Origin of the sequence: Faecalicatena faecalis, assembly GCF_012524165.2 — a bacterium.
Taxonomy (GTDB): Bacteria; Bacillota; Clostridia; order Lachnospirales; family Lachnospiraceae; genus Faecalicatena_A; species Faecalicatena_A faecalis.
This window is the reverse complement of the sequence record NZ_JABACJ020000007.1, coordinates 1-57,671: the sequence shown is the minus strand read 5'-3', so window position 1 is coordinate 57,671 and position 57,671 is coordinate 1. Positions and strand designations below refer to the sequence as shown.

Below are 57,671 nucleotides of genomic sequence, written 5' to 3'. Positions count from 1 at the left end.
TGATTCAGGATGCAAGGAGTCAGATGCAGGTATATCCATTCCAAATGCTGTACCCGATCCTGGTGCTGTGTATTTTGATTTTTTCAATGAACTTGATCGGGGCAGGGCTGGAGCATTATATGAGACAGATGGAGGAAGGATAACGAAGGATGAGCTTGTTAAGAGTAGAGGATTTAAGCGTACAATTCCATGACAAGGACAGAAGACAGGAGGCGGTCAGTCATCTGTCTTTCGAAGTATGCCCCGGCGAGATCGTGGGAATTGTCGGAGAATCCGGCTCTGGGAAAAGCACTGGTATGCACGCAGTTCTGGGGCTCTTGCCGGAAAAGGCAGAAGTGGCCTGTGAGAGAATTCTGCTGGACCAAAGGGAAATTACCCCTCCAGACCTGAAACTGGCGGACCGAAAAGCGGTCAAGGCATATGAACGTACGATGGAAGCTGTCCGTGGAAATGAGATTGCAATGGTCTTCCAGGACCCTCTTACTTATTTGAATCCAACAGTAAAGATTGGACGCCAGATTACAGAAACAATCCGTGCCCATAAAAAATGCAGTCAGAAGGAGGCTTTGGAACACGCGGAAGAGCTTCTGGATCTGGTGGGAATTAGAAAGGCTTCCCAGAGGATGAGGCAATATCCATTTGAACTCTCCGGGGGGATGCGTCAGAGAGTGGTCATTGCGATCGCACTTGCATGTGAACCGAAGCTGCTGATCGCGGATGAACCTACGACTGCCCTGGATGTGACGGTACAGGGACAGATTCTGGAACTTTTCAAGAAAATATCCCAGGAGATGGGGACGGCGATTCTGTTCGTCAGCCATGATCTGGGGGTGATAGCCTCTCTCTGCAGACGCGTTCTTGTGATGCAGGCGGGAAAGCTTGTGGAGGAAGGGACCGTGGAGGATATTTTCTATGAGCCCAGGCATCCATATACAAGGAAGCTGCTCGCCCAGGCATCGAAACTGCAAAAGCTGCCTGAGAATGTGAAAGCAGGAGAGCCTCTTCTGCGGATCGAGCATGTCAGCAAATTTTATACAGATATTGGTTATTGGAAGAAGCAGGAGAAGACAGAAGCCGTTCTGGATGTCTCTCTTCAAATTGGGAGAGGAGAGACCTATGGTTTAGTGGGGGAGAGTGGATGCGGCAAATCTACGCTCGCAAAGATGGTCACTGGACTTTTAAAGCCAACAGCGGGAAGAATTGTGTATGAGGGGGAAAAAAAGAGGCTGAAATATCCAATCCAGATGGTATTTCAAGACCCTTATGCCTCCTTGAATCCACGGATGACAATAGGGGACATCTTGGAAGAACCTCTTCTTTTGAATACGGAGGATTCCAAAGAGGAACGCCTCAGAAAAATAGAAGAGCTGTTAAAACTGGTAGGACTGACTTTGGAGGATGCACAGAAATATCCAAGGGCATTTTCCGGCGGCCAGCGTCAGCGGATCGGCATAGCCAGGGCACTGATTCTGGAGCCGGAACTTTTGATCTGTGATGAGCCGGTATCGGCACTTGATGTGTCAATTCAGGAACAGATTTTAAGTCTTTTGGAGAACATTCAGAAAGAGAGGGGGATTTCATATCTATTTATCTCCCATGACCTGAATGTGGTCAAACGGATCAGTCGAAAAATGGGCGTGATGTATGCCGGAAGCCTTGTGGAGACAGGAAGTACAAAAGAAATTTATTCGGACCCATGGCATCCTTATACAAAGGCGCTGCTCTCGGCGGTATTGGTGCCGGACCCGTGGAAGGCAAGAAGGAAAAAGGGAGTTCTCCATACGGAGGAGAAAAAGGTGGAGGTCCCATTGGGCAGAGGATGTCCTTTTGCCCCGAGATGCGGATATGCAATGGCCTGTTGCTTTACAGGCAGACCTGATTGGTATCAGTTCGAGGGGCGTAAGATTGCCTGTTTCCTTTATTCAGAGGAACATGCAGGCAGACGGAGCGGCAGCATGAAGATGACTTCACAGATATAAGGAGAGAACGCGAATGAAAAATCGACTAAAAAAAGTACTCTGTTCCCTGATAACGGTTTCCCTATGCAGTACATTATTTTTAGGAGGCTGTGGAAAGCAGGGAAAGGATTCAGCAGCCGGGAAAACAGCAGATGGGGAGAACGGGAAAAAGGAGATTGTAGTTGCAACAAACAGCGAGACGGGTGGACTGGACCCAGCAGGAATGATTGCATTGACCTACCTTTCCTATTCCGTTTCCGCATTGGATGAGCTTTTGACCTATAATGAAAAAGGGGAGATTGATTACCGCGCAGCAGAATCTTATGAGGTAAATGACGATTCCACTGTATGGACCTTCCATCTTCGGAAGGAGGCCGTATGGTCCGACGGAACTCCAGTCACTGCAGCAGATTTTATCAATACCATGGTCCGTTCCCTGGATCCCAAAAGCGGCAATGGGTATGCCAATTATCTGTTCCCTGTCAAAAATGCAGAGGCTATTTACAATGGAGAGGCAGATGCAGGGACCCTGGGTGCAAAAGCGTTGGATGATTACACATTGGAAATAGCATTGGATAAGCCCTGTGTTTATTTCCTGGATCTGTTAAGACTTCCGGTGTATACGCCATCCTGTGTGAAATATGCCGATGCCGTAGACAGCGGCTGGGATAAAGACCCAAAGACCAGTGTGGCGAACGGTCCGTTTTATTTGGCGGAGTATGTCCCAGAACAGTATTTTGTTCTCAAGAAGAATGAGAAATACTGGAATGCGGATAAGGTAAAGCTCGACCAGATCACCTATCGTTTCTTTGATGACCAGCAGTCCATGGCAAGCGCCTATGAGACCGGCGAGGTCGATGTGGCCCCGGCCCTGCAGTCTTCAGTGATGGATCTATATCAGGGAAAGGATGACCTTGTGATTACGGATACTATAGCGACCAGATACATTTATCCGAACCTGAATGTAAAGCCTCTGGATGACGTGAGAGTCAGAAAGGCCATTAACCTTGCCATTGATCGTGAGGAATTGTGCAAGATGGTCGGTGATGACACGGAGCCCACGGTGAATTTTATCGCAAAATATATGAAGGATAAGCAGACAGGAGGATATTTTGTAGATGAGGCAGAACCGCCTTTCAAAGAAAACTTAAAGGAGGCAAAGAAACTTCTTGCCGATGCAGGCTATCCAGACGGAAAGGGATTCCCGAAGCTTACGTACAATTATCCGTCTCTGGAAATGGATTCGGATACTGCACAGGTAGTTCAGGAACAACTGAAACAGAACTTAAATATCGATATCGAACTCAATGCCCAGGAGCTCCAGGTCAATTATACGGAGCGGCGGGCTGGTAATTTCGACCTCTGCCGCATGAACTGGACGGCGGATTTTGCAGACCCGTATACGTATCTGTCTATGCTTTTAAGTAACAGCACCTACAATTGCAGCGGCATTCACGATGAGAAATATGATGCACTGGTGGAGCAGTCCGATACGGAAAAAGATCCTGCAAAGAGGGCAGAGCTGATGCATGAGGCGGAAAAACTTGCAGTGGGCGAAGAGTTCTATATCATCCCGCTGTATTCCATGAAAAGCTGTAATCTGATCCGCCCGACGATCAAGGGAATCACCCAGATTCCGGCTACCGGGGCGTTGGAGTACCGGTATGCAGAGATTACGGAGTAAAAAATGTACAGGTTTTAGGAGGTATCTGAGATGTTTCATCTAGTGACCGGAGGCAGTGGGAGCGGGAAGTCTGCTTTTGCGGAAGGGGTAGTCTGCCAGTTTGCCAGAGAGTGTGCAGGAGACTTGTTCTATATCGCTACCATGATGCCCTTCGGGGAGGAAACAGAGCGGAAGATTAAACGTCACCGCAGGATGCGTGCGGATAAAGGATTTCAGACGATTGAGTGTTATACCGAATTGGAGCAGATGGCAGAACAGGGGAGCGGGGATTGTCCCAGTTGGGGGAATGCCTTCCATCCCTGTGTCCTGCTGGAGTGCATGTCCAATCTGACGGCAAATGAAATCTATCAGTCAGAGAGCAGCAGGAAGGACGCAGCCGAAAGGATCATCCGCGGTGTTGCGGCATTGAGAAGAAAGTGCAGTCATCTTGTGATTGTGACCAATGAAGTCTGTTCGGAGTGTACACAAGATTCGGAAGAAATGCAGCTATATAAGCGGGTATTGGCAGAAATCAATGTAAGGCTGGCGCAGATGGCTGATGCAGTCACAGAAGTCGTGTATGGAATTCCGGTTGTGTGGAAGGCGCCTTCGTCAGATGATCAAGGCTGTGCAGTAAGCAGCGAGAAGACAGGGAACAGCATCCAGATAGAAGCCGCGTTTCAGTCAGCCGCGAATCAGACAGCCGTGAATCAGACAGCCACGAATCAGGCAGCCGCGAATCAGTCAGCCATTACAGGAAACAGAAAAGGAGTGCCAGGGATGAAGTTAGTGATCGGTGGTGCACATCAGGGAAAATGGGAATATGCGAAGAGAAAATATGGTGGTATAGAGCCGGCAGAATTCCACTGGGTTGATGGGAAAAGCTGTTCTTTCGAGGAAGTCTATTCCTGCGGAGGGATTTATCACTTTGAGCTTCTTATGAAGCGTATGATGAAAGCGGGAGAAGATACTTCCCATCTGGCTTCCAGGATCGCAGAAAAGAATCCGGATATCGTAATCGTCAGCACGGAGATCGGATATGGACTGGTGCCGATCGATGCATTTGACAGAGAGTACAGGGAACAGACAGGCCGCGTCTGCACACAGCTTGCAGAACTTTCTTCCCGGGTAGACCGGGTAGTCTGTGGAATCGGTGTTACATTGAAAGGGGAATGAGAAGAATGGATCATATAGAATTAGAAAAAGTACTTCCAGCGGAGATCGAAGCGAGAAGTTTTGAAATCATCACAGAGGAATTGGGAGATATCCCTCTCATCCCCGGAACAGAACCAATCGTAAAGCGATGCATACATACAAGCGCTGATTTTGATTATGCAAAAAATCTGGTCTTCTCAGAAGGGGTAGTAAAACATGCTCTGAATGCACTGAGAAACGGCGCCTCCATTGTCACAGATACGCAGATGGGAAAGGCTGGTATTAATAAGAAGAAGCTTGCAAAATATGGGGGAGAGGTCTTCTGTTTTATGTCAGATGAGGATGTAGCCAGGGCTGCCAAGGAACAGGGGACTACCCGGGCAACGGCCAGTATGGACAAGGCGGCGGCTCTGGATCAGAAACTGATCTTTGCAATCGGCAACGCGCCGACTGCACTTGTGAGGCTTTACGAGCTGATCAGGGAAGGACGCCTGAACCCAGAATTAATTATTGCGGTTCCAGTAGGATTTGTTAACGTGGTGCAGTCAAAAGAACTGATTCTAAAGTTAGAACATGTCCCGTCTATCGTTGCACGAGGCCGCAAGGGCGGCAGCAATATAGCTGCCTGTATTTGCAATGCCCTGCTGTATATGCTGGAATAGAGAATCACGGATGCCCCTTCGATTCAGATGGGGATGCTTTGTAAGAATCTGATCTTGGGAGGAAAGAAAATGGAAAAGGCATATTTCCCAATGTTTGTAGATATATCAGAGATGAAAATTATAGTCGCTGGCGGTGGTCATATTGCCGAACGCAGGATCATGACATTGCTTAAGTTTGCATCGGACGTGACTGTAATAGCCCCAGAAGTGACAGAGTCATTGAAGAAGCTGGAAATGGAAGGCAGGATAATCTGCCTCCATCGGGAATATCAAACTGGGGATATAAAAGATGCGGATATGGTTCTGGCGGCAACGAATGACAGGTCATTGAACCAGAAAATTGCCCAGGAGTGCCGGGAAACCGAGCAGAAAAACGGAAGAAGGATTCTGCTTAGTACAGCAAGTGACAGATCACTGTGTGATTTTTATTTCCCATCAGTGATCATGCAGGATGAGATTGTCATTGGAATAAACTCCGGTGGAAAAGATCCAGGGAAAGTGAAATCAGTCAGGGAAAGACTGGAAAGAAGTTGAATTACTGCTTAAAGAAGACCAAAAGGTAAAAATATGGAGCTCTCATAGATTCTGCTATCGATGATAGTACAGAATCTATGAGAGCTTTCAGTTAACAAGACTAAATTTCCATCACTATAGTGGGCTTAATGGAGCAGTTCTAAGAGTAATTCGAGGTAGCATATGTGTTGGAATCTAATGACTATAGTAATATCGACATTGGAAGAATCCCGAGACTAGGCGCATTGACAGGTATGAATAAAAAAATTAATCAAGGAAGCAGTTGATAGAAACACAGCCTGGTCTTGGAGTTAAGATATGCTAGGAAAGCAAGGAGAAGTATAGTATAATAAAGAAAATAAATTAAAAAAATAGATGAGAAGAGACTTCAAAGAATACTTCTACAATGTTTTGGAACAGTAAAAGCTTTTGAAAAAGAAAGAGGTACAAATGTAGAGTGATTCAATATAAAAAAGAGAAAATAATCAACACTAGTAATTTTATGGAATCTAAGTTTATTTGATTAGTAATTTGGAGGATAATAATGTGGGTAATTGTCGTATGTGCATTTGTAGTAGGAATTGTAATTGGTATCTTAGTTTTTTTTACACATTTTTATAATAACAAGGATTTGGGGAAAAAATTTTTTGAAGAAAGTGAGAAACCGTTTGGAAAAGCAGCCCCTTCTATGTATTATCACAAGCAAAGAATGTTTAGGCTGTGCTATGGCTTTTTTATAGGAATACATTATTTGTTAGTTGTTATGTCCATAAGTTTCACAAGTCTAACTATCTACATGGTTATGGACGATGGTCTGGATTTATATATAAGAATAATTATATCAGTTATGGCTGCCATTACCACAACACTTCAGACTATTTTACGTTTCGATAAGGTTGGTGAAGGGTATATATGTGCAATGAGGATAATAGAGCAAGCTATTTTAGAATATGAAAATAGAAAAGAAAGTGAATTGGATGTTCTATTGGACGCAAACTTAAGGGCTGAGGAAGTAATACATAATATGTATCATTAATAGAATGAATTATGGTTTGTGTCAAGTTGGATATAGTTGTTTAAGTAAAGTAATATTGAGCTTAGATTGGAGGATTTATTATGGAAAGGAATAAAGAAGTGATTTTACAAGAGAGATAGGAAAGTAAAAAGTAGAATTACAACAAAGGTAGGAATATATTGAAATTTTGTTTTATAATGAGATTGATTTCAAAGGATTAGATGAATTTCATTATGAATATTGCGATATTGAAATTTAGTGTTTTAGAGAGTATAAAAGATGAAAAAGAGTAAGGAAAAATGTATATAAAGAAAAAGAGTTAGAATACATTAAAAAAATAGTCCCCTTACTCAATTTGATACAAGCGATAGGCAAAGAAAAAATAAAGTAACTATAGTGCAGTCTGCAATGAAGAGAACTGGTTTGTCATAAAATCAGAGCTTTAGCTCCGAGGTAGTTCACTAGAAAGATATTGGGCTTCATAAAATTAGATATAAGAAAGGGGGATTTTGTATTAATACAAAACAAGGAGAAAATGTGTTGATCACTGATGTAATCAATGCTTTGAATAAATTTTATTTCAATTTATCTAAAGACCCAAATAGTAGAGATCATTCCTGGGAACATTGTTATTTAGAATTTTATAAAGCAAAAACTCAAGATATTGATGATATTTTAGTAGACTACTTATGTCTTCACTTAGCATTTTATTTAGCCAGTTGGGGGATGTACCGCGGTTCATCTTTTTTGTTACTAAAGGATTATAAAGTACATAAAGAAGCAGTATATAAACTTTTGGATAAGAGATATAGTCCGCTTTGGGCTATTTCCTGTATAGATTTAAAGTCTAAATACAAAAATTTGCTCGAAGATTTAGTAAAAGAATTAAGGAGTATTTATAGGGATATACGAAGTAGTATTAAAAGCAACGTGTCAAGTTGTGTTTCGGATATACTTATAACAAAAATTTTAATTGGTACTCTTGGATGTGTACCAGCATATGATAGTTATTTTAGTAAAGGCGTTAAGTATACAGAGGTGACAACTGGGACATTTAGTATAAAGTCTTTAGAACAACTAATTGAGTTTTATCTGAAGTATGAACAAGAATTTGAGAAAGAAAAACATAAGATGGAGATTGGAAAAATTGAGTATCCTGAAATGAAGTTATTAGATATGGCGTTCTGGCAAATGGGGTATACTTTAACAGAAGATATAAGAGCATGAAATTCCATAAATAGTAACATATATCTGTCAGAGAACGAAAAAAGAGGACTTGAAAATCAAGTCCTCTACAAATATATAAAGCAGATAACGGGAATCGAACCCGCCTCTCCAGCTTGGGAAGCTAGCATTCTACCGATGAACTATATCTGCATGTGATTTATTATAAGACTTTTTTAGAATGAAATCAAGTACTTTTTTCTTATCCTTTTTCATTATCCCTTTTCTTATCCATTTCCCATCTAAACAAAATCTTAATACCTCCCCCCATAATTTTATCACCGCCTTAATAAAAAAGGTACTATGATAAAGGTAAGAAAAGAAGGTGATGATGATGTTAACAAATTTAATTTTAGGAATTATCGTAACAGCAGGTGCACTATATGGGGTATATTTGATGAAGGGCCTGGACCGCTTTATGGATGAGGAGCATAATCTTCATAAAGCATGCAGAAAGAAAGAATATGCCGTAGTTTTTGGAAGAGGTAAGGAGGTCGAGGAGATTTCAGGTTGGTTTAAGCAGGCGGGAATCCAGCCGATCTTTATGGAGACGATTTATATTGACCGGGATTGGAAGCACGTAGAATACTTGGCTGCAGTTTCCAACTCAGATATTGACAATCTGTCCGTATGTACCCTATTCCGAAAAATGTATCCGAAGGCGCAGATTTTCAGTCTCTGTAATGAGAAAGCAAATATGAGATTATATCGGCATGCACATATTACTGTATTTACAGAAAAGGAAGAGCTCATGCAGCGTCTGGAACTGCTGATTATGGAAAACGAGGTCGGTGCAGCATGAAATTCTTTACAAAGCGCTTGACGCAGACACAGATGATCGTAATCGGCTATTGTCTGATTATATTTATAGGAGCAGGGCTTCTAATGCTGCCGGTCTCCACCAGGACAGGTGTGAGTACTCCGGCGGTGGATGCCCTGTTCACTTCGACTTCCGCTGCATGTGTGACGGGACTGGTAATTGCGGATACGTTCCAGTACTGGTCTACTTTTGGACAGTGTGTCATTCTGGCGATTATCCAGATCGGTGGGCTGGGATTTATGACGATTGGGGTATTCTTTGCAATCATCCTGAGAAGAAAAATTGGACTATGGACCCGTGGAACACTTCAGGAGAGTGTAAATATCATGCAGGTCGGAGGAATCGTAAGGCTGGCAAAAAAAATCATGGTGGGAACGCTCTTTTTTGAGGGGCTAGGTGCTTTGATTCTTGCGTTTCGGTTCAGTGAGACAATGAGTCTTGGAAAGGCGGTCTATTTCGGCGTTTTTCACGCTGTATCGGCTTTTTGTAACGCTGGATTTGATTTGATGGGGGAGCATGGGGCATATTCCTCCTTCACACCATATTATAATGACTGGGTAGTCAACCTGGTAATCATGAGCCTGATTATCATAGGTGGTATTGGATTTTTTGTGTGGAATGATATTTCAGCGAATAAGCTGTCCTTTAAAAAGTACCGTCTTCACACAAAAATTGTATTGATTTCAACATTTATACTTGTTTTTGGAGGAGCGGCGCTGCTCTTTTTCTTTGAGCAAAATCATACAATTGAAGGGATGCCGTTCGGTGATAAAGTACTGTGCTCCTTATTTGGTTCTGTGACCGCAAGGACGGCAGGCTTTAACACGGTAGATACTGCAGCACTGACGGATAGCAGTAAGCTTTTGACTTCCATACTTATGTTCATCGGAGGCAGCCCCGGATCTACAGCGGGTGGAATTAAGACGACTACATTTGTGGTGCTGTTGATCTATGTGAATGCGAATCTGCGAAAAGAGGCACATTGCAATATTATGGGACGAAGACTGGATGATGGTTCCATCAGAAAGGCGAGTGCTGTGTTATGCATCAATTTGTTTTCCGTAATTCTGGCCGTGCTGATCATAATTACTGTACAGCCTGTACCAGTTATGGATGCGGCGTTTGAAGTGATTTCTGCAATCGGTACTGTGGGTATGTCAACAGGGATTACGAGAGACCTGGTGACTGTTTCCAAAATTGTATTGATTTTTCTGATGTACTGCGGCAGAATCGGAAGCATGACATTTGCATTGTCACTGCGCGGACATAAGACGGAACCACCGATAAAGGTTCCCACGGAACAGATTATGATTGGTTAGATGCATAAAGGCATAACAGATTAGAATGGAGGGTTTGATTATGAAGACCGTATTGATTATAGGGCTCGGAAGACTCGGGCACCACTTGTGTGTGAATATGTCACAGTTAGGGAATGAGGTCATGATTGTAGACCGCGACGAAGAGTGTATGCAAGACCTGCTTCCTTATGCCACGATGGCTAAGGTAGGGGACTGCACCAACGAAGATGTGTTAAGAAGCCTGGGAGTCGGGAATTTTGATATCTGCTTTGTTTGCATAGGTTCCAATTTCCAAAGCAGTCTGGAGATTACCAGCTTGATCAAGGAGATGGGGGCAAAGTATGTAGTAAGCAAAGCGAACCGGGATATCCATGCGAAGTTCCTTTTAAGAAATGGGGCGGATGAGGTCATATACCCTGACCGGGATATTGCAGAGCGGTTGGCAGTCAAGCATAGTGCCAACCATGTGTTTGATTATATTGAACTGACAGAAGGGTACTCTATTTTTGAGATTCCGCCTATGAAGGAGTGGATAGGGAAAAGTATCCGTCAGCTTGCAATTCGTTCAAAATACCATGTCAGTATTCTTGGAATCAAAAAGAATGGACACTTGCAGCTATTGCCCCAGGCAGACAGGCTTTTGGACGAGACGGATCATTTGATGGTAGTCGGACTGAAAAAGGATATTGATCGAATATTGGCAAATATTGATTAAGGTGCTATGATAAAACCATATTTATATCATTCTTGATGTTTGTGGGAAGGTCGGAATGGTAGAAAAGGGTGGAACACTGAAAATCAATCCAAAAAGAAAGGAATGTGGGTATATGAAGGGCGCAGTGATGACGATCAGGAAGCTTGCAAAAAATAAGAAATTAAACTATGCACTGCGGACGATTCTCATTGTTCTCTCGGCCAGTCTTTTTTGCCTCATTTTAAACCAGGCGGGGGTGGCAAAGGAAAACTGTCTGATGGTGTTCATGGTCGGCGTTCTTTTGATCAGTGTATTTACCAGAGGATATGAGTATGGCATCATCGGCGCCATTGTCAGTGTTATGATGTTCAACTATTTTTTTACGGTCCCTGTCCATACATTTGCGATTATGAATCCCAATGACGTTGCTCTGATGGGATTCTTTTTGCTGGCTGCCTGTATTTCTTCCAGTCTGACTGCGCGGTTCCAGAAGCAGCTTCTGATCGCACAGCACAGTGAGGAGACGGCACTTCGTCTGTATGAGATGTCTGAGAAGTTCATCAATGTGACCGGAAAGGAGAACATCATACAGCTTGGTATCCGGTATATTTATGAACATACGGGGTATGACTGTATCGTGGAACTGGAAGGGGAGACCATCGGCGGGGGAGCAGTGAAGGAATATACGTCTAAGGATTATCTGATGTTCCCGATCATCGGAATGGTCAGGCAGCTTGGAACTTTAAAGGTCTTTAACCACAACCAGGGGCTTGGTGCAGAGGCGGAGATGCTTGTGAAGACGGCGGCGAACCAGATCGGGATTGCACTGGACCGTGAGCTGATCTATGCGGAGCAGGAGCAGATCAAGCTGGAAGTAGAGCGGGAACATATGAAGAGCAGCATGTTAAGAAGCATTTCCCATGATTTCAGGACACCGCTTACTGGGATCATGGGCGACTGCAGCCTGATCCTCAACAATCATTCCATGGACATTGATGCGAAAAACGGTCTTGTCCGGGATGTGATGGAGCAGGCGATGTGGCTGATGAAGATGATGGAAAATATCCTGAGCATGACCAAGATCGAGAGCGGACAGCAGTTCATCGAGAAGCATCAGGAAGTGGTGGACGACATCATTTATGAAGCGGAGAAGCATGTGATCGGCTTAAAGAACAGAAGGAATTTCCGGATTTCCCTGCCGGACAGGGTCGTTGTAGCCCAGATGGACGGCAAGATGATTATGCAGGTCCTCGTGAATCTGCTGGATAATGCGATGAAGCATACAGAAGATAACGGGTACATCAGTCTGAATGTTTCTTACAGGCACAGCCGTGTCTATTTTGTGGTGGAAGATGATGGAGATGGAATTGAAGAAGGGATGGAAGAGAAGATCTTTGATGAGTTCGTATCCCTTTCCGATAAAAGCACGGACCAGAAGCGGGGAATCGGCCTGGGGCTTGCAATCTGCCGGGAAGTAGTGAAGGCCCACGGCGGGAAGATCTGGGCGGAGAACCGTGCGGAGGGCGGCGCGAGATTTACATTCTGGCTGGAGGCAGCGCAGGTAGATTAGGTGGCAGATGGAGTGGAAAATCAGATAAGAACAGCAGGTGGTAAGGATGAAGGAAAAGAAGACAATTCTGATTGTAGAAGATGATAAATATATTGTGAATTTTATGAGTATGACTTTAAAGGATGAGGGCTACGGTTATTATGTAGCAAAATCTGTGAAGGAGGCAATCAGTCTTTTCTATGCGAATCAGCCGGATATGATTCTGTTAGACTTAGGGCTGCCGGACGGGGAAGGAATCGATGTGGTCAAAAATGTCAGGGAACTTTCCAATACCCCGATCATTGTGGTCTCGGCCAGACAGGAGGAGCAGGAGAAGATCGAGGCGCTGGATGCGGGCGCGGATGATTATGTGACCAAACCGTTCTACATGGGAGAGCTGATGGCAAGAATCCGGGTCGCCATGCGCAAGATGGACAATATGGCATCCGATAATACACAAGAGATGTTTCAGCAGGATTATCTGACCGTAGATTACGCAAAGCGCAGCGTTCTGATCGACGGGGAGGAGATCCACCTGACACCGATTGAATATAAGATTCTGGTACTGTTGATCGCCAACCGGGGAAAGGTGCTTACGCATAATTATATCCTCAAAGAGATCTGGGGGTATGGAGAAGGCGTGGAGGCAGGGACCTTAAGAGTTTTTATGGCGACATTGAGGCGGAAGATCGAGAAGAATCCGGCGGAGCCCCGGTTTATTGTGACGGAGGTCGGGGTCGGATATCGGTTTAAAGAATAAAATTTTTAGAGGCTTTTTCAGGACGAGACAGAGGTAAAGGTTCTGGGGATGTTCTATCCGGGGATGCAGGCGGTGTATGATGAGTTTATGGAATCACCCACCTGGGGAGGCATGTTCCATGCATGTGAGTTCGAGACTTCGCTCATGCTGGCGGTGAGAGAGGATCTGGTACATATGGAACGGGCGGTAGAAGAATATCCCAAAAGACCGCTGCTCTATGGAATGGATAATACTTCTATAGGAGACTTGAGCCAATCAGGTACTTATGGAAATCCAACTGTGGCGGACCAGAGAAAAGGAACAGAAATGCTGAATCGATTTGTGGAGAATATCAGTTCCATTATCCGGGCATGTCTGGGGGAACTGGAAGGATAGAGAAGCGGAAAGAATAGAAGAAAATAGAATACCAGGGAATAAATAAAGAGCACTGTCCTTGTGGGACAGTGCTTCTTTGCAGTCAGAGAGCCTTCCGAAGAAGGACGGCACTTTGAAAAGGTCTATAGCTTCGTCTGCACCGCCTTTAGTATATCCGCGATCTCACGCGATTTTGCAAATAGCTGATACTCCGGCTCCCGGATATCTTCCAGATAATGTGCATCGGAACTGCTGACGATATTACAGTTCAAAAAGTAAGGATGTTCCCGCTGGATTCTGTGCAGGTTCTTAAGGTCATGCACCTCCGCGCAGGTAAAGGTACTGTCCGGGGGGACGAATCCTAAGTTGCTCAGCAGGCTGGTGGAGGATTTATCGATGTGTGCAGGATAAGCGATTCCTCCGTAGGAGGCCACAAGAGGAACTACAGAATCAAAGGGGATATCTGTTGCATTGATCAGCAGATTTTCCACCGTACCGATCACCTCATCCTTCTCATTCATGATCTGCTGTTTTCCAAAAATCTCTTCTCTATTTTGAATCGGCAGTAAGTGCTCATATACATATTCGTCGAACGTAAGGGCACTGCTCAAGGTTTCGAACAGGCAGATGACATGTACCTCCTCTGCAGTACACAGTTCCATTCCCGGGATTACAATGACACCGTAATTCTGCCCATGGAATATCGCTGCAGGGCAGTTCTTACAGCTATTGTGATCCGTGAGAGCGATGACATCCAGTCCCTTGATGGCAGCCATCCCTACAATATTAGCAGGAGTCATGTCATCATCTCCGCATGGGGACAGGCAGGAGTGAAGATGGAGGTCATAATAAAGCGGAGTCATGCAAGTCCCGCCTTGTAGACCTGGAGCGCCATATCAAATACAGGGAGGCCGCTGGCAAGAACAGCGATTCCTTCCGTCTCTGCCTGTTTAAGTGTACCCTCATCCAATGTGACTCCTTCTGCCAGGATAATGCAGGCAGTATCTGTTAAGGATGCGACTGCGAGTGTATTTTTGTTCCCCATTACTGTGACCCACACGCCGTTGGCGGGAGCCTTTCCCATGGCGATACTAAGTAAGTCGCAGCAAAATACTTTCGAAATCTCACGTTCGGGATCGCCCTGTACCAGGACCTGGCAGTCCGGCAGTTCTAAAACGGTCCTAAGCTTCATAAAAATATCCCTCCTTTTAAGAAAAAATCATAATCCAATCGGGTTTTTATGTCTGATCTTCCGGTTTTTTACGTTCCGGGACTCCAAAAGAATCCAGCTCGGTTGTAAGCTTATGTATATATTCATGCAAAAGCTTTGTGCTTTCATCTTCAAATCCGCAGGTCTGCCCCGATGCTTTAGAGAGAAAGTCAATCTCCTTCGACAGACTGGCAATATGTTCACGCAGCACATAGATGCAGTCATTGCTGGTCGCAACACCCCTGACAATATCTTCAGCCAGTGTCTGGCAGGTAGGGGCTCCGCAGGAACCACAGTCGAGCCCGGGGAATTTCTTCGTCAACTCCTCCACGGTACTCATCATCTCCAGGCTTTCTTTAAAGGTATTCCCGAGGCGGAATACAGGTTCATATTCCACGTCATCATCCCAGTAGAGACTCTCAATCTCCGGGTGGGTGGATAGATGACTTTTGGAAACTGGCTGATAACGCAGCAGGCGCTTGGTCTTGGTCGTTGCCACATAAGCATTCTCCACGGTCAGTGTACCGCCCACACATCCGCCGTTGCAGGCGTTGAGTTCAATAAATTTCAGACCATGTATCTTCTCATCCTCAATCGCCTCCAATACACGCAGGATATTGACGATGCCGTCTGCCGCAAGATAGCTGTCGATCAGAAGTCCTCCTACCTCACCGCCTGCATTGCCCCAGCCGAGTCCGATGCGGCCGGAGTTGGAAAGCGGCTTTAGCTGGCTTTCATCCTTACTCATATGCGGTAGAAGAAGAGGGTAGACATCCTTGATCGCCACCACATTGTCGATGTTGCTTTTTTCGATTCCAAGAGGTGCCTTTGCGTAGGAAACCTTTGAGGGACACGGGGAAATGAAGATGATTCCGATATCCTCAGAAGGCAGCCCTGTCTTTTCTATGGCGCGTGCCCGGGCAATCTCTGCAGCAATCTCAACAGGCGGTTTGATTGGCAGGAGCTTGGAAAGCAGGGCCGGGAATTTTACACGGATCAGCCGGACCACAGAAGGACAGGCTGAGCTGATGAAGGGTCCTTCGTCTGCATGAGCTTTGATATACTCCCGGGATGCTTCCGAGACAAGCTCTGCAGCGGCACTGACCTCAAATACATCGTCGAATCCCAGCTTTAGTAAAGCGTTCAGCACAATATCCACATTGGTCAGGTTATTGTACTGGGCGTATAGCGAAGGTGCAGGCAGTGCGACCGTATACTTATAATTGTTCAGTACATTCAGAGAATCGTATTCCGGTACTTTAGCATGATGCGGGCAGTAGCGGATGCATCGGCCGCAGTCGATGCAGAACTTGTCGATGATATGTGCCTTCCCGTTATGTACGCGAATCGCCTGGGTAGGGCAGTACTTGATGCAGTTGATACAGCCCTGACAGGCTGCTTCGTTCAGTCGGACAGAACGTATGAATTTATCCATGTTGTCTCCTTTCTATCCGGTTAAAAGCGATATAAATGCTGTTACGGTACATATGTAAAGTCATATATGTTGACCATCAGATAAATACTTTCATTGTAACGGTAGTTCCGACGCCTACTTCGGATTCGATGTGGAATTCATCGGAATATTTCTTCATGTTCGGCAGTCCCATGCCGGCTCCAAAGCCAAGGGAACGCACCTCCTCCGGCGCAGTGGAATAACCCTCCTGCATAGCCTTCTCGATGTTCGGGATTCCGGGGCCTTTATCAGCCAGGACCATTACGATCTCCTCGTCAGATATGGTCACCGTAAGGACTCCGCCCTTGGCGTGGATGACCATGTTGATCTCACCCTCGTACATAGCAATAGCGACCTTACGAATCGCTGAATTCTCAACACCGAGCATCTTTAACTTATTTTTGATCGCGCTGCTTGCTTCCCCGGCGCGCGTAAAATCATCTCCGGGAATTTCATATGTAAATACTAATTGTTCACTCATCTAAGCACCTCCCCGCAGTCCATGTTCATATAATATCCCGCATGTGGTGAACATATAATGTTTGGTGGCAAGAATCGCCATTCCTTTTCCCCGTGCAAGTGCGATGATATTTTCATCCGGCATCTTGCCCCGTACAAAGATGATGCAGGCAATATCAAGCATCTCGGCAGTCCGTACGACCTGTGGATTACACAATCCTGTAATCAGGACAGAACACTCCTCGGCGTAAGCAAGGACATCGCTCATCATATCAGCCGAGAATACGAATTTGGCATCCAGATCCAGCAATTCGTCACCGAATAGGATCTCGGCATTGAGCAGTTTCTGCATTTCTCCTATTGTCATAAGCCCTCCTATCTACCTGAATGGAAATCTGAAATCCTATAGTATTCAGGTAAAATCTTGAATTCAGTATAACATCAGTATGTTTAAAAAGCAATCGTGCCGATTGTGCTAATTGTATAAAAATAAATATATAATAGAAGAAGAAAATGTGTAATGCTTGAAAAAATACACGTAAATGAGAATGAATATCAGGTAAAATACACAAAAATATGAACAAATAGTGCTGGAATATTGTGCTACATTATGGTATGATGAAACAAAATGTAGTCCAAAAAAGAAATGGAGGTTAAGCGATGCTCGCAAAGAAACAGACAGTTCCATTCTCAGGAACAAAGGAACAGGAAGAATCATTATTAAAAGTAATAGCTGAGCTGAAAGATGAGAAAGGTGCCTTGATGCCGATTCTTCAGAAAGCTCAGGATATTTACGGATATCTTCCAATAGAAGTACAGACGATTATTTCTAATGAAACAGGGATTCCTCTGGAAAAGATTTATGGTGTAGCAACATTCTATTCACAGTTCACATTAAGCCCCAAGGGAAAATATCAGATTTCCGTCTGTCTTGGAACCGCATGTTATGTAAAAGGCTCCGGGGACATTTATAATGCGTTAATGGAAAAACTTGGGATCGTGGGCGGAGAGTGTACGCCGGATGGAAAGTTTTCATTGGATGCATGCCGCTGTGTAGGGGCATGTGGTCTAGCACCGGTCATGATGGTCAACGGCGAAGTATACGGCCGTCTGACGGTGGATGATCTTGATGATATTTTAGCAAAATACGAATAAGCCTATGATGCCGGAGATATCACTGAACATATTGGATGTGGCGGAGAATTCTGTGCGTGCAGGAGCATCACTTATTGAAATAGGGGTTTTTGTACAGACAGAAGAAGACACGCTGACGGTCGTCATCAAGGATGACGGCTGTGGGATGTCAGAGGAACAGATTGAGAAAGTGCAGGATCCATTTTACACGACCAGAACGACCCGGAAGGTGGGATTGGGAGTGCCTTTTTTCAAACAGGCTGCAGAGAGTGCAGGAGGAAGCTTCTCCATTATGTCAGAAGAAGGGAAAGGAACGGTCGTAACAGCCGTATTCCAGTTATCGAATATTGACAGGATGCCGCTCGGGGACATGAGCTCGACGATACATACACTGGTTGTTTTTAATGAAGAAATTCGCTTCATCTATACCTATCGATATGATGACAGAGAGTTTGTATTGGACACCCAGGAGATCAGAGAGATACTTGGGGAAGGAATTTCCTTAAAGGACCCGGAAGTCTCAGGCTTTATCAAGGAATTTTTGGAATCCAACAAAGAAGAGACGGACCAGAAAGCGGATGTATAAAAAGGAAAACGATGTCACTTAGGCCTTACAATGACTGGGCCGAAGAGGTAGAAGCAGGATTGGAGGAAAGATATGAAATCTCTTGAAGAATTACGTGCGATCAGAGAAAAGATGCAGGGGAAAGTCGGAATCCGCGGGGAAAGTGAAGACCAGATCCGTGTGGTTGTCGGAATGGCGACCTGTGGAATCGCAAGCGGAGCAAGACCGGTGCTGACAGCTCTCTCAGATGCTGTACAGGAACAGGGGCTTATGAATATTAATGTTACACAGACAGGATGTATCGGACTGTGCCAGTATGAGCCGATCGTTGAAGTCATGGAACCAGGTAAGGAGAAAGTTACATATGTAAGGATGACTCCTGAAAAAGCAATGGAAGTTCTGAGAATGCATCTCATAGACGGGCAGGTAGTGACCAAGTATACCTTAGGTGCAGCTCAGAAAAGCGAAAAGAAAGAATAAAGGAGGCAGAAGATTATGTATCGTTCACATGTTTTGGTTTGCGGTGGAACTGGCTGTACCTCTTCCGGAAGCCAGAGAATTATAGAAAGACTTGAAAAAGAAATCAAGGCCCAGGGACTTGAGGAAGAAGTCGGCGTGGTGAAGACCGGATGCTTCGGACTGTGTGCTTTGGGGCCGATTATGATTGTTTATCCAGAGGGCTCCTTCTATTCTATGGTACAGGAGGATGATATTCCAGAGATCGTATCTGAGCACTTATTAAAGGGAAGAGTGGTCACACGTCTTCTGTATGATGAGACAACAAAGTCAGATAAGATTCTTCCGCTGAATGAGACGAATTTTTATAAGAAGCAGAAGAGAGTCGCTCTCCGCAACTGTGGTGTCATCAATCCGGAGAATATCGATGAATACATAGGAACAGGCGGCTATGAGGCATTGGGAATCGTCCTGACGCAGAAGAAGCCTGAGGATGTCATCCAGATTCTTCTTGACAGCGGCCTGAGAGGACGCGGCGGTGCCGGATTCCCGACCGGACTGAAGTGGAAATTTGCGGCAGCTAACGATGCCGATCAGAAGTATGTATGCTGTAATGCAGATGAAGGTGACCCAGGTGCATTCATGGACCGTTCCGTGCTGGAAGGTGATCCGCACGTTGTATTAGAAGCAATGACGATTGCAGGTTATGCGATCGGTGCTTCCCAGGGATATATTTATGTGCGTGCAGAGTATCCGATTGCTGTTAAGCGTCTGGAAATCGCAATCGGACAGGCAAGAGAATATGGACTGCTCGGTAAAGATATTTTTGGCAGCGGCTTTGATTTTGATATTGAACTGAGACTTGGTGCAGGTGCCTTTGTCTGCGGAGAGGAAACGGCTCTCATGACTTCAATTGAAGGGAACAGAGGAGAGCCAAGACCTCGTCCGCCATTCCCGGCATTGAAAGGTCTGTTCCAGAAGCCGACCATTTTGAACAATGTAGAGACTTATGCGAACATCCCTCAGATCATTGTGAACGGACCGGAATGGTTCGCATCCATGGGTACGGAGAAGTCAAAGGGAACAAAGGTATTTGCCCTTGGAGGTAAAATCAACAATACAGGTCTTGTTGAGATTCCGATGGGAACCACACTGCGTGAGATCGTAGAAGAAATCGGTGGCGGCGTGCCGAACGGCAAGAAGTTCAAGGCTGCTCAGACAGGCGGTCCATCCGGTGGATGTATCCCGGCAGAGCATTTTGATGTGCCGATCGACTATGATAACCTGATTGCGATTGGTTCTATGATGGGGTCCGGCGGTCTGATCGTTATGGATGAAGACAACTGTATGGTAGATATTGCCAAGTTCTTCCTGGAGTTCACTGTAGATGAGTCCTGTGGCAAGTGTACGCCGTGCCGTATCGGTACCAGACGTATGCTGGAGATTCTGGATAAGATCACAAAGGGCCAGGGAACCATGGAAGATCTGGACAAATTAGAAGAATTGTGTAATCATTTGAAAACAAATTCACTCTGTGCTCTGGGTCAGACAGCACCTAACCCGGTTATTTCTACTCTCAAGTACTTTAGAGACGAGTATATTGCACATATTGTTGATAAGAGATGTCCTGCAGGCGTATGTAAGGCACTGCTTCAGTACAAGATCGATGCTGATAAGTGTAAAGGATGTACGTTATGTGCAAGGACCTGTCCGGCAGATGCAATCATCGGCAGCGTAAAAGAGCCGCATATGATCAATCCCGAGAAGTGCGTGAAGTGTGGCGCTTGTATGGAAAAATGCCGTTTCGGTGCAATTTACAAAGAGTAATGGAGGATAGAAGAATATGGAGAATGTGAATATTAAAATCAATGGCTTAGATGTCTTGGCGCCGGCAGGTTCTACTATCCTTGAGGCAGCACGTGGAGCAGGAATCAAGATTCCTACACTGTGCTTCTTGAAGGACATCAATGAGATCGGTGCCTGCCGTATGTGTATTGTAGAAGTAAAAGGAGCAAGGAACCTGGTAGCTGCATGTGTCCATCCGATCAATGAAGGGATGGAGGTTCTGACGAACACACCGCAGTTGATTGAATCCAGAAAGCGCACACTGCAGCTCATCCTTTCCAATCATGACAAGAAATGCCTTTCCTGTGTAAGGAGCGGTAAGTGTGAATTGCAGGAGCTCTGTCAGGAACTGGGTGTGGATGATGAGGAACATTTTGCTGGGGAAAGCCCGCATTTTGAATTGGATGACAGTGCACCGCATATGATTCGCGATAATAATAAGTGTATTCTGTGCCGCCGCTGCTCTGCAGTCTGCGAGAAAGTACAGTCCGTAGGTGTCATCGGACCGAACAATCGTGGCTTTGCATCCTTTATCGGTTCCGCATTTGATATGGGACTGGGAGATACAAGCTGTGTATCCTGTGGACAATGTATTGCTGCATGTCCGACAGGTGCCTTATACGAGAAGGATTTTGTAGATGATGTGCTGGCTGCAATTGCAGACCCGACAAAGCATGTCGTAGTACAGCCGGCTCCGTCAGTAAGAGCCGCTTTAGGTGAAGAATTCGGTTATCCGATGGGAACTGATGTGGAAGGAAAGATGGCAGCCGCACTGCGCAGGATTGGATTCGACAAGGTATTTGATACTGATTTCAGTGCCGATCTGACTATCATGGAAGAGGCCAACGAGTTCCTTGGACGTGTGGTGAATGGAGGCGTACTGCCGATGATGACTTCCTGTTCACCAGGATGGATCAAGTACTGTGAACATTACTATCCAGATTTGATCGACCATCTGTCCAGTTGTAAGTCACCGCAGCAGATGTTCGGTGCAATCACCAAGACTTACTATGCAGAGAAGATGGGTATTGATCCGAAGGACATCGTCTGCGTCAGTGTCATGCCTTGTACGGCGAAGAAGTTCGAGATCGGACGTGATGATCAGAACGCAGCAGGCGTGCCGGATGTGGATATTTCCATTACTACAAGAGAGCTTGCGCGTCTCATTAAGAAGGTAGGAATCGACTTTAGAAGTCTTCCAGAGGAAGGATTTGATGATCCGCTGGGAGAATCTACAGGAGCAGCCGTGATCTTCGGAGCGACAGGCGGTGTTATGGAGGCAGCACTTCGTACTGCAGTGGAGACGCTGACGAAAGAAGAGCTGGCAAGCGTAGAGTTTACAGAGGTACGTGGTACAGAAGGAATCAAAGAGGCAACCTACCATGTGGCTGACATGGATGTAAAGGTGGCAGTCGCTTCTGGATTATCCAATGCGAAGGTTCTGATGGATAAGATTCGCGCAGGAGAGGCTGATTATCACTTTATCGAGATCATGTGCTGTCCGGGCGGATGTGTCAATGGAGGCGGACAGCCTCAGGTACATGCGGACGTGCGCAATTTCCAGGATGTACGTGCGATTCGTGCAAAGGTACTGTATGACAATGACGCTGCCAAGACACTGCGCAAGTCACATGACAACCCGTCGATCAAGAAATTATATGACGAGTATTTAGGAGAGCCGGGCAGTGAGAAGGCTCACCACATTTTACATACAAGTTATGTGAAACGCAGTATCAATTAAGGGTTAGAATCATCATTTTAGCAGGCCGCCTGTTCATACAACCGAACAGGCGGTCTTTTGCAGGGAGAGAATCATAAGAAGTTGTACAGGGAAATCGGATGCAGGAAGAGGGAGGCTGTTGATATGAGAAAAAGATTGTTAGGTCTGCTGCTTTGTGGGACAATCATACTGGGAATGTGCCTGAATGGCTGCAGCGCAGGAGAAAAGAAAGACCCGAAAGAAGCAGTGAAGAAGATAGTGCTGTCATCCCTAAAGCTAAAGGCGGAAGATTTTACAAATCTTCTGGAGGCGGGAATCCGTGAGACAGATGAGACAAATGATTTTGCTCTGTCCTTTCCAGAAGAGGCAAAGGAGGACTATCTGTATTTCCTGGGTACGGCTTATTCGAAAGTGAATATGAAGGTGTCCTCGATTGACGAAAAGGACGACAGTTATGTTGTCAGAGTTGGATTTGCCCCGTTGAATATTGAACTTTCTATGCAGGGGACGGAAGATACTTATATGGAAGCATTGGAAAACACGGACCAGGCTCAGGCAATCACAGAACTGATCACCCAGGGAAAGAAAGCGTTGAAGGAGGAGGCTGTGTACGATGATAAGACAGTCGTCGATTTCACGGTGAAAAAGAAGGACAGCTCTTTTGTGGTCTCTATGGAAGACGTGCAGAAGGTGAAAGAAACAGCCTTGACGGAGTATATGCAGCCCTACGAGCTGGTCAATGGAGTGCTGGATATACAGGACTATTTCACGGCCTATCTGGATGCGTCCTTCAAAGCGGAATTTGAGGAATTTATGATTCATACAGGCATGACGCAGGAGGAGATGCAGGAATGGTATGAGGCAGACGGCGCTTTTGAGGCTCCAGAGGAAATGACAGAAGCATACAAGGAACGATTTACGGCGGCATGTGAAGGTATTCTCAAACAGTGCGTATATTCGGTCGGCATTCCTAAGAAGCTGTCAGGCCGACTGGAATATGCTGTGGATGTGGAAGTTACGCCGAATTTAGGCTTTCGAAATTCATGGGAGGAGTTCCAAAGCCGCGTCTATCCAGATATTGATTCAGCAAGTGCCGCTTACGTGGAATGTCTGGAAAAATACGCTGCAGCACCAGTTTACGGAGAGAAGAAAGTGGTGGGAGTAGAACTGAATATGACATCGTTTATCAATCAGGAAACATCGGATGTCGATATGCTGATCGAAGAGATCTGCCCGCTGCCACAGTAAAAAAATAACAGGAGGAAGACAATCGCATGAGAGTAATTGATTTTAAGGATGCCAAGTGCCGGCACTGTTATAAATGTGTGCGTTACTGTATGGTAAAGGCAATATCGGTACAGAATGAACAGGCGCATATTTTAAAGGACCACTGTATTAACTGTGGCCGTTGTATGGAGATCTGTCCGCAGAATGCCAAGACATTTGCCAGCGATATGGAACGAGTAAAAGGCTACCTGCGACAGGGGTTTCGAACTATTATTTCCATTGCACCGTCCTATCTTGGGGTGTTGGAATTCGACCGCCCGGGACAAGTGGTGGATGCTCTGTTAAAGCTTGGCTTTTCAGAAGTCAGAGAGACCGCGGAAGGTGCGGCCATGGTGACGAATGAATATAAGAGGATCATCCGTGAGAATCAGATGCCGAACATTATAACCACCTGTTGTCCGAGTGTGAACGACCTGGTGGAAAAGTATTATCCAGAGTGTGTGGATCTGATGGCCCCGGTCGTCTCTCCTATGGTAGCCCACGGAAGGTATATCAAAAAGCTGTACGGGGATGATGTCAAGGTGGTATTCTTAGGCCCCTGCATTGCCAAGAAGCAGGAGGCAATTGGTGATGAGAGAGTCTTTGGAGCAATTGATGCAATCCTGACATTCGAGGAGCTGGCAATTTGGCTGGAGGAGGCAGGAATCAATATTCACGACTGTGAAGAACAACCCATGGGCAATCCGGATCCACAGGTCAACCGCTTGTATCCAATCAGCGGTGGTGTCGTTCAGTCTGTAATCGCAGAAGAAGAGGCGGATACCTACCATAAGGTCTATGTGGACGGTCTTGCCAATTGTATGGAGATGCTGGAGTGCCTAAAGCGTGGAGAGCTGGACCACTGCTTTATTGAGGCCAATGTCTGCGAGGGCGGCTGTACGAAGGGCCCGGCATCGGCCAGGTGGAATACTTCATATGTGAAAGCCAAGGTAAAGATCGAGAACGAGGTATCCCATAAAGCCGCCAGAAATCTACCAGATATGAGCATAGAGGAGCTGTATAAAAAGTTCCGGGATAACCGTCTGTCCGATGCAGTCCCCACAGAGGAGGAAATCCGGGAAATCTTAAAATCCACGGGGAAATATTCCGTGGAGGATGAGCTGAATTGTGGAGCCTGCGGCTATGCGACCTGCCGTGATAAGGCAATCGCAGTCTACCAGAATAAGGCAGAGCTGTCCATGTGTATGCCATATGCACTGACACAGGCAGAGTCGATGTCAAATGTGGTCATGGATGTGACACCGAACATGATTTTTATCATCGACGGAAGCCTGCGGATCAGAGAATGCAATAAAAAAGCGCAGGATCTGCTGGGCGTGGGACGAGAAGAGGCGGTACAGCGTTATATATTTGAATTCATAGAAGCGGGGGATATTGAGGAGACATTGCGGACCAAGGAACCAGTCATCCATAAGAAGATTCAATTGGAGCATGGCAGAATCACCGCAGAGGAGACAATCGTATATATTGAGAACTTGGATTCTGTACTCGTCACATTCCAAGACATCACTAGGGAAGAAAAACTGAAAGAACAGCGTTACAACTTAAAGGTAGAGACCGTGGAGATGGCCCAGAAGGTCATAGAAAAACAAATGATGGTCGCACAGGAGATTGCAGGTCTTTTAGGGGAAACGACCGCAGAGACGAAGGTGACGCTGACGAAGCTGCGTGATTCCATCCTCAACGAAGGGGAGGAATAAAAGATGAGTGTAAGTATCGATGTGGCATGGAAAAGCCTGAACAAGCATCATGAAGAATTGTGTGGAGACAAGGTGGAGATTTTAAAGACAGAGGATTCCGACATTGTTATCCTTGCGGATGGGATGGGGAGCGGTGTGAAGGCCAATATCCTGGCGACACTGACCTCTAAGATCCTGGGGACGATGCTCTATGAAGGAGCTGACATCGAGTCCTGTGTGGAGACAATCGCAAAAACGCTTCCAATCTGTCAGGTGCGGAAAGTGGCCTATGCGACCTTCAGCATACTGCAGATTTTTCATAACGGGGAGGCCTATCTGGTTGAATTCGACAACCCGGACTGTGTCTTCATCAGGGATAAAAAGATTATAAGATATCCTTATGAGGAGCGGATGATAGAAGGAAAGAAGATTCATGAATACCGCTTTTTGGTCAAACAGAATGACTGTTTCGTCCTGATGAGCGACGGTGTGATCTATGCCGGGGCAGGAGAAATTTTAAACCTTCAGGGCTGGACATGGGAGAGCATGGCGGAGTATACTCTTCAATGTACAAAAAAAACACTGTCGGCATCCCGTCTTGCAGCTCTTCTAAGCCAGGCATGTGATGACCTTTATATACAGAAGCCGGGAGATGATACGACCGTGGCAGTAGCAAGAGTCATTGAGCGAAGAGTCGTAAATCTTTTTACCGGGCCTCCGAAGGACAAAGAAGATGATGAAAAGCTGATGCATGCATTTATGCATATGGAAGGAAAGAAGATCGTCTCCGGCGGAACCAGCGCGAACATTGCGGCACGTGTTCTCCACAAGGATATTGTGACGAAGATTGATAGAACGAACCCGGATGTTCCCCCGATGGCAGAGATTGAAGGACTGGACCTGGTAACAGAAGGTGTGCTGACGCTGGGAAAATCCTTAAAGCTGTTGAAACGATATATCAACGATGAGTTCGATGTGGAATTTTTCGATGAATTAGATGCCAATAACGGAGCTTCAAAGCTTGCGAAGCTGTTGATTGAGGAATGTACCGAATTAAATCTCTTCATAGGGACTGCGGTGAATGAGGTACATCAGAGCTCGGAATTGGGATTTGACCTAAGCGTGCGGATGAATCTTGTAGACCAGCTCATTCATACGGTGGAAAAAATGGGGAAAAAGGTGACAGTGAAGTATTATTAAAAAATACAACTGGGAGGTTTTCATGGGACACAAAAGAAGATGGAAATGGCTGAAAATACGGTATCTTCTGTTGGCAGTTTTATTTTTTGTCTTATATGTTGTAGCTGGAATCATCATATCCTATATCAGACAGCCTAAGGTCAGCAGAGAATATCAGGAGTCCTTCCACCCGGAATCGTGCTATTCTGATACTGTTTCCGCAGACCGGGCCTGTGTGATAGAAGATAATACGGCAGCTCTTGAGGAACGGCTTCGGATGATCGGGCAGGCCAGGGAGCGAATCATATTATCGACCTTTGACTTCCATGCGGATAAGAGCGGGAAGGATGTGATCGCCGCACTGATTGAGGCGGCCAAAAGAAATGTGAAGATACAAATTCTGGTAGATGGCTTTTCGGCCCTGCAGCAGATGGATGGGAATGTGTATTTTTATGCATTGTCATCTATGGACAATGTAGAAATCAAGATCTATAACCGCCTGAATCTTCTGATGCCCTGGAAAAGCATGGGACGTCTCCATGATAAGTATTTAATCGTGGATGATGGTCTATATTTGCTCGGCGGGCGGAATACCTATGATTACTTTCTGGGAGATAACGGATATAAAAATTATGACCGTGACGTGCTTGTGTACTGCGGCGAGCCGGACAGTAAGGAAAGTTCTATCCATCAACTGGAAGACTATTTTCAGTCGGTCTGGAATCTGGATGTCTGCAAAACGTTTGGAAAAAAGGCAGGCATGGCAGAAAAAGCAAAGGTGAAAATGGCAAGGGAAGAACTGGAGAAACGTTGGAAGAAGCTTTTAAAAGAGTATCCGGTCATTCTGGAAAAGGCAGACTATATTGAGATGACTTATGAGGTCAATAGGATTACCTTGTTGAGCAATCCGACCCATGTATATGCAAAGGAACCGACCCTGTTCTATTCTCTGACGCAGCTTATGAAACAGGCACAGGAGGAAGTGGCGATTCACACTCCTTATATCATCTGCAATGACTGGATGTATGACTCCTTAAAAGAGGTCTGCAGTGAGAATAAAAAGGTCCTTTTGATGACCAATTCTGTGGCAAATAACGGAAATCCGTTCGGGGCATCTGATTATCAGAAAAACAAGGGGAAACTTTTAAAGACCGGTCTTGAGATTCACGAATATGAGGGCGGAGTATCCTACCATGGAAAAAGTATCACAATTGATGATGAGCTGGCGATCGTGGGCTCTTTTAACATGGATATGAGGAGTGCATATCTGGATACAGAACTGATGCTTGTCATCGACAGCCGGGATGTCGCCCGACAGCTGCGGGGATATATGCAGAGCTATGAAGAGGATTCTGTGGAGGCCCTGCCAGATGGAAGCTACCATGTGCCCGATGGGGTCGCCAGACAGAAGATCAGTAAGAAAAGGGAACAGAGGGTGAAGCTTCTGACTTTGTTCAATTGGTTCCGATTCTTAATGTAGAACAAGGGATGGATGGCCCTATAGACCTTTGCTTTACTACTTCGAGGTAGTGCGGTGAGGCGTACAACACAGTTTGAATCATAACGAAATACCCTTATATAGGACTTTTTATATGACAGAGTCCTATATAGGGGTATTTTATTTCCGGTTATACCGTTTTTAAGAAGTATTTTTGGCTGTTCTGCTTTCGCAGCTATTTAGTAACAACGTAGGTATTAGGATAAGATTTTCCGGTCAGGGTAATCTCTACAGAACCAACGGCTGTGATTCTGCCGTCAAAAATTCCATTGCATTGATCGTAACCGATTCTACCCAGCATTTCCTTTATTTCCTCTGGCTCTGTAATGGAAATTCCTTCGCCAAAATTATAGTCAGTGATTTCCGCTCTGGCATAGTTGTCAGCTTCGGAGTGTTCATTCGGATAGTAAGTCATGAACATGACATCCTTAGGATCGATTTCTGTCCGAAGCGGGTAACCATATTCCTCTAATTTGTCTAACGTATTCTGATAGGAACGGTAGATATAGAACCGATCTATCTGGGTCAAATCAGCTTCCACTGTGTTGACGGACTCGGCAAGATGGGTACCAGGAAATCCCAGGCTCAGCTCTCCTAATGGGGATTCATACTGCATATCTGGAATGTCCGCGGCGAGGACATCTTTCTTATAAGCCTCCAGAAGCTGGTCCTGCTGCTTGCGATCCAGTAAGAGTGTTATGGGCTGGTAGTAAATATCCTCCAAGGAGACATTTACGATTTTATCTGTTTGCAAATGGAAAATGGGAAATAGGAGTTTTCGGTAATCTTCGTCCTTGCAAAGCTGTGTAAGTGCCTGTAGTGCGGCTTCCCGGCTGACTGCGTATTGGCGGTAGGTATTTTTTCCGCCGCGGAGCTTATAGTGCAGTGTTACATTGATATAACCATAGCTGGAATCATTTTCTGTTACATTCTTCGGGGTGATGCCTTGTTTTAGATTCTGGATTCCTTCACCGGCCAGTTCATACAGCGGTGCATAATCGGTCACGCTAAACACATCCTTATCAGACTGTTGATGCACATAAGGCTGAAAATTTTCCGGGTAACTGAAATAGCTGGTCAGTTGGTCGCAGGAAAAGGAGATACTCTCCAGCTTGGTTTCTTTGGGCAGATAAGTATCGTAACCAAAGAGGTCAAATTTCAGGACACAGACGATGATGAGTATGGTTCCCAGGGAAAGTGCGGTCGAGAGTTTCCCGGACAACAGTTTTGTCAGATCCTGGTGATAAATGAATTCAATGATCATACAGAGCAGAATGACAGACAAAATGCTAAAAATAATGATCCAGTTCGTGCTCACCGAGTGATTAAAAAATTGAATCATTAATCCAATGAAAAGTGACGTGGGGACTGCAATCAAATACTTTATGATCGGCGCAGACTTGGGAAATGCAAGTGCATTTTCGGAAGCCTCTGCCGGATAACGCTTGCACAATAACAGAGCTGCAACTAGCAGGACCCCTCCCGCAATCAGCCCCAGTGCGATCCCAGACAACAAATTTTGGTTTGCGGTGTTCATAAGGGTCTGAGTAAATAGGGCTGCAGGGGAACAAAACTTTTCTGCCTTTAAAAGGAAAGAAGGTGTATTTTCTGACCAGGAATCGAAAAAGTTCTGTGCCAGTCCTATGGATAAGGTGGGAATGATACTTCCATAAATCATCAGAACCAGAGCTGCCAAGACGCCTGTTATGGTCTTTCCTGTCAGGAACATGGCGAGAATAGCAGTGTGATAACAAATCAAAAATCCGAGGATTCCCCCTGTAAGTGAGCTGATACACTGTCCAATAAAACCAGCAGTAATCGAAACACGGCTTCCTGCGATTACAATTGTGCCAAACCCGAACAGCAGGTAAGGAATGAGGAAAATCAAAAGCCCGCTGGTATAGGAGATCGCAAACCACTGTAATCGTTTTATGGGCATGCCATGATAGAAATCCTGCTTCTCTCTGGAGTGCAGATAGGTAAATCCTGTAACTGCACAGAGGAGAGCTAGAATAACGATCATAAGACTAAGTATAGGAAAGCGGATACCATTCAAAGCTCCAGGAGTGTAATGTATGATCTGTTCCTCTAAAAACTGTGTTCCAGAAGCAGAAGCCAAAACCGCCTGCTGCCGAAAACCGTCAATTTTGAGCAGCAAAGAAATAGGCATCAGGAAAAATAAAGCAGCAGCAGTCAGGGCTGCAAGCCATCCCCGGTGTTTGATATCAGATTCTATAAATTTAAAGTAAGAGATTTTTGATGTCATATCCGGCTACCTCCGTTTCGCTGATAAAGATTTCTTCTAAAGTAAGAGGGAGAACCTCCGCAAATACAGGATGTTTCTGATTTACACATTGAAGAAGTACTTCCTTTGTTCCTCTCGCAGTGAGCAGGAGCAGTGATCCTGTCTTTTCATAATGCAATATTTCAAGCTCCTGTAAAAGCTGTTGTTCCAGGGCTTCATCCGGGAGGACACATTGGATCTTATGCACCTGGTATTTGAGCTGGTCGAGATCCTGGGTCAGCAATAGCTTTCCCTTATGAAGCAGTCCGATACTGTCGCAGATGTCTTCCAGTTCCCGCAGGTTATGTGAAGCAATGATAGGGGTGAAATCCCGCTGTGTCAGTTCTGCTGCGAACAGTCCTTTTACCGCCTGCCTGACTACCGGGTCCAGCCCGTCGAAGGTCTCATCGCAGAGCAGATATCTGGCACCGGAGCACAGACCCAGCAGGATGGACACTTGCTTTTTCATTCCCTTAGAAAAAGAATTCAGCTTTCTGGAAAAGGAAAGCCCCAGTTTTTCTGCCAGGGAATCAAACTGTTTCTGGTCAAAATTTGGATAGACCATGGCATAATAATCCCTCATGGAAGCTGCGGTGGAATTTGGGAAAAAATAGGGACTGTCAGATAAAAAGCAAAGGTCCCCCTTTATCGCAGGATTTTCAAATACTGGCTGACCGTCAATGAGGAGACTTCCTCCATCCGGCTTTAATATGCCTGCGATCAGCCGCATCAGCGTACTCTTACCGGCCCCATTACTGCCGACCAGTCCAAAAATCAGATTGTCCTGGATGACTGCGGAAATATGGTCGATCGCATGAACATCCTGGAAAGTCTTATCAATATTCGTTAATTCAATCATGTTCAACCTCCTTACGATAAGATTGTTCAATGAAGCTTCTGCATTCCTCCATGGTAATTCCAAGCTCCTTCCCATAATGGAGCAGCTCATCTAAATCCTGAAAAAAAGCCTCTTTTTTCTCCTCTGCCAGCTTGCCGGTGCCGGAGACAAAATTTCCGCGTCCCTTCACAGGGTAGATATATCCCTGCTGCTCCAACTGCGTATAAGCCTTCTGAATCGTATTCGGATTAATCGAAAGCTGCACTGCAAGGGAGCGGACGGAGGGCATCTGGTCATCCGGTCTGAGCACGCCCTTTAAAATGAGCATCTGGAAACGCTCCACGATCTGCTCATAGATGGGCGCCCTGCTTTGATAATCAATTGTAATCATGCGGACCTCCTGTCTAAAAGGTGTATCAAGTGTACTATCTCAACTAATACACTAACCATATCACGAACACCTAAAGAAGTCAAGCCAGGAATTACTTTAAAATGCAGTCCCCCGCCCTTGCTGCCCGGTTTCTCCCCCTTTCCTCTGGCGTCCCTTCTACTTTACGAGAGAATCCATCTCCCAAATTTTCTCTTGTGGGATTTGGAATTTAGTGCTATGATTGACAACAGTGATATTTCACATTAAATTTTACAAGGAAAGGAAACGAGAAACGTGACCTATAAAGAAGCAAGGGTATATTTGGACGAGGTGTCGAAATACGGAAGTGTACTTGGCTTGGATACGATTCGAGGTCTGTTGCGTGAGCTTTCAAATCCGCAGGATGAGTTAAAGTTCATACATATCGCAGGAACGAATGGCAAGGGATCTGTGCTTGCATACACTTCAACAATTTTAAGTGAGGCAGGGTACAAAACTGGCAGATATGTATCACCAACAGTGGTTTCCTATTTGGAGCGGATTCAGGTAGATGGACAATGGATACCGAAAGAGGAGTTCGCAGAATTAGTGGAAGAGGTTCAGAAAGCTATTGCACGTATGGAAACTTTAGGTGAGGCAAGCCCCACAGTTTTTGAAGTTGAGACGGCGATAGCTTTTTTGTATTTCAAAAAGATGAAGTGTGATGTGGTGGTCCTTGAGACTGGGCTGGGCGGCACACTGGATGCGACTAATATTGTAGAGAATACGATCGCGGCGGTATTTGCATCGATCAGTCGGGATCATATGGGATTTCTGGGAGATACGCTGGAGGAAATCTCAAAAAATAAGGCAGGAATCATCAAGCCAGGCTGTTTTGCCGTGACGGCGGTTCAGAAGCCGGAGGTGATGAAGGTCCTTAAGAATAAGGCGGATGAATGCTCTGTCAGGATGTATACGGCAGATTTGGCAAACGTAGATATCATAAAAGAAGGCTGGGACGGACAGCGGTTCTCATATGGGGACTGGAAGAATATTGAGATTGGATTAGCCGGAAGCTATCAGATCGTGAATGCGATTACGGTGCTGAGATTGATAGAAGGGCTGAACGAGAATGGATTTTTGGTTCCAGAGAAGGCAGTCAGGGATGGCTTTCAAAAAGCAGTCTGGCCGGGAAGGTTTACATGTATTGGAAAGAAGCCGCTATTTATCATAGACGGGGCACATAATGAGGATGCGGCCAAGCAGCTTAAGGCAACAGTAGAACGCTATTTTCCAGAGAAGGATCTGATCCTAATCATGGGGGTCTTCAAGGACAAAGAATATGATAAGATTGCGCAGATCATGGCACCTTTGGCAAAGCAAATTTATACAGTGGACCTGCCGGATGAAGGGCGGACTTTGAAGGCGGAAGAATTGAAAGAAGCTGTGAAGCCTTATTGTAAGGATGTGGAGGCTGTCTCAGATATTCCGTGCGCAGTGGACCGGGCTTACGGGTCCGCGAAAGAAGAGGATGTGATTCTGGCGTTTGGCTCCCTGTCTTATTTGGGACAGGTGATGCAGTTGGTGGAGCTAAGGAAGGAGAAATCATGATAGATCAGGAGAAAATAAAACAGGCAGTGCGGCTTCTATTAGAAGGAATCGGAGAAGATGTGAACCGCGAAGGTCTCGCAGAGACACCGGATCGGATCGCACGGATGTATGAGGAGCTGTATGGAGGGATGTATGAGGATGCACAGGAGCATCTAAAGAAGACATTTCATGTAGATGACAATGAGATGGTGATTGAAAAGGACATCACTTTTTACTCCACATGTGAACATCATCTGCTTCCATTTTATGGAAAAGCACACATTGCCTATATCCCGGACGGAAAAGTAGTGGGCTTAAGCAAGCTTGCAAGAACGGTGGAAGTGTTTGCCAGAAGACTGCAGCTCCAGGAACAGTTGACAGGACAAATAGCAGATGCGCTCATGGAGAGCTTAAGACCAAAAGGGGTTCTTGTCATGATTGAGGCGGAGCATATGTGCATGACGATGCGGGGAATCAAAAAGCCGGGAAGCCAGACGGTCACGGTCGTAAAGCGAGGGGCATTTTTGGAAAATAAAGAGCTTACAGATCAATTTTTCCAGATGATGCGTTAACTAAGAGTCGAGATGGGAAAATCCAGGAAAGGAGTGTCTATGGAGGCAGTTGAGAAAATCAGGAAGCATCCGCTCTATATAGCATGCTATCAAAGAGTGGAGGAAGCGGAAAGCGAAAGAATTTTCTGCAGGCACCAGATCACACATCTTTTGGACACGGCGAGGATTGCCTATATCCGTAATCTGGAAGATCATTTGAATATAGACAAGGCAATCATCTATGCAGCAGCGTTTTTGCATGATCTTGGAAAGTACCGTCAATATGCGGATGGAACGCCTCATGAAGAGGCCGGGGCAGAAATTGCGGCTGAGATATTAAATGATATTGATGACTTTACGGAGAAAGAAAAGCAGGAGATCATTCAGGCCGTGCAGGAACATCGCCGCATAAAAGAGGGGATGTCTGTCCTGGGAAGACTTCTGTGTGAAAGCGATAAATTATCCAGAGCATGCTATGCTTGTCCGGCAGAGGCGCAGTGTAATTGGAGCGAGGATAAGAAAAATATGCATGTGAAACTGTAAAGGCCTGACAGTAGAGATGCAGGGAGAAATCCTTACAAAAGGCAGAAGAAAGCATTTTGAGGAAAGACAAGAAAGGATTTGGCAGACAGATGAGAATTGGCAAAAGAGAATTTGATACAGAACAGCATACATATATTATGGGGATTTTAAATGTGACACCGGATTCATTTTCAGACGGTGGAAAATACAACCAGATGGATGCGGCACTGAAACATGCAGAAGAGATGGTGAAAGAGGGAGCGGATATCCTGGATGTCGGCGGAGAGTCTACCCGTCCGGGGCACGAGCAGATTTCGGACCAGGAGGAGATCGAGCGGGTGGCACCCGTGATTGAAAAGCTGTCTGCACAGTTTGATATCCCGGTTTCCATAGATACTTATAAAAGCCGGGTAGCCAGTGCGGCATTGGAGGCCGGAGCGGTCCTGGTCAATGATATCTGGGGCTTAAAATATGATGCGAAGATGGCAGATGTGATTGCTAAGAGCGATGCAGCGTGCTGTTTGATGCATAACCGTGAGAAGGCAGAATACGTGAATTTTCTGCCAGATGTACTGATGGATCTGCAAAAGAGCGTGGAAATCGCCAAAAAGGCAGGCATCGCTAAAGATAAGATTATCCTGGATCCAGGAGTGGGATTTGGGAAGACGTATGAGATGAATCTGGAGATCATAAAGCAGCTCAATCGCCTGAAATGCCTGGAATATCCGATTCTTCTTGGAACATCCAGAAAGTCAGTGATTGGACGGACACTGGACCTGCCGGAGAATGAACGGGAAGAGGGGACTCTGGTGACGACAGTCATGGGAAGCCTGAACGGATGTGCTTTTGTGCGGGTACATGATGTCAAGGCAAATAAGCGGGCCATTCAGATGACAGAGGCAATCATGGGAGAACATGCAGTATAACCCAATGAAGAGAGCAACAAAGCAGATTTCAAAGATCTGTGTTGATAACGGGAGAGAAAGATGGATCAGATTAAAATAGAGAATTTAGAAGTATTTGCGAAGCATGGTGTTTTCCCGGAAGAGAATGTGCTGGGACAAAAATTCCTGATTTCGGCAACTCTGTATACGGATACCAGACATGCGGGAAAGACGGATGACCTTACGGCTTCCATTCATTATGGGGAGGTCAGTCAGTTTATCGATGCATATATGAAGGCGCATACATATCAGTTGATCGAGCGGGTGGCAGAGAGCCTGGCAGAAGAGCTTCTCCTGCATACAAAGCATCTGCAAAAGATCGAGCTGGAAGTGAAGAAGCCATGGGCACCGGTGGGGCTTCCATTGGAATCGGTGTCTGTAAAGATTCTTCGAAAATGGCATACAGCCTATATTGCCCTTGGTTCGAATATGGGAGAAAAGCAGAAGTATCTGGATGGGGCTGTAAAAGCTCTGGACAGCCGGAAAGATTGCCAGGTGGAAAAGAAATCTTCCTGGCTTATCACTCCACCTTATGGTGTGACAGAACAGGATGACTTTTTGAATGGATGTTTGAAGCTAAGGACGTTGTTGAGCCCAGAAGAATTGCTGGAAGTCCTGAATCAAACTGAAAAGGAAGCCGGACGGGAACGAATCATTCATTGGGGACCTAGGACCTTGGATCTGGATATTATTTTTTATGATGATCTGATCTTGGAGACAGATACACTGTGTATTCCGCATGTGGAGATGCATAAGAGAGATTTTGTGTTAAAGCCGCTGCATGAAATCGCGCCTTATAAACACCATCCGGGGAATGGAAAGACAGTACGTGAGATGTTGGAAGAAATACAGAAATGAGAAAATACGCCCCGATGCAAATGCACCGGGGCGTATTTTAATCTCATTGGGGAAGCAGCAAAGCGTATTTTGAGTATCCGCTTTGACAGAACCATTTCGTTTCTATTTGAAAGCTGATTGATCGTTTACAGTAATTGCTCAAAGGTGTCATAAAAAGCAGGATAAGAGACATTTACACAGTGACTGTCCAGGATGTTCGTATTTCCTTCGGCTATAAGAGCCGCAATGCTGAAAGCCATGGCAATCCGGTGATCTAAAAGCGTGTGGATCGTGGCGCCATTAAGAGGCCTGCCCCCGTCAATGATCATACCGTCAAAGGTCGGGGTGACGCGGCATCCCATGGCTGCGAGGTTGTCAGTAACAGTTTCGATCCTGTCAGTTTCTTTCACCTTCAGCTCGGACGCATCCCGGATGACGGTCGTGCCTTCTGCCGCAGCAGCCATGACAGCAATGATCGGAATTTCATCGATCAGAGTCGGGATGATATCTCCTTCTATCGTAGTACCGTGAAGCTTACTCGTGCGGACCAGGATATCAGCGATGCGTTCTCCGCCTTCGATCCGTTCGTTCAGGAGCGTGATATCACCGCCCATATCCTCACATACCTTTAAGATTCCAGCACGCGTCGGGTTGATTCCAGTATTTTTGATCAGGATTTCTGAATCGGGTACGATCAGCCCAGCGGCGATGAAATAGGCAGCCGATGAAATGTCTCCCGGTACAGTTATTTTCTGCCCATATAATTCTTCGCAGGGGCGGATATAGGCGGTCGCCCTTGTGGAATCTAACTCGTGTGCTGTCCTTAGATCAGCACCGAATTCCTTTAGCATCAATTCCGTGTGGTTCCGAGAAAGGCTTGGCTCGGTGACAGAGGTCTCTCCGTCGGCATAGAGTCCGGCGAGCAGGATACAAGATTTGACCTGTGCGGATGCGACCGGTGATTCATAATGAATGCCGTGGAGCTTCCCCTTGGCGATGTAAAGCGGCGCACAGCCATTGCGCAGGATGCTGGAAATATTTGCTCCCATTTCAGTCAGCGGATCGATGATCCGTTTCATTGGCCGGGAATTGAGAGAATGGTCACCGGAGAGCTTACAGTCAAAAGGCTGTCCTGCCAGGATGCCTGAAATCAGGCGGGTGGTCGTGCCGCTGTTCCCTACATCCAGAATATCATTCGGAGCTCTAAGGCCATGCAGTCCATTTCCATGTACTGTGATGACATCTCCATTCTGCTGGATATCGATCCCGAGTCTGCGAAAACAGTTGATCGTTGCCAGACAGTCAGCGCCCTCCAGAAAATTATGTATTTCTGTTATTCCCTTGGCGATTGACCCAAACATGATGCAGCGGTGGGAAATCGATTTATCACCGGGAATCGTTACTTCTCCTCTTAATCCTGTAATATTTGTTAATTCCATAAAATTGTATATCCTTTCTGTATCTTTGAAGCCTCGTATGTGTTGGTATGAATCATGCTGCAGATACCAAAAAAACAGTGGTGCGGCAGCGCATTTTCCTTAGACTTCATAAACGATGTATCGGTATTTCTTTAATAATTCTGCTGCTTTACTAGAAGAGGTCTCATCATAGAACTCAATCCGCAGGACCCCTTCCTCGAATTCTCTGTTATGTACGATTCCGATATTCTTAATACTGATGTTATTGCTCGCCAGAATGGTCGCGATCGTAGCAATACCTCCGGCCTCATCAATAATGTCACAGTAGAGTGCAAACCGCTTTTTGATCGGTCCGGCGGAGCTGTTCGGCATGGAATCCCGGTAGTCTTTAGAATCCTCGAACATGGAATAAAGCTGCTGCTCAGATTCCTCATCAACGGCATCCTTTGCTCTCTTTAGGACTTCAATATAATCCCCGAGAATGCGGGAAATATTTTTCTTGTTTTTTAGGCAGATCTGCTGCCACATGATCGGAGAGGAGGAGGCGATTCGGGTGATGTCTTTAAAACCTCCGGCCGCCAGGCTCTTCATCAGTTCGTCTTTTGTATCTGTATCATGCACAAAATTCACCAGACTGGAGGCGATGATATGGGGAAGATGGCTGATGGTCCCTGTGACATAATCATGCTCCTCATAATCCAATATAATCGGAAGGGCCTTGAGCGCTTCCACAAAATTCCGGTAAGCTTCCACTTTTTCTTTCAGTACTTTTGCAGAGGGCGTCAGAATATAGTAAGCATTTTCAATCAGAACGGGCTTTGAATTCACAAATCCACTTTTTTCAGATCCCGCCATTGGATGTCCGCCGATAAAATTCTCTTCCATCCCCAGCCGGATCACTTCCTCATGGATAGAAGTCTTCACGCTCCCTACATCCGTTAGAATACATTCCGGTGAGAGAAAATCCTTCAACTGTGTCAGGTAAGCCGTATTATAAGCAATCGGTGCACAGAGAAAAATATAACTGCACCCTCTGAAATTTTCATCAATAGAGGAACAGGAGGTGTGGATCGTCCCTTCCTGGACCGCCAGTGCCAATGTCTCCTTGCTCTTATCAAAAGCCAGCAGCTCATAATCTGGAAAATACTGCCGGATCGCCTTAGCAATGGAACCTCCGATTAACCCCAGACCAATAAATCCAATTTTTTCAGCCATATACATCTAGTCCTTTCTGGTAGTATTCAAAGTAAAATCACATAAAACAGTTTAACATCTTAATGCGAAAAAGTAAACGAAGAGTTCATCCCTATTATCCAAATTTATTTGTTAAAAATTCATAAATGAGTTGTAATGATGAGAGTTTTTTAGTACAATATACACATAACACGTGTGCGCCGGAAGTACAATATAAAGCATGCGCATAATAACGACACACAAGGAGGCAGCAGCATGAAGGTTTACAGAACAGACGAGATTAGAAACGTAGTATTATTAGGCCACGGCGGAAGTGGCAAGACGAGCCTGGCAGAGGCTATGTTGTATGTATCAGGGGCAACCAACCGTATGGGTAAGATCTCTGATTCCAATACGGTTAGTGATTTCGATAAAGAAGAGCAGAAGCGCGGATTCTCTATCAGCACGACTCTGATCCCGATCGAATGGGAGAAGGCTAAGATCAATATTCTGGATACTCCGGGGTATTTTGATTTTGTCGGCGAGGTAGAAGAAGCAGTGAGCGCAGCGGATGCAGCAGTTATCGTCGTATCCGGTAAGGCTGGAGTGCAGGTCGGTACGGAGAAGGCCTGGGAACTATGTGACAAGTACAATCTCCCTCGTATGGTATATGTAACAGAGATGGATGTGGATGATGCAAGTTTCCGTCAGGTCGTGGCAGATCTGACAGAAAGATATGGCAAGAAGATCGCCCCACATTTCCAGCCGATTCGTGAGAATGAGAAGCTGGTCGGATATATCAATGTAATCAAGAATGCAGCCAGAAGATATACAGGTATCGGACAGAGAGAAGAGTGTGAAATTCCAGATTACTGTCTGCCGAACCTTGAGATTTTGAGAGATTCCCTGATGGAAGCTGTTGCTGAGACAAGTGACGAATTCATGGAAAGATATTTTGCAGGGGAAGAGTTCTCCGTGGAAGAGATTCGTGCAGCCATGCGTACAGAGGTTATGGATGGAGATATCGTTCCGGTAGCTATGGGATCTAATATCCAGGCACAGGGAGTTGCCAACCTGCTTTCTGATATCGTAAGATTCTTCCCGAGTCCAGACAGAAGAAGCTGTGCAGGATTGAACCGCAGGACGAATGAGATATTTGAGGCAAATTACGAATTCTCCAAAGCAAAGAGTGCATATGTATTTAAGACAATGGTTGACCCATTCATCGGTAAGTATTCCTTCGTAAAGGTATGCTCCGGTGTTATCAAGGGCGACGACATTCTTTATAATGCAGATACAGATTCAGAAGAGAAGCCGGGCAAGATCTATACCATGTGTGGCAACAAGCCATCCGAGGTGTCAGAGCTGTTTGCCGGTGATATCGGTGCGATCGCGAAGCTGTCCAATACACGGACCGGAGATACACTTTCTACGAAGGCGACACCGGTATCCTTTGCGAAGACCGATTATTCCGTTCCTTATACATATATGAAGTATTCGGTCAAGACAAAAGGGGACGATGACAAGGTTTCACAGGCACTTGCTAAGATGATGGCAGAGGATATGACATTAAAGGCTGTGAATGACAGCGAGAACCGTCAGTCTTTACTTTATGGTATGGGGGACCAGCATCTGGAGATCACAGTCAGCAAGCTTGCATCCAGATATAAAGTAGATGTCATACTGGAGATGCCGAAGGTGGCATTCCGTGAGACAATCCGCAAGAAATCAGATGTAGATACGAAGTATAAGAAGCAGTCCGGAGGACATGGACAGTATGGTCATGTTAAGATGAAATTCGAGCCGTCCGGTGACTTAGAGACACCTTATGTATTCGAGGAGATGGTAGTCGGCGGAGCTGTTCCGAAGAATTATTTCCCGGCTGTTGAAAAGGGATTACAGGATTCCGTCTTAAAGGGACCTCTTGCTGGATATCCGGTCGTAGGTGTGAAGGCGATCCTTTATGATGGATCTTATCATCCGGTTGATTCTTCAGAGATGGCATTCAAGACTGCAACGATCCAGGCATTTAAGAAAGGATTTATGGAGGCAGGCCCGGTACTTCTCGAACCGATCGCTTCCTTAAAAGTCACGGTACCGGATGAGTATACCGGTGATGTCATGGGAGACCTGAATAAGAGACGTGGACGCGTTCTTGGAATGAATCCTACCGCAGGCGGCAAGCAGGTGATCGAGGCTGATATCCCGATGACAGGATTGTTCGGATACTGCACAGTTTTACGTTCCATGACAGGAGGACGTGGTACATATGCTTATGAATTTGCAAGATATGAGCAGGCTCCATCCGATGTACAGGAGAAAGAGATTGCTGCAAGAGCAGCGGAAGATTAGAGAAAGTAAAGAGGGTATTTCATGATATGTAGAGATATCCTGTAAAGAAGCTTCGCACTGGCTGTGAAAAGCGGCGGTGCGAGGCTTTTTATTATAGAAGAGGAAGTATAGAAAATAAGAGACTATAAAGAAATCTCCAAAATGATTGTACTTTCTATTTAAAAGTGCTATAATTGCTCTGCCATTATGGAAAAATAGCGATTACATACCTTATAGAGGTTCTCAATAAGGTGTAAGAATGAAGTTGAGGGTAGACAAATGAAGATAGTCATCATTGGAGACGGTAAGGTCGGATATAAACTGGCCAAACAGCTCTCCGCGGAAAATTACGATATCGTAATGATTGACAGCAATGAGAAGAAATTGCGTGCTGCTATTGACCGGCTTGATATTTTTTGCGTGACCGGTGATGGAGGAAGTGTGGCAGTACAAAAGGAAGCGGATGTTCCGCATGCGGATCTGGTGATTGCATGTACATCAACAGATGAATGCAATATGTTAAGCTGTCTGATTGCCAGAAGGCTTGGAGCAAGACATACGATTGCGAGGGTGCGCAACCCGATTTATTACCAACAGATCGACATTTTGAAAGAGGACCTGCATTTAAGTATGGCAGTGAATCCGGAATTGGCTGTGGCGGGAGAGATTGCCCGTCTTTTACTGTTTCCGGATGCAAGTAAGATCGAGACATTTGTAAAGGGCAGGGTGGAGCTGATTGAGTTCCCATTGTCAGAGAACAGCAAGCTGGCAGGAATGTCACTTGCCGATATGTACAACAAGTTCCAGATTAAGGTGCTTGTATGTGCGGTTGAGCGAGGGGAACATGTTGTGATCCCGGATGGTGAATATGTACTGCAGTCAGGAGACCGCCTTCATATTGCAGCATCCCATGTGGATATCGAATTGTTTTTCAAGATGCTTGGACGCAAGAGAGAGAAGATCAAGAAAGTACTGATCTGCGGCGGAGGCCGTGTCAGCTATTATCTGGCTACCCAGCTTTGTAAGATGGGAATGCAGATCAAGATCATTGAGAAGTCAGAAGAGAAGTGTGAGAATCTCTGTGAGCTTCTTCCGAAGGCTACGATTATTAATGGAGATGCATCAGACCATGACCTTCTGATTGAAGAGGGAATCCAGGATGCAGATGCTATGATCGCCCTGACGGGAATGGATGAGGAGAACATCATCATGTCCATGTTTGCGAAGAGCCAGGGTGTTTCCAAGATTATCGTCAAGGTCAATGAGGATCGAAGAGCACGGATGATTGAAGAGTTTGGCATTGACAGTATTGTATCAGCTAAGACCGCGACAGCGGATGCTATTTTAAGCTATGTGCGTGCCCGCAGGAATTCTCAGGGCAGCGCGAATGTGGAGACGATGTACCAGTTGATCGACGGAAAGGTCGAGGCCCTGGAATTCATCGTGAGATCAGAGACCACATATACGAACAGACCTCTGAAAGACCTATCACTCAAACCGAACAATCTGATCGCCTGCATTGCAAGGAAGCGCAGAATTATCATACCGAATGGCGATGATTGTATTCAGGTAGGAGATAATGTCATAATCATAACTATGGAGAAGCAGATTAGAGATATCCAAGATATCTTATTGTAGGTGTATAGAGATGAATTATAAGATGACAGTTTTTATCATTGGTAAAATGCTGGGAGTGGAAGGTGCGCTTCTTCTAATTCCTGCTATGGTTGCATTTCTATATGGTGAAAAAAGTGGATTGACATTTTTAATGGTGAGTGTAGTCTTGTTCCTGATTTTCTTTGTTTTTGGAAGAAAAGTACCGGAGAATAAGACGATATATGGAAAAGAGGGGCTTGTGATCGTCGGTTCCGCATGGATTTTGTGGTCCTTGTTCGGAGCCATGCCATTTACTCTTTCCGGGACAATTCCGAATTATCTGGATGCGTTTTTTGAAACTGTTTCAGGATTTACGACGACAGGGTCTACGATTCTGACCGAAATTGAAAGCCTTCCAAAGGGAATGCTGTTCTGGCGAAGCCTGACACATTGGATCGGTGGAATGGGAGTGCTGGTATTTGTTATGATGCTGACTTCTCTGGATGATGAGAATTCCATGCATCTGATGCGTGCCGAAGTACCGGGGCCAGAGGCCGATAAGCTGGTGCCCAAGGCAAGAAGCACGGCCAAGATTCTGTATATGATGTATTTTGTGCTGACAGCGGCAGAGGTCGTATTTTTGCTGTTTGGCGGAATGAACTTTTATGATGCTCTGATCCATGCATTCAGTACTGCAGGAACAGGTGGATTCTCCAATAAGAACAGCAGTATCGCCTTTTATGACAGCGCCTATATTGACGGTGTGATCACGGTGTTCATGATTTTATTCGGTGTCAACTTTAACCTATATTTCCTGATTCGTATGAAGGATTGGAAGACTGCGCTTAAGAATGAGGAGCTGCGGGCCTATCTGGGGATCATTGCAGGCTCTATTGCATTGATTACAGTCAATATCCTGAGTATGTATGGAAATATCATGCACGCATTCAGGTATGCGTCCTTCCAGGTCGCAGCGGTGATCACAACGACCGGATTCTGTACTGCGAACTTTGATTTGTGGCCCGAACTGTCGAAGGTCATATTGCTGGGCTTGATGGTCATTGGTGCCTGTGCAGGTTCCACAGGCGGTGGTATCAAGGTATCACGTCTGCTGATCTTGATCAAGAGTGTGAGGCAGGAAATTAAAAGGATGCTTCATCCGAAATCCGTGACACTTGTGCAGATCAATGGAAAAAAAGTAGGCAGAGATACGATGCACAGTGTATATATTTATTTTATTTGTTATATCCTGATTTTGATGGGATCTGTTTTTCTCGTCGCTTTTAATAATTATGATTTTACGACTACGTTCAGTGCCGTTATGACAACACTGAATAATGTCGGACCGGGACTGGCTCAGGTCGGACCGATTGAGAACTTTTATGACTTCTCGCCATTATCCAAGATTGTATTCTGTCTTGATATGCTGGTGGGAAGGTTGGAGATATTCCCATATCTTCTTTTATTATCACCTGACCTGTGGAGAAGAAAATTCTAACAGGATGTAACAACGACGTAATGAGACAGGCAGAAAGGGAAAAGTATGAAAAAAGGAAAAATGAAACTGTTGGCGGTCATCGGAGTTATTTTGCTTGCGGCGATTTACTATTATGTGGCGCTGCCTGCAATCAATATCCATTCCACGGATTTTTGGATGTTTTTGATTGTGTTGATCATTGTGATCGCACTGATCTATGTCAGACGCAAGAAGCTGAACCGGTATGAACTGAAAGAGTCAAAGGGACTTAAGGTCATCGGAGGACTCTTGATTATTGTAATTGCCGCTTATCTGATTGGTTCACTGTTGTCTTCTCCAATTGTAAATGCGAAGAAGTATCAGAAGCTTCTGACTGTAAAGGACGGCGAGTTCACAAAGGATATTGAGGAATTGTCATTTGACCAGATTCCACTTCTGGATAGAGACTCTGCTGCAATTCTCGGAAACCGTAAGATGGGAAGCATGGTCGACATGGTTTCACAGTTCGAGGTTGATGAGCTGTACAGCCAGATCAATTTCCAGAATCAGCCGGTGAGAGTCTCCCCTCTGAAATATGCCAACCTGATTAAATGGCTGACGAATATGAAGGATGGAATTCCGGCCTATATCAAGATCGATATGGCAACACAGAATACGGAGCTCGTTAAGCTAAAGGAAGGTATGAAATATACCACAAGTGACCATTTGAACAGGAATATTTATCGTCACTTAAGATTTAAATATCCGACCTATATTTTCAATGATCTGAGCTTTGAAATCGATGATGAGGGTGTACCGTACTGGATTTGTCCAGTGAAGAAGTTCAACATTGGCTTGTTCGGGGGAACGACGATCGGTCGTGTTGTATTGTGCAACGCCGTGACAGGAGAAACCACAGATTATAAAGTCGAGGATGCTCCAGAGTGGATTGACAGGGCATATTCCGCGGATCTGTTGGTAGAGCTGTATGATTATTATGGAAGCTTAAAGCATGGTTATTTCAATAGTATTTTGGGACAGAAAGACTGCTTAAAGACAACGACCGGCTATAATTACCTTGCCATCGACGATGATGTATGGGTATACACAGGTGTGACATCTGTCAGCGGCGACCAGTCTAACGTTGGGTTCGTGCTTATGAATCAGCGTACGATGGAGACCAAGTTTTATGAGGTAGAAGGGGCGACCGAAGATTCTGCGATGTCCTCTGCAGAGGGGCAGGTGCAGAACCTGAAATATGTGGCGACATTCCCACTGCTTTTAAATATTTCCGGGGAACCGACTTATTTCATTGCATTGAAGGATGATGCAGGACTTGTGAAGAAATACGCGATGGTAAATGTTCAGAAGTATCAGATCGTAGCCATCGGAGATACGGTCAGTGCCTGTGAAGAGGCATATACCAAGCTGATGTATGACAACGGAATCAAAGAGGTAGAAAAAGATACCCGTGAGATCGAGACCATGAAGGCGAAGATTACGAAGATCGCTCAGGGCGTCATCGAGGGCAATTCTCATTACTATATCATGATGGAAGGTTCTGATGATATTTTCGATGTATCTGTAGTGGACTTCATCGACATTATCAAATATGATGTCGGAGACGAAGTGACGATCGAGTACAAAAAGGGTGAAGAGAGCAATACCGTCCTTTCTCTGAATGGAAAAGAGAAGAGTGGGACAGTTTCCTCGGAAGAGAACAACGAAGAGGAAGCTGTTCAATAGAACAAAATAGTACGGCAAAGAAAAAGAAGGCCATGACATGGCTGAGAGTAATAGTGTGTCTGTAAGAGAAGCGGGCAGAACGTAAAAGGGTGAGAACGGCATATGCCGGACTCACCTTTTTACGTTCATTTCTGCGGTTTTATAAGGAGATATTCAGTTCAAGTAAGGTAAAGGGAGAAAAGGATAGGCGGTTGAAGCGGAAAGGTAATTGACAATACGAAAGATTAGTTATATAATACATATGACTAAATAATAGTAAATAGTCATATAGTTTGGAGGGATGGATATGCCAAGGTTCAGTGACACGGAAAAAGAGAGAATAAGACAAAAGATGATGCAGGAGGGGGAACGGCTTTTCACCACATTTGGAATTAAAAAGGTATCGATTGATGAAATCGTACAGGCGACCGGGATTGCGAAGGGGTCTTTTTATTCCTTTTATACCAGTAAAGAGCATCTGTATATGGACATTGCAGGAAGCCTGCAGATGAAGATGTGGCGTGAGATGGATGAATTTTTGGAAGAAAACAAATTACTTCCGCCCAGGGAACTCTGCAAGCAATGCTTCTTATGGATGTTTCGGAAGCTGGAGTCTTACCCGATGTTAAAGCAGGCGGATAGTGAGACTGCCGAATACCTGTACCGCAAACTGCCGCCGGAGGTCATCGCGGCCCATACAAAGGACGACAGCCATGAACTGGATCAATTGCAGAAATATGGAGTTCATTTCAAATGTGGGATTGATATTGCAACGAAGACATTGCAGACACTTGCCATTAGTTTCCTGAATCTACAGCAGGATACTGCTGCTGACCAACAGACAATCATGGGAATCATTTTGGACGGTGTATTAAAGGAGCTGATAAGTGATGAAAGTGATTGATGTTCAGAATGTATTTTTAAAGTATCCGTCGTCCAAAAGAGATACGATCAAAGGAATCACCTTTGACGTAGAGGAAGGCGAGATATTTGGGTTTCTTGGTCCCTCCGGTGCAGGCAAAAGTACCATGCAGAAAATACTGACGGGGACCCTTCGGGATTACCGCGGCAGTGTCCGTATTTTCGATATGGAGATGCGGCAGAGAACAAACGATTATTATGAAAAGATAGGTGTGGACTTTGAGTTCCCTAATTTCTATGGGAAATTTACTGCCATAGATAACCTGAACTATTTCGCATCCCTTTATTCCACCAGAGCAACGGATCCATTGGAACTTTTAGAGAGAGTAGGGCTTTTAGGTGATGCAGATAAAAAAGTATCCAGCTTTTCAAAAGGGATGAAGATGAGGCTGGGGTTCATAAGAGCACTGCTGCATGATCCCAAACTGCTCTTTTTAGATGAGCCGACCAGCGGACTTGATCCCTCAAATGCGAGAATATTAAAGGACATGATACTGGAGCAGAAAAGAAAGGGGAAGACCATTATACTAACGACCCACAACATGCATGATGCGGAGGAACTCTGTGACCGTGTCGCATTTATCGTGGATGGAACGATTCAAACAATGGATGCACCCCATGCTCTGCGTAAGGGCGGGACCAATACAAGAGTAATATACAGTTACATGGACCATGGAAAAGAAGTTGAGAATATCTGCACTTTGTCAGGTCTGGCCGACTCGCAGGAATTTCAGAGAGCTCTTAAAGCTGGTGCTCTGACACGAATCCATTCAAAGGAGCAGACGTTGGAAGAGGTATTTATTGAGCTGACAGGAAGGAGACTGCAATGAGATTCCTGAATACATTGAAGAACGATATCCACTTTCAGATGAAATATGGTTTCTATTATCTATATTTCTTTTTCAGCATTCTTTACATTGCTGTCTTATTTTTCATGCCTGCAGAATATCAAAAAATAACGGCTTCCCTTATTATTTTGACAGATCCTGCGATGCTCGGGATTTTCTTTATCGGAGGAATCTGGCTGTTGGAAAAAGGAGAAGGGCTTCATCGGTTTTGGTGCATCTCACCTCTTACCCCTATGGAATATATTCTTTCAAAATCAATTTCACTGGCAGCGCTGTCTACCATATCAGCAGATCTGATTGTACTGACAGCGATGAGAGTCAGAGTGCACTTCGCATTTTTGTCCCTCGGGATCTTGGTGGGAGCAGTCGTTTTTAACCTGATCGGGCTGATGGTCGCATCTTATGCCCGCTCTGTAAATCATTATATGATAATTGTGGTATTACCTTCTGTCCTTTTGACCATACCGCCTGTTTTAACGGCATTTGGCATGACACATCCGCTGCTGGAGCTGTTTCCAGGCACAGCATTGTGGCATTTGATTGCCTTTTCCATCGGGATAGAACACAAAGCGAACTGGTGGATGTGGCTGAATTTGTTCTTTTGGTCTGGAATTCTGTTATATATAGTTGAGAAACGTATTAAAACAGCGTTGCAATCGGAAAGGGGCGAAGGTGCATGAGGCATACAAGGAAGCTTTTTAAAATAGGTTTAAGACAAATCCAGAAAGATGGCATGTTGCTCATTATGATACCAGCACCATTTCTGGCAGGAATTTTCTTTCGATTTGCAATTCCCGTTCTGAATCAGATTCTAGTATCGAAATTTTCCTTTTCTATCACGCCCTGGTATGGTCTGATAGACGGTATGCTGATTTGTCTGGCCCCTATGTTCGTGGCCATGATATCTGCATTCACGCTTTTAGAAGAACGAGACGAAGGAGTGAGTGCATTTTATCAGATTACTCCGGCAGCCGGATACTCCTATCTAACCGCGCGTATCGCTCTGCCGATGGTCTGGGCCTTTTTGGTCACAATCATCGTTACTGTGATTTTTCATCTCTCAGATCTATCCTTTGCTGTCATTTTCTTAAGTGCTGTTATCAGCAGCTTTACAGGAATATTTTTAGCGATGATGGTTGTTTCAATTGCGGGAAACCGGGTGGAGGGCCTGGCAGTGTCAAAAATGATGGGAATCAGTTTTATCGGACTTATTTTAATCTGGTTTATGCCTGCTCCATCTTATTATATAATCGCATTTCTGCCCTCCTTCTGGATCGGAAAAGTTTTGATGGACGGAGCAGACAGTGTTTCCTTTCTGTTTGGATTGATTACTTGTTTTCTATGGATTGCTATTTTTACAAGAAGATTTTTAAAAAGATTGTAGAAAAATATTTGCAAGAGATGAGTATCAGGACCGGAATGTAGTACATTGAAAATGCTCTTTCAGTGAGAATGTATGGCCGTTAAGCGAAGAGCTGTGGAAGGGATAGAATAGAAAAAAATGGATAAAATAAAAGGTACACCAGACAGCAGAAGCTGCCGATGTACCTTTTTAATATTTAGTTCAGGAAAGAATAGTCCGGTGATTCAGGATCTATATTGGTTATTTCACTCTTCTCAGCACTTACGCTAATGAAGAACTCAATATTATTTTCTCTGGAAATCTTATTCAGTTTTTCAAGGAAATAAGGGAGGCTGTCAAGGGAAATGTCTGCCTGCTTCAATACACCGTCAATAAAAATAGTCTCAATATCGTGGTTGCCGGCTACCATGCCGTATATGAAACCAACAAACTCCTCAAGAGTTGAGATGTCTTTGTAATCTGCCATACAGATTGCACGGACGTTAAAGTCTACGCTGTATGTATCACGATGACTCTTTTTAACTAAAACTACGTTACCGTTGGAAGTTTTCACCTTCTCATTTGCAAGTTCAATCATTTGTTGTGTCTTTCCGCTGCCCTTAGGACCTGTTATTAAATTTACCATGGCGAATCTCTCCTTTATGTATGTATTTGAGCCAACCTTTGCTCAGATATCTTATGACTATTATACACTAAAGTGCTGCCAGTAACAACTAAAAAAAGGATAAATTGCACAAAAAGAAAAAATAAAAATTGAAGTGATAAGAAGACTCATTTGAAGGAGGAGAATCGATGCCGGCGGAAGTCTTATTTTATTTTTTTCAACATAAGGATGCCCGGGTGAAGCTTGAGTTTCAGCTCGTATTCCAGTGTGCGCCATTTCTGAAAGGACTGAGGGCATCCTGTGGGATTATGGTGGAGAAGTCCTTATACCATGGGCTGGAGCCCATTTTTCAAGAAACGGGAATTACTTATAAAAAGCTGCTGGAATTGGAGGGGAAATACCTGATCCTGCTTTATAGGAGAAAAGAGTTGGGCGAAGCCTTAAGCCGCATAGGTGTCAGGAGTTTTCTGCGGGATTTTGGATATGAGGAGAGGGAACTTGAAAAGATGCTGAGACGTCTTTCTATGCGTACAGAATTATATACACAAGGTAAGAAGGGATTCCCACACGAAATCGGGGTCTTTCTTGGCTATCCAATAGAAGATGTGAAGGGATTTATAAAAAATGAGGGGAAAGGATATCTCATGACTGGATATTGGAAAGTGTACAGTGACCCAGTCAGAGCAAAATGGTTATTCCGCCAGTATGATGAGGCAAAAAACTATGCTGTCAATGAATTTTTGACGGGCATGAGTATCTATGAGATTGTACAGAATAGATGGTAAATCTGGAAATAAAGTTGCGAGACGTAGTCCTAGATAGATGGTTGATAAAGAGCGTCTAACTTAAAGCGCAGAGAGAATTTGATTGACAAATGCATTCCTTCACGCATAAGATAAGCTTATAAGTATGAAACTACAAAGAGGAATGGGGGTAAGTATATGAACCAGAACATGCTGATAGGAATACTCATTCCCTTCGCAGGGACAACATTAGGGGCAGCAATGGTGTTTTTTATGCGGAAGGAAATGAACGAAAAACTTCAGAAGGCCCTGTTGGGTTTTGCATCAGGAGTCATGATTGCGGCATCCGTATGGTCCCTTTTAATTCCGGCAATTGATATGGCAGAGGAAAGTGGGGGAGTCGCATGGATTCCGGCCGCAGTCGGATTCCTGCTCGGAATGGGATTTTTACTTTTGTTAGACACTGTGACACCGCATATGCATCTGACCGGGGATGAAGAAGGTGTGAAGTCTAATTTTAAGAAGACGACCATGCTGGTCCTGGCAGTCACTCTTCATAATATTCCAGAAGGAATGGCGGTCGGCGTCACCTTCGCGGGAGTTGCCACAGGAAATGCAACCATGTCCCTTGCAGGGGCGTTCGCCCTGTCGATCGGGATTGCCATACAGAATTTTCCGGAGGGGGCAATCATTTCTATGCCCTTAAGGAGTGAAGGCGCTTCAAAATCCAAATCGTTTCTGTATGGAACACTTTCTGGAATCGTAGAACCAATCGCGGCGGTCATCACGATTTTGCTGACTGGTCTGGTCGTGCCGATTCTTCCGTACCTGCTTGCATTTGCGGCAGGAGCCATGATCTATGTTGTGGTAGAAGAGCTGATTCCAGAAGCACAGGCAGAGCCGCATACTAATATCAGTACGATTGGAGTGGCAGTTGGTTTTACACTGATGATGATTTTGGATGTTGCACTGGGATAAAAAGGGGGACAGCCCTCTATGCTTAGTGAGCAAGCACCCACGCAGAAACTGTACATGCCTTTTAGCACGGCTGAATAGTTATGGGTATATTCCTAATCTTTGAAATTCCTTATTTTCAAGAAAGGTCTTCAAGAAAGGACTTGACTTATTTTAACATTCTTCTTATAATAAGTAAGAATATTGCAGAAACGTTGATGAGGAATAGTAAGAGCCTATCGTTTTCAGAGATCTGCCGGGTGGTGCGAGGCAGAATCGTAATCTCCCAACTCCCCTCGGAGTTCTTTTATTGAAGGAGCAGTAGATAAAAGCGGGTCTTCCCGTTACAGAAGTAATGAGTGCATCTGGATAATCAGATGAATGAGAGTGGTACCACGGAAATCAAAGCCTTTTCGTCTCTTTATTGAGAGGGAAAGGCTTTTTATTATATAGGAAATTCTTTGAACTTCCCTGTATAATAAAAACCCTCCGGGGGATGCGCATTTCGCGCAAAAGGAAGATGGCCGCAAGCGTCCGCGCTTTGGCGCGAGATTTCGGATTGCCGAAATCTTTATCTTCATATGGTGATTCTTGAAAAGGAACACTTTCAGGAATTTCCTGTGATATGTGGAAAATTGAAAGACAAAAGAGATGAAAGTAGGAGGAATTAGTAAAATGTCTAAGATTGTGTACAATCACAAGGCCGTTGAGAAAAAATGGCGTGAAAAATGGGCTGAGAACCCAGTGAATCCAAAGGTCGATGACAATGGAAACAAAAAAGAAAAATATTACTGCCTGGACATGTTCCCGTATCCGTCAGGAAACGGCCTTCATGTGGGACATTGGAGAGGATATGTAATCTCTGATGTGTGGAGCCGTTATAAATTACTCCAGGGATATTATATTGTACATCCGATGGGGTGGGATGCGTTCGGTCTTCCGGCTGAGAACTATGCCATCAAGATGGGCGTTCACCCGGCTATCTCTACAGCAGAGAATGTAAAGAACATCAAGCGTCAGATCAACGAGATCGCCGCGCTGTATGACTGGGATATGGAAGTCAATACGACAGACCCTAATTTCTACAAATGGACACAGTGGATCTTCGTGAAGATGTTCAAGGAAGGTCTTGCTTATGAGAAGGAATTCCCGATCAACTGGTGCCCGTCCTGTAAGACAGGTCTGGCGAATGAAGAGGTTGTCAATGGAAAATGCGAGCGCTGCGGTACTGAGGTGACTAAGAAGAATCTGCGTCAGTGGATGCTTCGTATCACAAAGTATGCAGACCGTCTGTTAAATGACCTGGATAAGCTGGACTGGCCGGAGAAGGTAAAGAAGATGCAGTCCGACTGGATCGGTAAGTCCTACGGCGCTGAGGTCGATTTCCCGGTTGAGGGCAGAGATGAGAAGATCACTGTTTATACAACAAGACCAGATACACTGCATGGTGCTACCTTCATGGTACTTGCCCCAGAACACGAACTGGCTGCAAAGTTAGCCACACCAGAGACAAAAGAAGCAGTGGAAAAATACATTTACGATGCTTCCATGAAGTCCAATGTAGACCGTCTGCAGGATAAAGAAAAGACAGGTGTGTTCACAGGAAGCTATGCGATCAACCCGTTAAACGGCGCAAAGACACCAATCTGGCTTTCTGATTACGTACTGGCTGATTACGGTACAGGAGCCATCATGTGTGTACCTGCACACGATGACCGTGACTTTGAATTTGCAAAGAAATTTGATATTCCAATCATTCAGGTCATTGCAAAAGACGGAAAAGAAATTGAAAATATGACAGAAGCCTATACAGAGGCATCCGGAACTATGATCAATTCCGGCGAATGGAACGGAATGGAATCCGCTGTCCTGAAAAAAGAAGCTCCTCATATCATCGAGGAAAAAGGCATCGGACATGCAACAGTAAACTTCAAGCTGCGTGACTGGGTATTCTCCCGCCAGCGTTACTGGGGCGAGCCGATCCCAATCGTTCACTGCCCGGACTGCGGTGCTGTGCCGGTACCGGAGGAAGAGCTGCCGCTGCGTCTGCCAGAGGTAGAATCCTATGAGCCGACAGGAACAGGAGAGTCCCCGCTTGCCGGAATCGATGAGTGGGTGAACTGCAAGTGTCCGGTCTGTGGAAAACCAGCAAAACGTGAGACCAATACCATGCCTCAGTGGGCAGGATCATCCTGGTATTTCCTGCGTTATGTGGACAGCCACAACGACAAAGAACTGGTTTCCAGAGAAAAAGCTGACGAGATGCTGCCGGTAGACATGTATATCGGTGGAGTAGAACATGCGGTACTGCATCTTCTGTATTCCCGTTTCTACACCAAGTTCTTATATGATATCGGAGTGGTAGACTTTGACGAGCCGTTCCACAAGCTGTTCAACCAGGGTATGATCACTGGAAAGAACGGAATCAAGATGAGTAAGTCCAAAGGAAATGTGGTCTCACCGGATGATCTGGTAAGAGACTATGGATGCGACTCACTGAGAATGTATGAACTCTTCGTTGGACCGCCAGAACTGGATGCAGAGTGGGATGACCGTGGAATCGACGGTGTCAACCGTTTCCTGAAACGTCTCTGGAACCTGCTCATGGACAGCAAAGAGAAAGAAGTCAAGGCAACAAAAGAAATGATCAAACAGCGCAACAGACTGGTATGTGACATCACGACACGTCTGGAAAGCTTCAGCCTGAACACCGTAATTTCCGGTTTCATGGAATACAACAACAAGTTCATCGAGATCGCCAAGAAAGAGGGCGGAATCGATAAAGAAACATTAGAGACCATCGCCGTGCTCCTTGCCCCATTCGCACCTCATTTTGCAGAGGAAATGTGGGAGCAGTTAGGACATAACGAGACCATCTTCAAGGCAGGCTGGCCGACCTACGATGAGTCCCTGATGAAAGACGATGAGATCGAAGTAGCCGTACAGATCAACGGAAAGACAAAAGCCGTCATCACAATCGCAGCCGATGCTGACAAAGATACTGCCATTGCCGCAGGAAAAGAAGCAATCGCTGATAAACTGACAGGAAATATTGTGAAAGAGATATACGTACCGGGACGAATCATAAACATTGTGCAAAAATAGGCAGTGCGCCTGATAAAAAGAGGAGGACTATCATGCTTGCATGAATAGGGCTCCTCTTTTTTTCAGGCATAGGGCGTATGCCCGTCAAGCGAAGCGAACAAAGTTCGTGAGCTTGTGCACTGCCGTAAAGTTGAAGTAACCCTGAGGAAAAGAGGAGGACTATCATGCTTGCATGAATAGGACTCCTCTTTTTATCAGGCATAGGGCGTATGCCCGTCAAGCGAAGCGAACAAAGTTCGCGAGCTTGTGCACTGCCGAAAAGTTGGATGAAACTGGAAGAAAATTTAATGGAAAGTCTACTTGACATTCGTTTCTGCTCTGATATAATAAAAACATGGAAAGTCGACTTTCCATACGGAAGGAGGCTGACATGAATAATCGGCTGGAAGAATTGCGTAAGCAGCGAGGAATCAAGCAGGAGGATTTAGCCAAGGCGTTAGAAGTATCACGGCAGACAATTGGTTCTTTAGAAAATGGGCGATACAATCCGTCTATTCAGTTAGCGTTCAAAATCGCCAGATACTTTAATATGAGTATTGAAGAAATTTTTATTTATGAGGAGGACTGATTATGAAAAAGGGTTCATCAATTTTAATAACAGCTATTGGTACAATCATTCTGTTAGGAGGATTGCTGACATACGGTCTGGGTGTACATGAAATAGTACCTGTACCGCGCCACGATTTAATTGTGATAGGCACATCTCTCATTGGTATTCTATTGATTATATCGGGTGCATGCGATTTGTTCATCAAGAAAACGAAAGAAATAGAAATTGAAGAAAAAGATGAGAGAAACATAGCACTCAGCAATGCCGCTATGGCAAGTGGCTTTAAAGTAATGAATGTCACCATTGCTTTTTCCATTTTTGCTTTAGTTTTTACCGGATATATGTCAGTGGTTCCCTGTTTTACGATTATCGGGGCATATGCCATTGGTCAAATTGTATTTATTGTGAGGCTTTGTTACTTACAGAAAACTATGTAAATATTTCTTAACTAAATATCAGCCGTTTGTACAACGGTAAATGAAGCAGGAAATCTGAAAAGATCTTCTGCTTTTTCTGTCTTATTGTACAACCGGAATGTGGAAAAGAGAAGATAACGAAATAGACGTTGTATCTGCTATATGTTATAATATGGAGAAACGTTTCAGATTAAGAAACGGTGATGGAGAGGCAGCTTTTGAGCGGTTAAGGAGATTAAAATGCTGGGAATATATGATTGCTTTGGGTATGGCGCGGGTTACGATGTACCTTTTCAAGAAAGATATAAATTAATAAAAAATGCTGGCTTTGACTGTGTAATGCTCTGGTGGAGTGACAAATTCGGAAGAGGAGAAGGATATCAGGAAGGCGCACAATATGCACGGGACGCTGGTCTATTTATCGAGAATATACATACGCCCGTCCATGAACAAAACAATCTTTCATTGGATAATTTAGATGGAGAAAGTGTGTTTCAGACGTATTTACAATGTGTAAAAGACTGCGCTAAATATCATATTCCTGCAATGGTAATTCATTTACCAGGTGATAATTATCCTGTAAATGAATTGGGCATGGAGCGACTGAAGATTATGATTAGACAGGCTGAGTGTGATAACATAAAGGTAGCTTTTGAAAATTTGGAAAATGTGAAAAATCTGGATTTAGTGTTAACTAATATTCATTCAGACAATGCAGGTTTTTGTTATGACAGTTGTCATCATATCAATTATGCACCCGATTTTGATTTCCTGAAAAAATATGGAAAACGCTTAATGACAGTCCATTTGCAGGATAATGGTGGTAGACACAATCAGCATCAACTACCATTTGATGGAAGTATAGAATGGACAACAGTTATGAAGAAAATAGCACTTACTGGCTACAAGGGTGCAACTACGTTAGAGCCAATGAACTGGGATTATGAGAATCTGACCATTCAGGAATTTCTAAATCTTGCATATCAAAAAGCTGAGAGATTGGATGACATGCTGAGGGAGAATTAAAGGAATAGGTTAAGATGAAGAAATTCGGAAATTCCGAATTTGCAAAAAAACGATAAACGTCTATAAAATAAATACAGGAGGTCTTATTTATGACAATTTTAGAAGCAGTGGAAGCTCGGCATATGGTTCGCAAATATAAGGACATCAGTTTGTCCGAGGCTGTAATTAAGAATTTAAATGAACGAGTTGAAATGAATAACAGTAATTATAATTTAAACATAAAACTTATGGTTGATAACAAAAAAGGAGTAAGTGGCATAGCAAAACTTGTTCTTTCTAAGGGGGTAAAAAATTACTTTATTTTGGCAGGGGATGAAGCACCGGATCTGGATGAGAGACTTGGTTATTGTAGTGCAGATCTGATGCTTTATGCACAAACCTTAGGACTAAATACATGGTATGTAGGCGGAATGTTTAATCGCAGTGTTTCTCAATATGTAGAAGGCAGGAAAGTAGTAGGCGTAATTGCTGTTGGATATGGACAGACAGAAGGGATACCGCACAAGTCAAAGACGGCATTTGATGTCTCAATGTACGATGGAGAAGTACCAGAATGGTTTGTAAGCGGAATCAAGACAGCCTTGCTTGCACCAACGGCACTTAATAAGCAGGATTTTACTATTTCAGGAAAAGATAATAAGGTCAAAATAGAAAATGAGAATGGTATATTCACTGGAGTAAACCGAGGATTGGTGAAATATCATTTTGAACTTGGAGCAGGTAAAAGTAATTTTGAATGGGTGTAGTTATTCAACTATTGAAATATCGAAGCTGAGCGAATCTGAAATTGTGAAGGAGAAAAAGTCATGGATTTACTATACAAAAGAGCAACACTAGAAGATGTCGATATATTGACAACAACACGAATAGAGGTATTAAGGGCGGCTAACAAATTGTCCGAGGCTACGGATATGAGTGAGGTGGAAAAGCAATCATACAATTATTATCAAAAAGCACTTTATGAAGGTAATCATACAGCGTATTTGGTTTTTGACAAAGAGCGTTTTGTAGGGGCAGGCGGTGTCAGTTACTTTCAGGTGATGCCGACCTACCATAATCCAAGTGGGAAAAAAGCCTATGTCATGAATATGTATACAGATCCTGAGTATAGAAGAAAAGGAATTGGCTATAAGACCCTGGATATGCTGGTTCAAGATGCCAAGAGCAAAGGGGTTACAGCCATTTCTTTGGAAGCAACTGAAATGGGAAGGCCATTGTATGAAAAATATGGTTTTATAAGAATGAATGATGAAATGGAATTACCGCGAGTCTGTGAAAGTTTTTCTGTAATTAAAGATTTATAAGGTCTTCTATGATAAAATAAAAATCATAGGAGGCCTTTTATTATGGCAAGAGAAAAGAAACCTGTACACAAAG

At 44.8% G+C, this 57,671-nt stretch carries 55 protein-coding genes, 1 tRNA gene and 1 other annotated feature (1 of these 57 running past the window's edge); of the genes, 44 read left to right on the top strand and 12 right to left on the bottom strand.

Annotated features, from left to right (window positions below):
- The 8 genes from HGO97_RS09385 to HGO97_RS09345 all read left to right on the top strand — a co-directional run.
- Positions 1–143 carry the end of an ABC transporter permease gene (locus HGO97_RS09385; protein ID WP_246597382.1) on the top strand. The gene continues 733 nt to the left of window position 1, outside the view, so only the last 143 of its 876 coding nucleotides appear in the window; its start codon lies beyond the left edge, outside the window; it ends in the stop codon at positions 141–143.
- Positions 144–149: 6 nt separating this feature from the next.
- Entirely contained in the window at positions 150–1,979 is a 1,830-nt protein-coding gene (locus HGO97_RS09380; protein WP_216241045.1) for an ABC transporter ATP-binding protein, read from the top strand.
- Between the two features lie 13 nt (positions 1,980–1,992).
- Positions 1,993–3,642 (top strand): peptide ABC transporter substrate-binding protein, encoded by a 1,650-nt coding sequence (locus tag HGO97_RS09375; protein WP_216241044.1) that lies wholly within the window; start codon positions 1,993–1,995, stop codon positions 3,640–3,642.
- A gap of 30 nt (positions 3,643–3,672) precedes the next feature.
- The gene (locus HGO97_RS24195; RefSeq protein WP_330654222.1) at positions 3,673–4,797 is read left to right on the top strand and encodes a bifunctional adenosylcobinamide kinase/adenosylcobinamide-phosphate guanylyltransferase; all 1,125 of its coding nucleotides are present in this window, start codon (positions 3,673–3,675) and stop codon (positions 4,795–4,797) included.
- 5 nt (positions 4,798–4,802) lie between these two features.
- Positions 4,803–5,438, top strand: a complete 636-nt coding sequence (locus tag HGO97_RS09360) for a precorrin-8X methylmutase (protein WP_216241043.1) — start codon at positions 4,803–4,805, stop codon at positions 5,436–5,438.
- Positions 5,439–5,507: 69 nt separating this feature from the next.
- Positions 5,508–5,972: a precorrin-2 dehydrogenase/sirohydrochlorin ferrochelatase family protein gene (locus HGO97_RS09355; protein ID WP_216241042.1), complete on the top strand. Its 465-nt coding sequence runs from the start codon at positions 5,508–5,510 to the stop codon at positions 5,970–5,972.
- Between the two features lie 523 nt (positions 5,973–6,495).
- Entirely contained in the window at positions 6,496–6,987 is a 492-nt protein-coding gene (locus HGO97_RS09350; protein ID WP_216241041.1) for a hypothetical protein, read from the top strand.
- Between the two features lie 519 nt (positions 6,988–7,506).
- Positions 7,507–8,193, top strand: a complete 687-nt coding sequence (locus HGO97_RS09345) for a hypothetical protein (protein ID WP_246597381.1) — start codon at positions 7,507–7,509, stop codon at positions 8,191–8,193.
- Between the two features lie 79 nt (positions 8,194–8,272).
- Here the strand turns inward: HGO97_RS09345 and HGO97_RS09340 are convergent.
- Positions 8,273–8,343, bottom strand: a tRNA-Gly gene (locus HGO97_RS09340).
- Between the two features lie 175 nt (positions 8,344–8,518).
- Between HGO97_RS09340 and HGO97_RS09335 the strand changes: the two genes are divergently transcribed.
- From HGO97_RS09335 to HGO97_RS09310, 6 genes are read left to right on the top strand one after another with little or no spacing between them, the layout of a single operon-like run.
- Positions 8,519–8,992 (top strand): hypothetical protein, encoded by a 474-nt coding sequence (locus HGO97_RS09335; protein ID WP_216241039.1) that lies wholly within the window; start codon positions 8,519–8,521, stop codon positions 8,990–8,992.
- A complete protein-coding gene (locus HGO97_RS09330; RefSeq protein WP_216241038.1) occupies positions 8,989–10,329 on the top strand; it encodes a TrkH family potassium uptake protein in 1,341 nt (446 codons plus the stop codon). Before HGO97_RS09335 ends, HGO97_RS09330 begins: the two co-directional genes overlap by 4 nt.
- 40 nt (positions 10,330–10,369) lie before the next feature.
- Positions 10,370–11,023 (top strand): potassium channel family protein, encoded by a 654-nt coding sequence (locus HGO97_RS09325; RefSeq protein ID WP_216241037.1) that lies wholly within the window; start codon positions 10,370–10,372, stop codon positions 11,021–11,023.
- Positions 11,024–11,078: 55 nt separating this feature from the next.
- Complete coding sequence (locus HGO97_RS09320) at positions 11,079–12,572, top strand: sensor histidine kinase (protein ID WP_246597380.1); 1,494 nt, start codon at positions 11,079–11,081, stop codon at positions 12,570–12,572.
- A 46-nt stretch (positions 12,573–12,618) separates the two neighbouring features.
- Positions 12,619–13,311, top strand: coding sequence for a response regulator (locus HGO97_RS09315; RefSeq protein ID WP_216241036.1), 693 nt, complete (start codon positions 12,619–12,621; stop codon positions 13,309–13,311).
- Positions 13,312–13,359: 48 nt separating this feature from the next.
- Positions 13,360–13,686, top strand: coding sequence for a creatininase family protein (locus HGO97_RS09310; protein WP_216241035.1), 327 nt, complete (start codon positions 13,360–13,362; stop codon positions 13,684–13,686).
- Between the two features lie 122 nt (positions 13,687–13,808).
- On the opposite strand, the gene HGO97_RS09305 is transcribed toward HGO97_RS09310, so the two are convergent.
- From HGO97_RS09305 to HGO97_RS09285, 5 genes are all read right to left on the bottom strand, one after another.
- Entirely contained in the window at positions 13,809–14,528 is a 720-nt protein-coding gene (locus HGO97_RS09305; protein WP_216241034.1) for a PHP domain-containing protein, read from the bottom strand.
- Positions 14,525–14,857 carry a hypothetical protein gene (locus HGO97_RS09300; protein WP_216241033.1) on the bottom strand — a complete coding sequence of 111 codons (333 nt, stop codon included), beginning with the start codon at positions 14,855–14,857 and terminating at the stop codon, positions 14,525–14,527. Before HGO97_RS09300 ends, HGO97_RS09305 begins: the two co-directional genes overlap by 4 nt.
- A gap of 46 nt (positions 14,858–14,903) precedes the next feature.
- Positions 14,904–16,310, bottom strand: a complete 1,407-nt coding sequence (locus HGO97_RS09295) for a [Fe-Fe] hydrogenase large subunit C-terminal domain-containing protein (RefSeq protein ID WP_216241032.1) — start codon at positions 16,308–16,310, stop codon at positions 14,904–14,906.
- A 76-nt stretch (positions 16,311–16,386) separates the two neighbouring features.
- Positions 16,387–16,809, bottom strand: a complete 423-nt coding sequence (locus tag HGO97_RS09290; protein ID WP_216241031.1) for an ATP-binding protein — start codon at positions 16,807–16,809, stop codon at positions 16,387–16,389.
- A complete protein-coding gene (locus HGO97_RS09285; RefSeq protein ID WP_216241030.1) occupies positions 16,810–17,154 on the bottom strand; it encodes a DRTGG domain-containing protein in 345 nt (114 codons plus the stop codon).
- A gap of 293 nt (positions 17,155–17,447) precedes the next feature.
- Between HGO97_RS09285 and HGO97_RS09280 the strand changes: the two genes are divergently transcribed.
- The 9 genes from HGO97_RS09280 to HGO97_RS09240 all read left to right on the top strand — a co-directional run bounded on the left by HGO97_RS09280 (position 17,448) and on the right by HGO97_RS09240 (position 28,132).
- Entirely contained in the window at positions 17,448–17,942 is a 495-nt protein-coding gene (locus HGO97_RS09280) for an NADH-quinone oxidoreductase subunit NuoE family protein (protein ID WP_216241029.1), read from the top strand.
- A 4-nt stretch (positions 17,943–17,946) separates the two neighbouring features.
- Positions 17,947–18,507: an ATP-binding protein gene (locus tag HGO97_RS09275; protein WP_216241028.1), complete on the top strand. Its 561-nt coding sequence runs from the start codon at positions 17,947–17,949 to the stop codon at positions 18,505–18,507.
- 72 nt (positions 18,508–18,579) lie between these two features.
- Positions 18,580–18,966 (top strand): (2Fe-2S) ferredoxin domain-containing protein, encoded by a 387-nt coding sequence (locus HGO97_RS09270; RefSeq protein WP_216241027.1) that lies wholly within the window; start codon positions 18,580–18,582, stop codon positions 18,964–18,966.
- Positions 18,967–18,981: 15 nt separating this feature from the next.
- Positions 18,982–20,769 carry an NADH-quinone oxidoreductase subunit NuoF gene (nuoF, locus tag HGO97_RS09265; protein WP_216241026.1) on the top strand — a complete coding sequence of 596 codons (1,788 nt, stop codon included), beginning with the start codon at positions 18,982–18,984 and terminating at the stop codon, positions 20,767–20,769.
- A 16-nt stretch (positions 20,770–20,785) separates the two neighbouring features.
- Positions 20,786–22,528, top strand: coding sequence for an NADH-dependent [FeFe] hydrogenase, group A6 (locus tag HGO97_RS09260; RefSeq protein ID WP_216241025.1), 1,743 nt, complete (start codon positions 20,786–20,788; stop codon positions 22,526–22,528).
- A gap of 123 nt (positions 22,529–22,651) precedes the next feature.
- A complete protein-coding gene (locus HGO97_RS09255) occupies positions 22,652–23,755 on the top strand; it encodes a hypothetical protein (protein ID WP_216241024.1) in 1,104 nt (367 codons plus the stop codon).
- 26 nt (positions 23,756–23,781) lie between these two features.
- On the top strand, positions 23,782–25,494 hold the full coding sequence (locus HGO97_RS09250; RefSeq protein ID WP_216241023.1) for a [Fe-Fe] hydrogenase large subunit C-terminal domain-containing protein: 1,713 nt from the start codon (positions 23,782–23,784) through the stop codon (positions 25,492–25,494).
- Positions 25,495–25,497: 3 nt separating this feature from the next.
- A complete protein-coding gene (locus HGO97_RS09245; protein ID WP_216241022.1) occupies positions 25,498–26,673 on the top strand; it encodes a SpoIIE family protein phosphatase in 1,176 nt (391 codons plus the stop codon).
- Between the two features lie 22 nt (positions 26,674–26,695).
- Positions 26,696–28,132, top strand: a complete 1,437-nt coding sequence (locus HGO97_RS09240; RefSeq protein ID WP_216241021.1) for a phospholipase D family protein — start codon at positions 26,696–26,698, stop codon at positions 28,130–28,132.
- Positions 28,133–28,325: 193 nt separating this feature from the next.
- Here HGO97_RS09240 and HGO97_RS09235 read toward each other — a convergent pair whose 3' ends face one another.
- The 3 genes from HGO97_RS09235 to HGO97_RS09225 are packed head-to-tail and all read right to left on the bottom strand — an operon-like array spanning position 28,326 to position 31,663.
- Entirely contained in the window at positions 28,326–30,416 is a 2,091-nt protein-coding gene (locus HGO97_RS09235) for a DUF6449 domain-containing protein (RefSeq protein ID WP_216241020.1), read from the bottom strand.
- Positions 30,391–31,293: an ATP-binding cassette domain-containing protein gene (locus HGO97_RS09230; RefSeq protein ID WP_216241019.1), complete on the bottom strand. Its 903-nt coding sequence runs from the start codon at positions 31,291–31,293 to the stop codon at positions 30,391–30,393. Before HGO97_RS09230 ends, HGO97_RS09235 begins: the two co-directional genes overlap by 26 nt.
- Complete coding sequence (locus HGO97_RS09225; protein ID WP_216241018.1) at positions 31,286–31,663, bottom strand: GntR family transcriptional regulator; 378 nt, start codon at positions 31,661–31,663, stop codon at positions 31,286–31,288. Before HGO97_RS09225 ends, HGO97_RS09230 begins: the two co-directional genes overlap by 8 nt.
- A gap of 273 nt (positions 31,664–31,936) precedes the next feature.
- On the opposite strand from HGO97_RS09225, the gene HGO97_RS09220 reads away from it, so the two are divergent.
- From HGO97_RS09220 to folK, 5 genes are all read left to right on the top strand, one after another.
- The gene (locus tag HGO97_RS09220) at positions 31,937–33,232 is read left to right on the top strand and encodes a bifunctional folylpolyglutamate synthase/dihydrofolate synthase (RefSeq protein ID WP_216241017.1); all 1,296 of its coding nucleotides are present in this window, start codon (positions 31,937–31,939) and stop codon (positions 33,230–33,232) included.
- Entirely contained in the window at positions 33,229–33,783 is a 555-nt protein-coding gene (folE, locus tag HGO97_RS09215) for a GTP cyclohydrolase I FolE (RefSeq protein WP_216241016.1), read from the top strand. Before HGO97_RS09220 ends, folE begins: the two co-directional genes overlap by 4 nt.
- 39 nt (positions 33,784–33,822) lie before the next feature.
- Positions 33,823–34,305: an HD domain-containing protein gene (locus tag HGO97_RS09210; RefSeq protein WP_216241015.1), complete on the top strand. Its 483-nt coding sequence runs from the start codon at positions 33,823–33,825 to the stop codon at positions 34,303–34,305.
- A gap of 89 nt (positions 34,306–34,394) precedes the next feature.
- On the top strand, positions 34,395–35,210 hold the full coding sequence (gene folP / locus HGO97_RS09205; protein ID WP_216241014.1) for a dihydropteroate synthase: 816 nt from the start codon (positions 34,395–34,397) through the stop codon (positions 35,208–35,210).
- 60 nt (positions 35,211–35,270) lie between these two features.
- Positions 35,271–36,086 (top strand): 2-amino-4-hydroxy-6-hydroxymethyldihydropteridine diphosphokinase, encoded by an 816-nt coding sequence (gene folK, locus HGO97_RS09200; protein WP_216241013.1) that lies wholly within the window; start codon positions 35,271–35,273, stop codon positions 36,084–36,086.
- A gap of 125 nt (positions 36,087–36,211) precedes the next feature.
- Here folK and aroA read toward each other — a convergent pair whose 3' ends face one another.
- Complete coding sequence (gene aroA, locus HGO97_RS09195; protein WP_216241012.1) at positions 36,212–37,504, bottom strand: 3-phosphoshikimate 1-carboxyvinyltransferase; 1,293 nt, start codon at positions 37,502–37,504, stop codon at positions 36,212–36,214.
- A 99-nt stretch (positions 37,505–37,603) separates the two neighbouring features.
- Positions 37,604–38,698 carry a prephenate dehydrogenase gene (locus HGO97_RS09190; protein ID WP_216241011.1) on the bottom strand — a complete coding sequence of 365 codons (1,095 nt, stop codon included), beginning with the start codon at positions 38,696–38,698 and terminating at the stop codon, positions 37,604–37,606.
- 234 nt (positions 38,699–38,932) lie between these two features.
- On the opposite strand from HGO97_RS09190, the gene HGO97_RS09185 reads away from it, so the two are divergent.
- The 8 genes from HGO97_RS09185 (at position 38,933) to HGO97_RS09150 (ending at position 48,917) form a co-directional block, all read left to right on the top strand.
- Positions 38,933–41,008, top strand: coding sequence for an elongation factor G (locus HGO97_RS09185; RefSeq protein WP_216241010.1), 2,076 nt, complete (start codon positions 38,933–38,935; stop codon positions 41,006–41,008).
- A gap of 258 nt (positions 41,009–41,266) precedes the next feature.
- The gene (trkA, locus tag HGO97_RS09180) at positions 41,267–42,625 is read left to right on the top strand and encodes a Trk system potassium transporter TrkA (protein ID WP_216241009.1); all 1,359 of its coding nucleotides are present in this window, start codon (positions 41,267–41,269) and stop codon (positions 42,623–42,625) included.
- Positions 42,626–42,635: 10 nt separating this feature from the next.
- Entirely contained in the window at positions 42,636–44,081 is a 1,446-nt protein-coding gene (locus HGO97_RS09175; RefSeq protein WP_216241008.1) for a TrkH family potassium uptake protein, read from the top strand.
- A 45-nt stretch (positions 44,082–44,126) separates the two neighbouring features.
- Positions 44,127–45,785, top strand: a complete 1,659-nt coding sequence (locus HGO97_RS09170; protein WP_216241007.1) for a CvpA family protein — start codon at positions 44,127–44,129, stop codon at positions 45,783–45,785.
- Between the two features lie 286 nt (positions 45,786–46,071).
- Positions 46,072–46,668, top strand: coding sequence for a TetR/AcrR family transcriptional regulator (locus HGO97_RS09165; protein WP_216241006.1), 597 nt, complete (start codon positions 46,072–46,074; stop codon positions 46,666–46,668).
- The gene (locus tag HGO97_RS09160; protein ID WP_334299573.1) at positions 46,661–47,515 is read left to right on the top strand and encodes an ABC transporter ATP-binding protein; all 855 of its coding nucleotides are present in this window, start codon (positions 46,661–46,663) and stop codon (positions 47,513–47,515) included. Before HGO97_RS09165 ends, HGO97_RS09160 begins: the two co-directional genes overlap by 8 nt.
- A complete protein-coding gene (locus HGO97_RS09155) occupies positions 47,512–48,213 on the top strand; it encodes a fluoroquinolone export ABC transporter permease subunit (RefSeq protein ID WP_216241004.1) in 702 nt (233 codons plus the stop codon). Before HGO97_RS09160 ends, HGO97_RS09155 begins: the two co-directional genes overlap by 4 nt.
- Before the next feature lie 65 nt (positions 48,214–48,278).
- On the top strand, positions 48,279–48,917 hold the full coding sequence (locus HGO97_RS09150) for a hypothetical protein (protein ID WP_246597379.1): 639 nt from the start codon (positions 48,279–48,281) through the stop codon (positions 48,915–48,917).
- A 175-nt stretch (positions 48,918–49,092) separates the two neighbouring features.
- On the opposite strand, the gene HGO97_RS09145 is transcribed toward HGO97_RS09150, so the two are convergent.
- Positions 49,093–49,521, bottom strand: a complete 429-nt coding sequence (locus HGO97_RS09145) for a hypothetical protein (protein WP_216241002.1) — start codon at positions 49,519–49,521, stop codon at positions 49,093–49,095.
- Positions 49,522–49,688: 167 nt separating this feature from the next.
- Between HGO97_RS09145 and HGO97_RS09140 the strand changes: the two genes are divergently transcribed.
- From HGO97_RS09140 to HGO97_RS09105, 8 genes are all read left to right on the top strand, one after another.
- The gene (locus tag HGO97_RS09140) at positions 49,689–50,285 is read left to right on the top strand and encodes a DUF3793 family protein (RefSeq protein ID WP_216241001.1); all 597 of its coding nucleotides are present in this window, start codon (positions 49,689–49,691) and stop codon (positions 50,283–50,285) included.
- A 156-nt stretch (positions 50,286–50,441) separates the two neighbouring features.
- Positions 50,442–51,221, top strand: coding sequence for a ZIP family metal transporter (locus HGO97_RS09135; RefSeq protein ID WP_216241000.1), 780 nt, complete (start codon positions 50,442–50,444; stop codon positions 51,219–51,221).
- 182 nt (positions 51,222–51,403) lie between these two features.
- Positions 51,404–51,621 (top strand) — a binding site (T-box leader).
- A 251-nt stretch (positions 51,622–51,872) separates the two neighbouring features.
- Positions 51,873–54,302, top strand: a complete 2,430-nt coding sequence (gene leuS, locus HGO97_RS09130) for a leucine--tRNA ligase (RefSeq protein ID WP_246597378.1) — start codon at positions 51,873–51,875, stop codon at positions 54,300–54,302.
- A gap of 370 nt (positions 54,303–54,672) precedes the next feature.
- Positions 54,673–54,870, top strand: coding sequence for a helix-turn-helix transcriptional regulator (locus tag HGO97_RS09125; protein ID WP_216240999.1), 198 nt, complete (start codon positions 54,673–54,675; stop codon positions 54,868–54,870).
- Positions 54,871–54,872: 2 nt separating this feature from the next.
- On the top strand, positions 54,873–55,289 hold the full coding sequence (locus tag HGO97_RS09120; RefSeq protein ID WP_216240998.1) for a hypothetical protein: 417 nt from the start codon (positions 54,873–54,875) through the stop codon (positions 55,287–55,289).
- Positions 55,290–55,508: 219 nt separating this feature from the next.
- Positions 55,509–56,294: a sugar phosphate isomerase/epimerase family protein gene (locus tag HGO97_RS09115; RefSeq protein ID WP_216240997.1), complete on the top strand. Its 786-nt coding sequence runs from the start codon at positions 55,509–55,511 to the stop codon at positions 56,292–56,294.
- 89 nt (positions 56,295–56,383) lie between these two features.
- On the top strand, positions 56,384–57,040 hold the full coding sequence (locus HGO97_RS09110; protein WP_216240996.1) for a nitroreductase family protein: 657 nt from the start codon (positions 56,384–56,386) through the stop codon (positions 57,038–57,040).
- A 60-nt stretch (positions 57,041–57,100) separates the two neighbouring features.
- Positions 57,101–57,598 carry a GNAT family N-acetyltransferase gene (locus HGO97_RS09105; protein ID WP_216240995.1) on the top strand — a complete coding sequence of 166 codons (498 nt, stop codon included), beginning with the start codon at positions 57,101–57,103 and terminating at the stop codon, positions 57,596–57,598.
- Positions 57,599–57,671: the final 73 nt, after the last annotated feature.

Excerpts from the sequence above, each read along its gene's own strand:
- HGO97_RS09230 (WP_216241019.1), bottom strand. The coding sequence starts at position 31,293 with ATGATTGAATTAACGAATATTGATAAGACTTTCCAGGATGTTCATGCG.
- HGO97_RS09105 (WP_216240995.1), top strand. The coding sequence starts at position 57,101 with ATGGATTTACTATACAAAAGAGCAACACTAGAAGATGTCGATATATTG.
- HGO97_RS09235 (WP_216241020.1), bottom strand. The coding sequence starts at position 30,416 with ATGACATCAAAAATCTCTTACTTTAAATTTATAGAATCTGATATCAAA.
- HGO97_RS09285 (WP_216241030.1), bottom strand. The coding sequence starts at position 17,154 with ATGACAATAGGAGAAATGCAGAAACTGCTCAATGCCGAGATCCTATTC.
- folE (WP_216241016.1), top strand. The coding sequence starts at position 33,229 with ATGATAGATCAGGAGAAAATAAAACAGGCAGTGCGGCTTCTATTAGAA.
- HGO97_RS09115 (WP_216240997.1), top strand. The coding sequence starts at position 55,509 with ATGCTGGGAATATATGATTGCTTTGGGTATGGCGCGGGTTACGATGTA.
- HGO97_RS09325 (WP_216241037.1), top strand. The coding sequence starts at position 10,370 with ATGAAGACCGTATTGATTATAGGGCTCGGAAGACTCGGGCACCACTTG.
- HGO97_RS09155 (WP_216241004.1), top strand. The coding sequence starts at position 47,512 with ATGAGATTCCTGAATACATTGAAGAACGATATCCACTTTCAGATGAAA.
- HGO97_RS09250 (WP_216241023.1), top strand. The coding sequence starts at position 23,782 with ATGAGAGTAATTGATTTTAAGGATGCCAAGTGCCGGCACTGTTATAAA.
- HGO97_RS09170 (WP_216241007.1), top strand. The coding sequence starts at position 44,127 with ATGAAAAAAGGAAAAATGAAACTGTTGGCGGTCATCGGAGTTATTTTG.
- HGO97_RS09240 (WP_216241021.1), top strand. The coding sequence starts at position 26,696 with ATGGGACACAAAAGAAGATGGAAATGGCTGAAAATACGGTATCTTCTG.
- HGO97_RS09375 (WP_216241044.1), top strand. The coding sequence starts at position 1,993 with ATGAAAAATCGACTAAAAAAAGTACTCTGTTCCCTGATAACGGTTTCC.
- folP (WP_216241014.1), top strand. The coding sequence starts at position 34,395 with ATGAGAATTGGCAAAAGAGAATTTGATACAGAACAGCATACATATATT.
- HGO97_RS09355 (WP_216241042.1), top strand. The coding sequence starts at position 5,508 with ATGGAAAAGGCATATTTCCCAATGTTTGTAGATATATCAGAGATGAAA.
- leuS (WP_246597378.1), top strand. The coding sequence starts at position 51,873 with ATGTCTAAGATTGTGTACAATCACAAGGCCGTTGAGAAAAAATGGCGT.
- HGO97_RS09305 (WP_216241034.1), bottom strand. The coding sequence starts at position 14,528 with ATGACTCCGCTTTATTATGACCTCCATCTTCACTCCTGCCTGTCCCCA.
- HGO97_RS09350 (WP_216241041.1), top strand. The coding sequence starts at position 6,496 with ATGTGGGTAATTGTCGTATGTGCATTTGTAGTAGGAATTGTAATTGGT.
- HGO97_RS09190 (WP_216241011.1), bottom strand. The coding sequence starts at position 38,698 with ATGGCTGAAAAAATTGGATTTATTGGTCTGGGGTTAATCGGAGGTTCC.
- HGO97_RS09150 (WP_246597379.1), top strand. The coding sequence starts at position 48,279 with ATGATACCAGCACCATTTCTGGCAGGAATTTTCTTTCGATTTGCAATT.
- HGO97_RS09140 (WP_216241001.1), top strand. The coding sequence starts at position 49,689 with ATGCCGGCGGAAGTCTTATTTTATTTTTTTCAACATAAGGATGCCCGG.
- HGO97_RS09145 (WP_216241002.1), bottom strand. The coding sequence starts at position 49,521 with ATGGTAAATTTAATAACAGGTCCTAAGGGCAGCGGAAAGACACAACAA.
- HGO97_RS09260 (WP_216241025.1), top strand. The coding sequence starts at position 20,786 with ATGGAGAATGTGAATATTAAAATCAATGGCTTAGATGTCTTGGCGCCG.
- HGO97_RS09275 (WP_216241028.1), top strand. The coding sequence starts at position 17,947 with ATGATGCCGGAGATATCACTGAACATATTGGATGTGGCGGAGAATTCT.
- HGO97_RS09165 (WP_216241006.1), top strand. The coding sequence starts at position 46,072 with ATGCCAAGGTTCAGTGACACGGAAAAAGAGAGAATAAGACAAAAGATG.
- HGO97_RS09120 (WP_216240998.1), top strand. The coding sequence starts at position 54,873 with ATGAAAAAGGGTTCATCAATTTTAATAACAGCTATTGGTACAATCATT.
- trkA (WP_216241009.1), top strand. The coding sequence starts at position 41,267 with ATGAAGATAGTCATCATTGGAGACGGTAAGGTCGGATATAAACTGGCC.
- HGO97_RS09335 (WP_216241039.1), top strand. The coding sequence starts at position 8,519 with ATGATGATGTTAACAAATTTAATTTTAGGAATTATCGTAACAGCAGGT.
- HGO97_RS09270 (WP_216241027.1), top strand. The coding sequence starts at position 18,580 with ATGAAATCTCTTGAAGAATTACGTGCGATCAGAGAAAAGATGCAGGGG.
- HGO97_RS09125 (WP_216240999.1), top strand. The coding sequence starts at position 54,673 with ATGAATAATCGGCTGGAAGAATTGCGTAAGCAGCGAGGAATCAAGCAG.
- HGO97_RS09320 (WP_246597380.1), top strand. The coding sequence starts at position 11,079 with ATGGTAGAAAAGGGTGGAACACTGAAAATCAATCCAAAAAGAAAGGAA.
- HGO97_RS09330 (WP_216241038.1), top strand. The coding sequence starts at position 8,989 with ATGAAATTCTTTACAAAGCGCTTGACGCAGACACAGATGATCGTAATC.
- folK (WP_216241013.1), top strand. The coding sequence starts at position 35,271 with ATGGATCAGATTAAAATAGAGAATTTAGAAGTATTTGCGAAGCATGGT.
- HGO97_RS09110 (WP_216240996.1), top strand. The coding sequence starts at position 56,384 with ATGACAATTTTAGAAGCAGTGGAAGCTCGGCATATGGTTCGCAAATAT.
- HGO97_RS09135 (WP_216241000.1), top strand. The coding sequence starts at position 50,442 with ATGAACCAGAACATGCTGATAGGAATACTCATTCCCTTCGCAGGGACA.
- HGO97_RS09360 (WP_216241043.1), top strand. The coding sequence starts at position 4,803 with ATGGATCATATAGAATTAGAAAAAGTACTTCCAGCGGAGATCGAAGCG.
- HGO97_RS09210 (WP_216241015.1), top strand. The coding sequence starts at position 33,823 with ATGGAGGCAGTTGAGAAAATCAGGAAGCATCCGCTCTATATAGCATGC.
- HGO97_RS09295 (WP_216241032.1), bottom strand. The coding sequence starts at position 16,310 with ATGGATAAATTCATACGTTCTGTCCGACTGAACGAAGCAGCCTGTCAG.
- HGO97_RS24195 (WP_330654222.1), top strand. The coding sequence starts at position 3,673 with ATGTTTCATCTAGTGACCGGAGGCAGTGGGAGCGGGAAGTCTGCTTTT.
- HGO97_RS09315 (WP_216241036.1), top strand. The coding sequence starts at position 12,619 with ATGAAGGAAAAGAAGACAATTCTGATTGTAGAAGATGATAAATATATT.
- nuoF (WP_216241026.1), top strand. The coding sequence starts at position 18,982 with ATGTATCGTTCACATGTTTTGGTTTGCGGTGGAACTGGCTGTACCTCT.
- HGO97_RS09290 (WP_216241031.1), bottom strand. The coding sequence starts at position 16,809 with ATGAGTGAACAATTAGTATTTACATATGAAATTCCCGGAGATGATTTT.
- HGO97_RS09280 (WP_216241029.1), top strand. The coding sequence starts at position 17,448 with ATGCTCGCAAAGAAACAGACAGTTCCATTCTCAGGAACAAAGGAACAG.
- aroA (WP_216241012.1), bottom strand. The coding sequence starts at position 37,504 with ATGGAATTAACAAATATTACAGGATTAAGAGGAGAAGTAACGATTCCC.
- HGO97_RS09300 (WP_216241033.1), bottom strand. The coding sequence starts at position 14,857 with ATGAAGCTTAGGACCGTTTTAGAACTGCCGGACTGCCAGGTCCTGGTA.
- HGO97_RS09245 (WP_216241022.1), top strand. The coding sequence starts at position 25,498 with ATGAGTGTAAGTATCGATGTGGCATGGAAAAGCCTGAACAAGCATCAT.
- HGO97_RS09185 (WP_216241010.1), top strand. The coding sequence starts at position 38,933 with ATGAAGGTTTACAGAACAGACGAGATTAGAAACGTAGTATTATTAGGC.
- HGO97_RS09380 (WP_216241045.1), top strand. The coding sequence starts at position 150 with ATGAGCTTGTTAAGAGTAGAGGATTTAAGCGTACAATTCCATGACAAG.
- HGO97_RS09255 (WP_216241024.1), top strand. The coding sequence starts at position 22,652 with ATGAGAAAAAGATTGTTAGGTCTGCTGCTTTGTGGGACAATCATACTG.
- HGO97_RS09310 (WP_216241035.1), top strand. The coding sequence starts at position 13,360 with ATGTTCTATCCGGGGATGCAGGCGGTGTATGATGAGTTTATGGAATCA.
- HGO97_RS09225 (WP_216241018.1), bottom strand. The coding sequence starts at position 31,663 with ATGATTACAATTGATTATCAAAGCAGGGCGCCCATCTATGAGCAGATC.
- HGO97_RS09175 (WP_216241008.1), top strand. The coding sequence starts at position 42,636 with ATGAATTATAAGATGACAGTTTTTATCATTGGTAAAATGCTGGGAGTG.